At 43.4% G+C, this 54,340-nt stretch carries 56 protein-coding genes and 1 pseudogene; 33 read left to right on the top strand and 24 right to left on the bottom strand.

Features of this window, described 5'->3' with window-relative positions; genetic code table 11:
- Positions 1 to 280, top strand: a pseudogene (locus OSCI_RS19905) (photosystem II D2 protein (photosystem q(a) protein)); the annotation flags it as partial.
- Positions 281 to 441: 161 nt separating this feature from the next.
- Here the strand turns inward: OSCI_RS19905 and OSCI_RS19910 are convergent.
- From OSCI_RS19910 to OSCI_RS19920, 3 genes are all read right to left on the bottom strand, one after another.
- The gene (locus OSCI_RS19910; RefSeq protein WP_007356913.1) at positions 442 to 1,200 is read right to left on the bottom strand and encodes a superoxide dismutase; all 759 of its coding nucleotides are present in this window, start codon (positions 1,198 to 1,200) and stop codon (positions 442 to 444) included.
- 278 nt (positions 1,201 to 1,478) lie between these two features.
- The gene (locus OSCI_RS19915) at positions 1,479 to 2,108 is read right to left on the bottom strand and encodes a CBS domain-containing protein (protein ID WP_007356914.1); all 630 of its coding nucleotides are present in this window, start codon (positions 2,106 to 2,108) and stop codon (positions 1,479 to 1,481) included.
- Positions 2,109 to 2,137: 29 nt separating this feature from the next.
- Positions 2,138 to 2,758, bottom strand: coding sequence for a cupin domain-containing protein (locus OSCI_RS19920; RefSeq protein WP_007356915.1), 621 nt, complete (start codon positions 2,756 to 2,758; stop codon positions 2,138 to 2,140).
- Positions 2,759 to 3,520: 762 nt separating this feature from the next.
- On the opposite strand from OSCI_RS19920, the gene OSCI_RS19925 reads away from it, so the two are divergent.
- Positions 3,521 to 5,125 carry a helix-turn-helix domain-containing protein gene (locus OSCI_RS19925; protein ID WP_007356917.1) on the top strand — a complete coding sequence of 535 codons (1,605 nt, stop codon included), beginning with the start codon at positions 3,521 to 3,523 and terminating at the stop codon, positions 5,123 to 5,125.
- 148 nt (positions 5,126 to 5,273) lie between these two features.
- On the opposite strand, the gene nifT is transcribed toward OSCI_RS19925, so the two are convergent.
- From nifT to OSCI_RS30865, 4 genes are all read right to left on the bottom strand, one after another.
- Positions 5,274 to 5,477, bottom strand: a complete 204-nt coding sequence (gene nifT, locus OSCI_RS19930; protein ID WP_019487104.1) for a putative nitrogen fixation protein NifT — start codon at positions 5,475 to 5,477, stop codon at positions 5,274 to 5,276.
- Between the two features lie 11 nt (positions 5,478 to 5,488).
- Positions 5,489 to 5,755 carry a nitrogen fixation protein NifZ gene (locus OSCI_RS19935; protein ID WP_007356919.1) on the bottom strand — a complete coding sequence of 89 codons (267 nt, stop codon included), beginning with the start codon at positions 5,753 to 5,755 and terminating at the stop codon, positions 5,489 to 5,491.
- A gap of 127 nt (positions 5,756 to 5,882) precedes the next feature.
- Positions 5,883 to 6,647 carry a serine O-acetyltransferase gene (gene cysE, locus OSCI_RS19940; protein WP_007356920.1) on the bottom strand — a complete coding sequence of 255 codons (765 nt, stop codon included), beginning with the start codon at positions 6,645 to 6,647 and terminating at the stop codon, positions 5,883 to 5,885.
- A gap of 449 nt (positions 6,648 to 7,096) precedes the next feature.
- Entirely contained in the window at positions 7,097 to 7,264 is a 168-nt protein-coding gene (locus OSCI_RS30865; protein WP_007356921.1) for a hypothetical protein, read from the bottom strand.
- Between the two features lie 575 nt (positions 7,265 to 7,839).
- On the opposite strand from OSCI_RS30865, the gene nifB reads away from it, so the two are divergent.
- The 19 genes from nifB (at position 7,840) to OSCI_RS20035 (ending at position 24,187) form a co-directional block, all read left to right on the top strand.
- Complete coding sequence (gene nifB / locus OSCI_RS19945; RefSeq protein WP_007356922.1) at positions 7,840 to 9,294, top strand: nitrogenase cofactor biosynthesis protein NifB; 1,455 nt, start codon at positions 7,840 to 7,842, stop codon at positions 9,292 to 9,294.
- Positions 9,295 to 9,461: 167 nt separating this feature from the next.
- On the top strand, positions 9,462 to 10,670 hold the full coding sequence (gene nifS, locus OSCI_RS19950) for a cysteine desulfurase NifS (RefSeq protein WP_007356924.1): 1,209 nt from the start codon (positions 9,462 to 9,464) through the stop codon (positions 10,668 to 10,670).
- Between the two features lie 113 nt (positions 10,671 to 10,783).
- Positions 10,784 to 11,680, top strand: coding sequence for a Fe-S cluster assembly protein NifU (gene nifU / locus OSCI_RS19955; protein ID WP_007356925.1), 897 nt, complete (start codon positions 10,784 to 10,786; stop codon positions 11,678 to 11,680).
- 205 nt (positions 11,681 to 11,885) lie between these two features.
- Complete coding sequence (gene nifH / locus OSCI_RS19960; RefSeq protein WP_007356926.1) at positions 11,886 to 12,788, top strand: nitrogenase iron protein; 903 nt, start codon at positions 11,886 to 11,888, stop codon at positions 12,786 to 12,788.
- 192 nt (positions 12,789 to 12,980) lie between these two features.
- On the top strand, positions 12,981 to 14,465 hold the full coding sequence (nifD, locus tag OSCI_RS19965; RefSeq protein ID WP_007356927.1) for a nitrogenase molybdenum-iron protein alpha chain: 1,485 nt from the start codon (positions 12,981 to 12,983) through the stop codon (positions 14,463 to 14,465).
- 160 nt (positions 14,466 to 14,625) lie between these two features.
- Positions 14,626 to 16,164, top strand: a complete 1,539-nt coding sequence (gene nifK, locus OSCI_RS19970) for a nitrogenase molybdenum-iron protein subunit beta (protein WP_007356928.1) — start codon at positions 14,626 to 14,628, stop codon at positions 16,162 to 16,164.
- Between the two features lie 141 nt (positions 16,165 to 16,305).
- Complete coding sequence (locus OSCI_RS28670) at positions 16,306 to 16,650, top strand: Mo-dependent nitrogenase C-terminal domain-containing protein (RefSeq protein ID WP_007356929.1); 345 nt, start codon at positions 16,306 to 16,308, stop codon at positions 16,648 to 16,650.
- 103 nt (positions 16,651 to 16,753) lie between these two features.
- The gene (nifE, locus tag OSCI_RS19980) at positions 16,754 to 18,136 is read left to right on the top strand and encodes a nitrogenase iron-molybdenum cofactor biosynthesis protein NifE (protein WP_019487106.1); all 1,383 of its coding nucleotides are present in this window, start codon (positions 16,754 to 16,756) and stop codon (positions 18,134 to 18,136) included.
- A gap of 1 nt (position 18,137) precedes the next feature.
- Positions 18,138 to 19,436: a nitrogenase iron-molybdenum cofactor biosynthesis protein NifN gene (nifN, locus tag OSCI_RS19985; RefSeq protein ID WP_019487107.1), complete on the top strand. Its 1,299-nt coding sequence runs from the start codon at positions 18,138 to 18,140 to the stop codon at positions 19,434 to 19,436.
- Between the two features lie 78 nt (positions 19,437 to 19,514).
- Positions 19,515 to 19,919, top strand: a complete 405-nt coding sequence (gene nifX / locus OSCI_RS19990; RefSeq protein ID WP_007356930.1) for a nitrogen fixation protein NifX — start codon at positions 19,515 to 19,517, stop codon at positions 19,917 to 19,919.
- Positions 19,920 to 19,933: 14 nt separating this feature from the next.
- Complete coding sequence (locus OSCI_RS19995; protein WP_007356931.1) at positions 19,934 to 20,410, top strand: NifX-associated nitrogen fixation protein; 477 nt, start codon at positions 19,934 to 19,936, stop codon at positions 20,408 to 20,410.
- A gap of 31 nt (positions 20,411 to 20,441) precedes the next feature.
- Positions 20,442 to 20,768, top strand: a complete 327-nt coding sequence (locus OSCI_RS20000; protein WP_234708781.1) for a CCE_0567 family metalloprotein — start codon at positions 20,442 to 20,444, stop codon at positions 20,766 to 20,768.
- Positions 20,765 to 21,082, top strand: a complete 318-nt coding sequence (nifW, locus tag OSCI_RS20005; protein ID WP_007356933.1) for a nitrogenase-stabilizing/protective protein NifW — start codon at positions 20,765 to 20,767, stop codon at positions 21,080 to 21,082. Before OSCI_RS20000 ends, nifW begins: the two co-directional genes overlap by 4 nt.
- An 11-nt stretch (positions 21,083 to 21,093) precedes the next feature.
- A complete protein-coding gene (locus OSCI_RS20010) occupies positions 21,094 to 21,966 on the top strand; it encodes a HesA/MoeB/ThiF family protein (RefSeq protein ID WP_007356934.1) in 873 nt (290 codons plus the stop codon).
- 110 nt (positions 21,967 to 22,076) lie between these two features.
- On the top strand, positions 22,077 to 22,448 hold the full coding sequence (locus OSCI_RS20015; protein WP_007356935.1) for a HesB/IscA family protein: 372 nt from the start codon (positions 22,077 to 22,079) through the stop codon (positions 22,446 to 22,448).
- Positions 22,449 to 22,491: 43 nt separating this feature from the next.
- The gene (locus OSCI_RS20020) at positions 22,492 to 22,791 is read left to right on the top strand and encodes a 2Fe-2S iron-sulfur cluster-binding protein (RefSeq protein ID WP_007356936.1); all 300 of its coding nucleotides are present in this window, start codon (positions 22,492 to 22,494) and stop codon (positions 22,789 to 22,791) included.
- A gap of 167 nt (positions 22,792 to 22,958) precedes the next feature.
- Entirely contained in the window at positions 22,959 to 23,255 is a 297-nt protein-coding gene (fdxB, locus tag OSCI_RS20025; protein ID WP_007356937.1) for a ferredoxin III, nif-specific, read from the top strand.
- A 16-nt stretch (positions 23,256 to 23,271) separates the two neighbouring features.
- A complete protein-coding gene (locus tag OSCI_RS20030) occupies positions 23,272 to 23,913 on the top strand; it encodes a class I SAM-dependent methyltransferase (RefSeq protein WP_019487109.1) in 642 nt (213 codons plus the stop codon).
- Between the two features lie 7 nt (positions 23,914 to 23,920).
- Positions 23,921 to 24,187, top strand: coding sequence for a hypothetical protein (locus OSCI_RS20035; RefSeq protein WP_007356939.1), 267 nt, complete (start codon positions 23,921 to 23,923; stop codon positions 24,185 to 24,187).
- Between the two features lie 246 nt (positions 24,188 to 24,433).
- Here the strand turns inward: OSCI_RS20035 and OSCI_RS20040 are convergent, their stop codons facing one another.
- Positions 24,434 to 24,643: a TOBE domain-containing protein gene (locus OSCI_RS20040; protein ID WP_007356940.1), complete on the bottom strand. Its 210-nt coding sequence runs from the start codon at positions 24,641 to 24,643 to the stop codon at positions 24,434 to 24,436.
- Between the two features lie 753 nt (positions 24,644 to 25,396).
- Here OSCI_RS20040 and OSCI_RS20045 point away from each other — a divergent pair.
- The 5 genes from OSCI_RS20045 (at position 25,397) to OSCI_RS20065 (ending at position 30,695) form a co-directional block, all read left to right on the top strand.
- The gene (locus tag OSCI_RS20045; RefSeq protein ID WP_007356941.1) at positions 25,397 to 27,802 is read left to right on the top strand and encodes an EF-hand domain-containing protein; all 2,406 of its coding nucleotides are present in this window, start codon (positions 25,397 to 25,399) and stop codon (positions 27,800 to 27,802) included.
- Positions 27,803 to 28,211: 409 nt separating this feature from the next.
- Positions 28,212 to 28,472, top strand: a complete 261-nt coding sequence (locus tag OSCI_RS20050) for a ParB N-terminal domain-containing protein (RefSeq protein ID WP_007356942.1) — start codon at positions 28,212 to 28,214, stop codon at positions 28,470 to 28,472.
- Between the two features lie 96 nt (positions 28,473 to 28,568).
- Positions 28,569 to 29,132, top strand: coding sequence for a DNA starvation/stationary phase protection protein Dps (gene dps, locus OSCI_RS20055; RefSeq protein ID WP_007356943.1), 564 nt, complete (start codon positions 28,569 to 28,571; stop codon positions 29,130 to 29,132).
- A 425-nt stretch (positions 29,133 to 29,557) separates the two neighbouring features.
- Positions 29,558 to 30,214 (top strand): nucleotide exchange factor GrpE, encoded by a 657-nt coding sequence (grpE, locus tag OSCI_RS20060; RefSeq protein WP_007356944.1) that lies wholly within the window; start codon positions 29,558 to 29,560, stop codon positions 30,212 to 30,214.
- Positions 30,215 to 30,368: 154 nt separating this feature from the next.
- Positions 30,369 to 30,695, top strand: coding sequence for an STAS domain-containing protein (locus tag OSCI_RS20065; protein WP_007356945.1), 327 nt, complete (start codon positions 30,369 to 30,371; stop codon positions 30,693 to 30,695).
- Positions 30,696 to 30,751: 56 nt separating this feature from the next.
- On the opposite strand, the gene OSCI_RS20070 is transcribed toward OSCI_RS20065, so the two are convergent.
- Positions 30,752 to 31,885: a PP2C family protein-serine/threonine phosphatase gene (locus OSCI_RS20070; RefSeq protein WP_007356946.1), complete on the bottom strand. Its 1,134-nt coding sequence runs from the start codon at positions 31,883 to 31,885 to the stop codon at positions 30,752 to 30,754.
- A 190-nt stretch (positions 31,886 to 32,075) separates the two neighbouring features.
- Between OSCI_RS20070 and OSCI_RS20075 the strand changes: the two genes are divergently transcribed.
- Entirely contained in the window at positions 32,076 to 32,540 is a 465-nt protein-coding gene (locus tag OSCI_RS20075) for an ATP-binding protein (protein ID WP_007356947.1), read from the top strand.
- 55 nt (positions 32,541 to 32,595) lie between these two features.
- On the opposite strand, the gene OSCI_RS20080 is transcribed toward OSCI_RS20075, so the two are convergent.
- Positions 32,596 to 33,357: a DUF1350 family protein gene (locus OSCI_RS20080; protein ID WP_007356948.1), complete on the bottom strand. Its 762-nt coding sequence runs from the start codon at positions 33,355 to 33,357 to the stop codon at positions 32,596 to 32,598.
- Positions 33,358 to 34,407: 1,050 nt separating this feature from the next.
- Here OSCI_RS20080 and OSCI_RS20085 point away from each other — a divergent pair.
- From OSCI_RS20085 to OSCI_RS20100, 4 genes are all read left to right on the top strand, one after another.
- The gene (locus OSCI_RS20085; protein WP_007356950.1) at positions 34,408 to 35,220 is read left to right on the top strand and encodes a PEP-CTERM sorting domain-containing protein; all 813 of its coding nucleotides are present in this window, start codon (positions 34,408 to 34,410) and stop codon (positions 35,218 to 35,220) included.
- 144 nt (positions 35,221 to 35,364) lie between these two features.
- Positions 35,365 to 37,473: an SPFH domain-containing protein gene (locus tag OSCI_RS20090; protein ID WP_007356951.1), complete on the top strand. Its 2,109-nt coding sequence runs from the start codon at positions 35,365 to 35,367 to the stop codon at positions 37,471 to 37,473.
- Between the two features lie 67 nt (positions 37,474 to 37,540).
- On the top strand, positions 37,541 to 37,825 hold the full coding sequence (locus OSCI_RS20095) for a DUF2470 domain-containing protein (protein WP_007356952.1): 285 nt from the start codon (positions 37,541 to 37,543) through the stop codon (positions 37,823 to 37,825).
- A 308-nt stretch (positions 37,826 to 38,133) separates the two neighbouring features.
- The gene (locus tag OSCI_RS20100) at positions 38,134 to 39,717 is read left to right on the top strand and encodes an AAA family ATPase (RefSeq protein WP_007356953.1); all 1,584 of its coding nucleotides are present in this window, start codon (positions 38,134 to 38,136) and stop codon (positions 39,715 to 39,717) included.
- A gap of 17 nt (positions 39,718 to 39,734) precedes the next feature.
- On the opposite strand, the gene OSCI_RS20105 is transcribed toward OSCI_RS20100, so the two are convergent.
- From OSCI_RS20105 to OSCI_RS20125, 5 genes are all read right to left on the bottom strand, one after another.
- Complete coding sequence (locus OSCI_RS20105; RefSeq protein WP_234708782.1) at positions 39,735 to 40,973, bottom strand: aminotransferase class I/II-fold pyridoxal phosphate-dependent enzyme; 1,239 nt, start codon at positions 40,971 to 40,973, stop codon at positions 39,735 to 39,737.
- Between the two features lie 134 nt (positions 40,974 to 41,107).
- On the bottom strand, positions 41,108 to 42,160 hold the full coding sequence (gene obgE / locus OSCI_RS20110; RefSeq protein ID WP_007356955.1) for a GTPase ObgE: 1,053 nt from the start codon (positions 42,158 to 42,160) through the stop codon (positions 41,108 to 41,110).
- Between the two features lie 460 nt (positions 42,161 to 42,620).
- Positions 42,621 to 43,322, bottom strand: a complete 702-nt coding sequence (locus tag OSCI_RS20115; protein ID WP_007356956.1) for a Mo-dependent nitrogenase C-terminal domain-containing protein — start codon at positions 43,320 to 43,322, stop codon at positions 42,621 to 42,623.
- A gap of 145 nt (positions 43,323 to 43,467) precedes the next feature.
- Entirely contained in the window at positions 43,468 to 44,541 is a 1,074-nt protein-coding gene (locus tag OSCI_RS20120; RefSeq protein ID WP_007356957.1) for a class I SAM-dependent methyltransferase, read from the bottom strand.
- Positions 44,542 to 44,690: 149 nt separating this feature from the next.
- The gene (locus OSCI_RS20125; protein ID WP_007356958.1) at positions 44,691 to 45,017 is read right to left on the bottom strand and encodes a 30S ribosomal protein PSRP-3; all 327 of its coding nucleotides are present in this window, start codon (positions 45,015 to 45,017) and stop codon (positions 44,691 to 44,693) included.
- Positions 45,018 to 45,105: 88 nt separating this feature from the next.
- Between OSCI_RS20125 and OSCI_RS20130 the strand changes: the two genes are divergently transcribed.
- The gene (locus OSCI_RS20130; RefSeq protein WP_007356959.1) at positions 45,106 to 45,909 is read left to right on the top strand and encodes a TIGR01548 family HAD-type hydrolase; all 804 of its coding nucleotides are present in this window, start codon (positions 45,106 to 45,108) and stop codon (positions 45,907 to 45,909) included.
- A gap of 821 nt (positions 45,910 to 46,730) precedes the next feature.
- Complete coding sequence (locus OSCI_RS20135) at positions 46,731 to 47,327, top strand: YdcF family protein (protein ID WP_007356962.1); 597 nt, start codon at positions 46,731 to 46,733, stop codon at positions 47,325 to 47,327.
- 52 nt (positions 47,328 to 47,379) lie between these two features.
- On the opposite strand, the gene OSCI_RS20140 is transcribed toward OSCI_RS20135, so the two are convergent.
- From OSCI_RS20140 to plsX, 9 genes are all read right to left on the bottom strand, one after another.
- Complete coding sequence (locus OSCI_RS20140) at positions 47,380 to 47,673, bottom strand: DUF2288 domain-containing protein (protein ID WP_007356963.1); 294 nt, start codon at positions 47,671 to 47,673, stop codon at positions 47,380 to 47,382.
- Between the two features lie 172 nt (positions 47,674 to 47,845).
- A complete protein-coding gene (locus OSCI_RS20145) occupies positions 47,846 to 48,484 on the bottom strand; it encodes a lysophospholipid acyltransferase family protein (RefSeq protein WP_007356964.1) in 639 nt (212 codons plus the stop codon).
- 131 nt (positions 48,485 to 48,615) lie between these two features.
- Positions 48,616 to 48,903, bottom strand: a complete 288-nt coding sequence (locus OSCI_RS20150) for a BrnA antitoxin family protein (protein ID WP_007356965.1) — start codon at positions 48,901 to 48,903, stop codon at positions 48,616 to 48,618.
- Positions 48,866 to 49,141 carry a BrnT family toxin gene (locus tag OSCI_RS20155; RefSeq protein WP_007356966.1) on the bottom strand — a complete coding sequence of 92 codons (276 nt, stop codon included), beginning with the start codon at positions 49,139 to 49,141 and terminating at the stop codon, positions 48,866 to 48,868. The genes OSCI_RS20150 and OSCI_RS20155 overlap by 38 nt, the downstream gene beginning before the upstream one ends.
- Positions 49,142 to 49,163: 22 nt before the next feature.
- A complete protein-coding gene (locus OSCI_RS20160) occupies positions 49,164 to 50,105 on the bottom strand; it encodes a phosphate ABC transporter substrate-binding protein (RefSeq protein WP_007356967.1) in 942 nt (313 codons plus the stop codon).
- A gap of 9 nt (positions 50,106 to 50,114) precedes the next feature.
- Positions 50,115 to 50,825, bottom strand: coding sequence for a PspA/IM30 family protein (locus OSCI_RS20165; RefSeq protein ID WP_007356969.1), 711 nt, complete (start codon positions 50,823 to 50,825; stop codon positions 50,115 to 50,117).
- A 162-nt stretch (positions 50,826 to 50,987) separates the two neighbouring features.
- Positions 50,988 to 51,869: an ACP S-malonyltransferase gene (gene fabD, locus OSCI_RS20170; protein WP_007356970.1), complete on the bottom strand. Its 882-nt coding sequence runs from the start codon at positions 51,867 to 51,869 to the stop codon at positions 50,988 to 50,990.
- Positions 51,870 to 52,042: 173 nt separating this feature from the next.
- Positions 52,043 to 53,041 carry a beta-ketoacyl-ACP synthase 3 gene (locus OSCI_RS20175; RefSeq protein WP_007356971.1) on the bottom strand — a complete coding sequence of 333 codons (999 nt, stop codon included), beginning with the start codon at positions 53,039 to 53,041 and terminating at the stop codon, positions 52,043 to 52,045.
- A 149-nt stretch (positions 53,042 to 53,190) separates the two neighbouring features.
- Positions 53,191 to 54,225: a phosphate acyltransferase PlsX gene (plsX, locus tag OSCI_RS20180; RefSeq protein WP_007356972.1), complete on the bottom strand. Its 1,035-nt coding sequence runs from the start codon at positions 54,223 to 54,225 to the stop codon at positions 53,191 to 53,193.
- Positions 54,226 to 54,340 lie beyond the last annotated feature (115 nt).

The raw sequence follows: 54,340 nt of genomic DNA on the forward strand, positions 1-54,340 counted from the left end.
ATTCTCCAACAAGCGTTGGCTGCACTTCTTCATGTTGTTTGTGCCCGTCACTGGCTTGTGGATGAGCTCTATTGGTATCGTCGGTTTGGCTTTGAACTTGCGGGCTTACGATTTCGTCTCCCAAGAGTTGCGAGCTGCTGAAGATCCTGAGTTTGAAACGTTCTACACTAAGAACATTCTGCTTAATGAGGGTATCCGCGCTTGGATGGCTCCTCAAGACCAACCGCACGAAAACTTCATCTTCCCTGAAGAAGTTCTTCCTCGCGGTAACGCTTTGTAAGAATTCTTCACTCTTCTAGGCTCAAAGCCTTTTAGAAACAAAAAATTCAGGATGAAACTGTTTACACTTCACCCTTAATACTTTTAAAGTCCTTGCTTTTTAGCAGGGACTTTATTATTGTTGTTAACAGTTAACCGTTAACCGTTAACTGTTAACAAATACTAACCGATCGCTTGCTCATACCGCTGGTTAATTGCCGGCCAGTTGACAACATTCCACCATGCTTTTAGATAATCGCCGCGCAGGTTTTGATATTTAAGATAATAGGCGTGTTCCCAAACATCGTTCCCCATAATTGGATAGTTGCCTTCCATCAAAGGACTGTCTTGATTTGCGGTAGTTGTAATCTCAAGTCTGCCGTTTTTATTGCGTACTAACCAAACCCAACCGCTCCCAAAACGTTTTGTGCCTGCGTCGTTAAACTGTTGTTTAAAGGCATCAACACTACCGAAGGTTTGGTTAATTGCAGTTGCGATCGCGCCCGTTGGTTCACCTCCGCCTTTGGGACTCATAATTTCCCAAAACATGGTATGATTAACATGACCGCCACCATTGTTACGAACTACTGTGCGAATATCCTCCGGTACGCTATTGATGTCTCGCAACAATGCCTCAGCACTCTTTCCTTTCAGTTGCGAGTGTTTGTTAATAGCATCGTTCAGATTTTTGACATAGGCGGCGTGGTGTTTATCGTGGTGAAATTGCATAGTTCGCGCATCGATGTGCGGTTCTAGAGCATTGTATTCATAAGGTAAAGGTGGTAAAGTGAAACCAGTTTGGCTTTGAGCTAAGATATCCTCCTGTTTAGGGGTAGGTTGGGGTCGAGACAAATTGCTTCCCGATGCTTGGCAAGCACCAAACGTAGCTGCTCCAACGCTGGCGCTCAGTAAATACAAGAAATTTCGACGCTTAAGACTCATAATGATATACGACACTGCATTGTGCTAACTGTTTTATCTTATTTAAGGATAAATCCTGCTGTGTCGGCCAAAAGACATACTGCGCTTATTTTTATTCTGAAAAAATAATATTATCTCATCCTTTTGACATAGAGCTTCAATGTTATTGCGATCGCACATAACCTCCACACATGAGCTCATCTGCGATCGCAATAAAATTAGGCGGGGTTTTCACCCCGTCCGACGCTGAAGTTACCAATATTCAATTCTTGTGGTAATCGTTAACTTCCTAAACTCGATCAAACAGTTGCACTCAAAATTTGGTGTCGTACCTGTAAAATTTCTGGATTCTCCTCACAGTATAGCTGAAAAGCAGTTTTTTCTTTCGGCTCAGTTCCTTCTTGATAAGTAACCTCAGCTTCCAGCTCCTCTGTCAAAGCCCAAGCATCAATAGCTTCCTGACTGGTAATACCTTTAGCACTAGAAATTGATTTGGCTTTCTCAATCGCTTTCCCCAATTCTCGCCGCATCAGGGGAGCTTTAGGATTTTCTAGGAAATCGCCTTTAAACAGAATATCGGTTTGAGAAATAATGCCAATCAAAGTATTGCTAATTACTGGAGCAATGCGGATACCTGTATTAGCAAACAACCTCGCTACATACTCAACTCCTAGATCGGGATTGACAACAATACAAGGCTTGGTCATAATCTCATAAACGCGGATTTTCTCTAGGTCTTTTCCATAAGCAACAACCTTAGAGACAATATCCGTCTGGGTGAGAATACCATAAGCATCTTGCTGATTGCGGATATCTACAATTAAAGCCCGCAAGCTCTTTAGCCGCATCAATTTAACGGCTTCAGCTACTGTTGCAGAACCACGAATGGTAGCAACATCTTGAGTCATAATGTCAGATGCTTTCAGCATATTTTTTTCCTCTTTTTCTACTGTTGAATCTAAAAACTTTTGGCTGTCTGGGTTGTAATATTGAACTCAAAACGGGATCGTGGCAAGACATCACCATAAAGATGAAAAGTGACTGTGGGTTCCTCTCCTACTGCTTCTACACTATGAATAGCATTAGGTGTAAAACTGATAATTTCTCCAGCCCGAAAAACTTTTTCGCCTGTAAGTTCAATTTTTGAGGGAAACTCTGCATCGTTACAGCGTCGCCAAAAACGATGTTTTTCTTGTCCCTTGAGCACCGCCACTATCCCCCAACTGCCATGATTGTGAATGGGTGAAATTACTCCAGGTGCAAAGGTGACGTTTTGGATAGTTAGTGGATATCCAATCTCATCATACAGCGTCAGAATCGCAAGACCTGTTTTTGGACAAGGCTCTAGGTATTGAGTTTGTACCCAATATGAATTTGTAATTAATTGGCGTACACGCATTCGGATTTGGGGTAAATAATCCCACTGTTCCGCTTCATTGTTTGCCTGTTCAACCAAATCCAAAATGTCTGTTAGGAAGCGATGTAAGTAATAGCAGTCACTAATTAAATCCCACTCCCTAGCTGTAGGTCGAGGTTGACACTCTCCACTGTCTGTTATTAGCCAATCTCTAGTATTCATCTGTTTAAATGGCGAAAGCAATGGGTTTAAGTATGGTTTTCGGTGAAAGCCAACTTCCAAAGAACCCCATCCTTTTTAAAGGTGGGTGTGTCAACCTAGCCTCGTTTTAGTCTGGTGATATCAAGTTCAGTTAATTAATCATTATTAGGAACACGGACAGGTTTCTGGATCTCTGGTTTAAGCCGGGAGATATTCGCAAACTTGCTCTCGATCCGAATTATATATAATTAACCGGATTTGATATTACGACTTAACTGCTGTTGTTGGTGCTAAAGTAATTAAATAAATTATATCAGTTCGTATTTTAGTAAACACCGTCTAATTAAGGCTGTACTCAGAGTCTCAAATCCATAGCTGAACAGCTTTCTATTTTTTTTTTGGGAAGAGGTACTAGCATTTCGAGCTATAGCAACCGTTTTGACGGTTAAGACGTTATTAATTGCTGAAACCCTCGCTTTTATTGCTGTCAACATCCCTGTCTTCAGCCTTGAGCTTAAAATCTTACTATTTGTTGATGAGCGAATATTAATTACCGATCGGTCACTGAGTATTTAAGAGAAATCCCAAATCTAAAAGGAGATCTTGAAACAATTGCTGTATTTAAATATACAAAGCATCAGAAAATTTCTGATGCTTTTTCTTTATATCTGCTTTAGAGATATTAAAAAATAATTAATGAATATTTAATTGTTTGGCATGAACAAAAGATCATTACTAATCAAGAATATTATTAGCTCAGTTATTAAGTGATTTTGATTAGCCATGTCTTATTCCATCACTAATCGTTGCATTCAGTGCGATACTTGTGAGCCTCTTTGTCCTACAGAGGCGATCAAACGAAAAGATGATAAATACTGGATCGATCCCAATTTATGCGATAACTGCGAAAATTACTCTGCGCCTCAATGTGTCATTTGCTGTCCAGTTAACTCCCCAGTTCCTTTCCGAGCAAAAAAAGGGAGATATAAAATTGATAGTGATAGAACTCTTCCTAGTCCTAACCTTTTTACTAATGGGAAAAATAATCCCTTTGCTTCTGCAATTGCTATCTGGGAATTGTGCAATATTCTTGTACAGGGAACATCTCTTCGCTGGGAAATAGAAGATACTGGAGAAGTATGCTATCAGCGGCAAATCTTAAACGGAAAAGGTAAGATTGCCTTTCGCGTTGCCAACCCCTTAGCGGTTGACTCAACGGCATCACTTAAACATACAGAGGCTTTTTCAGTAATTGAATCCTTTGACATTAAAGCTGCTTGTCTCAATTTAATCTATGCAGCTCATATTACTGCCTTAGAGCGTCCTTGGGAAGAAGAATTTATCATCAATGACCTCCAAATTGAAGAATACTTAGGAATAGATAAACGTAAAGACCTCACTAAAGCTGCCAAGCTATCTCTCATCAAAGAACTTGCTCAACAACCCTGTAAATTAATGCTTAGTATTGATTTACCACCCCAGGGAAAAGTCAAAGGAATTTCCCTCAAAAATAGTCCGGTCTGGAACTTGTTAGAAATCGAACATCATTTTCAAGAAGATGATTCGGGGTATAAACATTTAGTCGGATTAACATTCAGAATAAAAGCCGGACAGTGGACAAAAATTTTTCTCAATCGACAAGGTTGTAAAGAACAGAATAGCTTTTATCAATATGGTACGCTGCCTAAAACCCTATTAAATTCAGTGATGGGCATTTGGCAACAACATCCAGGTGCGGCACGGATGTTAATTTGGTTATTATTTAAAACCAAAATGGGTAAAGAACAGCGTGTCACAGTACCTACATTAATGCGCGTAGCGTATGGTGAGAAAAAATTCAATACTTTATCTTCACAAAAAGATGAACGCAAACGGCTAATGAAAATCTTTGAAAATGATTTAGAAGTTATCAGTTGCTATGGAATAAACCCAGTATTCGATCCCATTACTTATCCACTAGAAATTCAACCCCTATGGGTGAAGCTCAAAAATATTCCAGAAGAAGCAGAGGCGGCTTTAGACTTTTGGATTGCAGATGGTAGTAAGAATAATCGCCTAACTGATGTGGCACCTCGTGGTAAGTGGAATCGTTTAATGAACGCACGAGTATTACATTTTGAAATCCCGCCTGAATGGGAATCTCCCACCAAAATGAAAGTTATTCAGCCTCAAAAAACCAAAGAGAGAAATAGAACCAAGGTTAAACCATCGGTTGAACTTTCATCTCAACAGATTATTGAGGCAAGGAAGATAAGGCTTTTGAGTCAGAGAGAATTAGCATCATTAATGGGCAAAAGTCAAAGCTGGATTAGAGATATTGAAAATGGTCGCTTTCAAGTCAAGGGAGAAGACCAAATGTTACTGCGGAAAGTGTTAGGGATGATGTAACAGTTGTCAAGTAAGTGAGGTATGGATCTACAAATTACCAGGTGTACCTCAATTGTCTGAGAGTTGATATCAGTCAGATAAAACTCCCCCACGTCTTGAGATGGAGGAGTGACAAAAGTCTAACCTAAGCGTCAGGAATGTCAAAAGTCTAAGCTAAGCGTTTGGCTTCTACTGTTTGTGGTAATTTCAATGGTTCGAGTAAATTAGCAATTTCTAATTCCCAACCATTTGTCAAAGTCAAGATTTTGTTCCCATTTAATTCCGTTTCACTCACTACTTCCTCTTCCAAATCTTTCTTGGCAACGTAAACCATTAATTTGCCGGTTGTACCGCGACGTAACATTACTTTCATCTTTAATTACCTCAAATTACTGTTTCAAATGGTTCTAGTTCTCTGGCACGACAACCAACAATATAGCCTGTTCCCATAAAATGCACAGCATAAATATAGGAGTTTTGTAAAAATGTCCCGATAGAAATCACATAGCCAATTTCACCCTTTTTTGCTAAAGTGGCCCCAATTTCCTGACCCGGAAAGGTTCCATCATTACGGATTAACTTGCGTGTTTGGACTTTTTGACCAATTTCAAAACAAGGAGGCAAGTCAAGTTCTAATTCATCTAGCTGCATAGATTCCCTCAATAGAAAAACTAAGTTTAGAAGTTTGACGAAATTAATTGTACTTGTTTGGCTGATGTTTAAACCTCAAGGGAGAGAACATGGGCTATTTCTCTCTGGAATGTCTGCGGTCAAATAGCTACTTTTGACCAACTTGAAGGCGAAGAATATGCTCCTCTAATTTCTCAATTCGATCGACTAAACTGCGAATCAGTGCCGCTTCTGCATCTGGCATTTTTCCGTGTTCTAGTGGACAAGTATTTTGAGGAATGCGACGAATATTTCTACCAGGAACACCTACAACTGTACAATCTGAAGGCACGTCTCGTAATACAATAGAGCCAGCGCCAATGCGGACATAATCACCTACTTCAATATTACCTAAAACCTTCGCACCTGCCCCGACAACAACATACTTACCAAGAGTCGGATGACGCTTACCGCTTTCTTTTCCCGTACCTCCCAAAGTAACGCCCTGATAAATTAGGGTGTAATCTCCTAAAATTGCTGTTTCCCCAATGACTACTCCCATCCCATGATCGATAAATACCCCCTTACCAATGACCGCGCCAGGGTGAATTTCGACACCGGTGAAGAATCGGGTTAGGTAAGAAATTAGACGGGGGAAAAAGGGAACTTTAAGATTGTGTAACCAGTGGGCAACCCGATGCATTTCCAAAGCATGAAACCCTGGGTAAAAGCAAAGAACTTCCAGCCAATTACGGGCGGCGGGGTCGCGCTCGAAAATAATCTGAAAATCAATTTTGATTGTTTGCCACCAGTTTAGAAGTGGATTAGTAGATTGGGCATCCTCTGTTGCTGCTGGAGTGGTTGTACGACCTTGAGCATACAGTTTTTCTTGTGAAATAGGCTTAACTGTTAAAGGGGCAAAAGTCTGTAGCATTGCTTTCCGGGGGGTGAAAAAGCCGTAATCTCCATCTCCTGCTTATATCAGATAGTTGAAAACTAGGTAGTTTGCTTAACCTGGATAGAATTATTAAATTAATTAAAGATGTACTCAAGCACCAAATGCCTTGATAGGAGAGGGATTCATTTTTTTTTGGGGCTATAGGTACGAGTATTTTTGGCTATAGGTATGAGTATTTATCAGTGACGTACTCAGTATTTATGTACTCAGCCATAAGTCTCTTTCAGCAAGTATTTCAGACTATTTACGTACCAATTTTGGGGAAGAAAAAATTGTACTCACCATCTTTTTAGGACTTACTGGGTCTTTAACCCTGTTGGTTAAGTCGTGCTTTGTCAGAATGACTGTCTAGAAATTATTTTTTAAATTTTTGTATATCTAACTACTATTTAAGCTTTTATGGCTTACAGTAAAAGTAGCGAGCATCATTTTTTATGTGGCACTTGAGGCAAATCCCCTATTATTACTTTTATTTTGTCTGTATCATTAGATACAATCAATAACTTTGGTAAAGAAATCGCCAAAAAAAATCCCAGGTCATAAAAAACTGATATATTAGATACAGAATTAAATTTAAGAATACCGTCAGCCATCTCTCCAAAAGATCGTCTCGGTTATCCCCCTTCTCAATTGCCCTATCAGATTAAATTTGGGGCATCAAATTTATATTTTTTGAGTACCCATCAAGCCAGTAGAAAATTTGCTATAAATCTCATCAAACCCATGCGCCAACTGGGTTAGCTTTGAGTACAAAAATACCGCTTCTCGGCTACCTAAATACTTATCGCTTAGACCAAAAATACTCGTACCTATACCCCAAAATTTTTTTTCAAATCTATTTTTCCCTTACAGAGTAAGGATTACAGGTTTTGAGTACCTTCTTAATTAGTTTAATAAGTCTTATCCCTAGCCATCTCTGCGGGAGGCAATTGAGTAGCTGCTATAAATTTCATAACGCCAGATGCTTAACCCGCCAAAGGTAATAGGTAATAGGTATTTAAGTAATTGGTAAATTCAAACAGTACCAAAAGCCAAATAACCGATGGATTCTGGGGGAAGTTAATGAATGGAATGGAGCCTAATATAGGGCCCAACGGATAAACAAAATAATTCCTGTTTGTTCATATTTCCTATAGCGTTGACGAGTCCACTGAATCCCATAAATTCAATGACACCCCAACCTGGAATCCTTACTAAAACAAGCGCTACTCAATCTACTGGTTGTAGTTCTTCTAGCTGTGGTACTTCCACCGATGGAATTGACGAAAAACTTAAAAAGCGGATTGAAAACCATCCGTGTTATAGCGAAGAAGCACACCATCACTATGCCAGAATGCACGTTGCAGTTGCTCCCGCTTGCAACATTCAATGTAATTATTGTAATCGGAAATACGACTGTGCTAACGAAAGTCGTCCTGGGGTAGTTAGTGAACTGCTAACACCCGAAGAAGCCGCTCATAAAGTATTAGTGATTGCCGGCAAAATTCCGCAAATGACAGTATTGGGAATTGCGGGCCCAGGCGACCCATTAGCCAACCCGGAAAAAACTTTCCGCACCTTTGAGTTAATTTCTGATAAAGCCCCAGATATCAAGCTTTGTTTATCAACTAACGGCTTAATGTTGCCCGATTATGTTGAAAAAATTAAGCAACTCAACGTGGATCATGTCACCATTACTATTAATATGGTAGATCCCGAAATCGGCACACAAATCTATCCTTGGGTTCACTATCGGCGGAAGCGTTACAAAGGCATTGAAGCAGCTAGAATTTTGCACGAACGGCAAATGGAAGGCTTACAAGCACTAAAAGAAGCCGATATTCTTTGCAAAGTGAACTCAGTAATGATTCCCGGAGTTAACGACCATCACTTACCAGAAGTAAATGAAGTGATTCGTTCTAAAGGGGCATTTCTTCACAACATTATGCCTCTGATTTCAGCACCAGAACATGGCACACACTTTGGTTTAACTGGTCAGCGCGGGCCGACACCAAAAGAACTGAAAACAGTGCAAGATAACTGTGCTGGCAACATGAAGATGATGCGCCACTGTCGCCAATGTCGGGCCGATGCTGTAGGACTCTTAGGCGAAGACAGAAGCCAAGAATTTACTAAAGATAAATTCATGGAAATGCAGCCAGAGTACAACATTGAATCACGGCAAGAAGTTCATGCTGGCATTGAGAAGTTTAAAGACGAACTCAAATCAGCCAAAGCAAAGCTCAAACCTAGTCAGAAAGTTGCTAACAGCCCCAAAATTCTTGTAGCAGTAGCAACTAAAGGCGGTGGTTTAGTAAATCAGCACTTTGGTCATGCTAAAGAGTTTCAAATTTACGAAGTAGATGCTAACGAAGCTAAATTCGTCGGTCATCGCAAAATCGATCATTACTGCCAAAGCGGTTACGGCGAGGAAGCGACTTTAGAACACACGATTAAAGCTCTTTCTGATTGTAAAGCAATTCTAGTTTCCAAAGTCGGCGAATGTCCGAAAGCGGATTTACAAACAGCAGGTTTAGTTGTAGTGGAAGCTTACGACGTAATTGAGAAAGTTGCCCGTGCATTTTATGACACCCATATTCTCAAAAGCTCTAACGCTATTCCTGAGATTGTAGGTTGTATTTAATGGCTCTAGTTGATGGGTATGAGGTATAGCAGCCGCTTCCTAATTGCTAATTTATAAAGCTGTACTTCATTCCATTCACAACTGCTTCTTGCTTCCCAATTCCCAATTTCTAATTCCCTTTCCCATTTCCAATTCCCTGTTCCTATTGTCAATCTGAGGACAAGATTATGTCAACTTGTATTTACCTAGATAATAATGCCACAACCAAGGTAGATCCAGGAGTGTTGGAAGCAATGCTACCCTACCTAACCGAATATTATGGCAATCCCTCCAGTATGCACACCTTTGGGGGAAAAGTAGGAAAAGCTGTAAAACAAGCCAGAGCACAAGTAGCAGGTCTTTTGGGAGCAGATGATTCAGAAATTGTGTTTACCAGTTGTGGCAGTGAAAGTAACAATACAGCAATTAGGGCTGCATTAGCCGCTCAACCAGATAGACGACATATTATTACTACCCAAGTAGAACACGCTGCTGTAATTAATGTTTGCAAACAACTAGAAAAACAAGGTTACACAGTTACTTATCTATCAGTTGACCGTCAGGGACAATTAGATTTAATGGAATTGGAAGCTGCATTAACTGGAAACACAGCTTTAGTTTCCACCATGTATGCTAACAACGAAAGTGGGACAATTTTCCCCATAGAAAAAATCGGTGCTTTAGCTAAAGAATATGGTGCAGTCTTCCATGTTGATGCAGTACAAGCCGTAGGTAAAATTCCTTTAAATATGAAGGAAAGTACCATTGACCTATTAACACTATCAGGTCATAAATTACACGCCCCCAAAGGCATTGGTGCTTTATATGTAAGACGCGGTTTCCATTTCCGTCCGTTGTTAATAGGCGGACATCAAGAACGGGGCCGGAGAGCAGGAACAGAAAATGTAGCGGGTATAATTGGTTTAGGAAAAGCAGCAGAACTCGAATTATTGCATATGCCAGAAGCAATTCAGCGAGAAAGCAAATTGCGCGATCGCCTAGAAGAAAACCTGCTACTTACTATTCCTAATTGTGAAGTAAATGGCGACCCTGCTCATCGCTTACCTAACACCACTAATATTGGCTTCAAATACATCGAAGGCGAAGCTATCTTACTCTCATTAGATCGATACGGGATTTGCGCTTCTTCTGGTTCTGCTTGCACTTCTGGCTCTTTAGAACCCTCTCATGTTTTGCGGGCAATGGGTTTACCTTATGTTATCCTTCACGGTTCGATCCGATTTAGTCTTAGCCGTTACACAACTGATGCAGAAATAGATCGAGTTTTAACTGTAATGCCAGGAATTGTAGAGAGATTGCGTTCCCTTTCACCCTTCAATAGTGACTCTGCTGACTGGTTGCAAGATAGACAAGAAGCCGTAACAGTTAGTAGATAAAGCAGCAGTGAAAGCATAAAAAGCTTTTCAATTCTCAATTCCTAATTCTCAATTCCCAATTCTCAATTCCCAATTCCCAATTCCTCCTCATACCCTTAATTTGGAAAACTGCCATGTGGGACTACACTGAAAAAGTATTAGACTTATTCTACAACCCGAAAAACCAAGGGGCAATCGAAGAAACCAACGAACCAGGAATTGCCGTAGTCTTTGGCGAAGTAGGTAGTATTGCTTGCGGTGATGCTTTAAGACTACATCTCAAAATCGACGAACCCCAAGATACAATTCTCGATGCTCGTTTTCAAACCTTTGGTTGCACCAGCGCCATTGCTTCCTCTTCCGCTTTAACAGAATTAATCAAGGGTTTGACATTAGATCAAGCCTTAAAAGTCACCAACAGAGAAATCGCAGATTTTTTAGGTGGTTTGCCTGAAGCTAAAATGCACTGTTCTGTAATGGGACAAGAAGCCTTAGAAGCTGCCATTTATAAATATCGTGGCATTGAACCAGAAGCACACCCTGAAGATGAAGGCACTTTAATTTGTAGTTGCTTTGGTATCAGCGAACCGAGAATTCGTCGGGCAATTGTCGAAAACAATTTAACTACAGCAGAACAAGTAACTAGCTATATCAAAGCTGGTGGTGGTTGTGGTTCTTGTTTATATCCTATTGACGACTTAATTGCCGAAGTCTTCAAAGAGAAAGCCAACATCACCAAAGTTGCGACCGAGATTGCTTTTGCGAAAGAGACTAAAAATCAATCACCTACACAACCTTTGACACCCATCCAAAAAATCTCTTTAATTCAGAAAGTTTTAGAAGAAGTGCGCCCATTGCTAATCGCAGATGGAGGTGACGTAGAACTTTATGACGTAGAAGGAGATATTGTCAAAGTCTTGCTCAAAGGAGCTTGTGGTTCTTGTCCTAGTAGTACATCCACTCTGAAAGGGTTAATCGAAACTACTTTGAAAGAGAAAGTTTTACCCAGTTTAGTAGTACAAGCACTGTAAACTAGCGGGCTATTGACTCATCAGATTTCCTACAACAAATTCACGAGTAATTATGAAATTTACCAGAAAATATCAAGAGGAGCGTCCTCCCCCCATAGTTAGGTTTCAGATTCTAAGTTTCACAATTGATACTTATTTCTGAACCGAACCACTCAAGACCTCTTCTTAAACAACAAACCCACTCATTTACAAAGGATAATTAACCATGACTGACGAAAAAATTAGACAGATTGCATTCTACGGTAAAGGCGGTATTGGTAAGTCTACTACTTCCCAAAATACCATTGCCGGGATGGCTGAATTAGGTCAGCGCGTGATGATTGTAGGTTGCGACCCAAAAGCAGATTCTACCCGCTTAATGCTACACAGCAAAGCTCAAACAACCGTCTTACACCTAGCTGCTGAACGGGGAGCCGTCGAAGATGTAGAGCTAGAAGAAGTGTTACTTACTGGCTACAGAGACGTGCGTTGCGTAGAATCTGGCGGCCCAGAACCCGGTGTAGGTTGTGCAGGACGGGGGATCATCACCGCTATTAATTTCCTTGAAGAAAACGGTGCTTACGAAGATCTCGATTTTGTCAGCTATGACGTATTAGGCGACGTAGTTTGCGGCGGTTTCGCCATGCCAATTCGCGAAGGAAAAGCTCAAGAAATTTACATCGTCACCTCTGGTGAAATGATGGCAATGTACGCCGCAAATAACATTGCACGCGGTGTTCTCAAATATGCTCACTCCGGTGGTGTTCGTCTGGGTGGTTTAATTTGCAACAGCCGTAAAGTTGACCGTGAATTAGAACTAATCGAAACCTTAGCGAAGCGGTTGAATACTCAAATGCTTCACTTTGTCCCCCGCGATAACGTTGTGCAACACGCAGAATTGCGCCGCATGACAGTGATTGAGTATGCACCTCAACATCCTCAAGCCCAAGAGTATCGCACCCTTGCTAACAAGATTATCGACAACAAGAACCTGACAATTCCTACTCCTATTTCAATGGATGAATTAGAAGACTTACTGGTTGAATTCGGTATTCTTGGTGATGACAAAGAATTCGAGCATCTAGTTGGCAAGACTGCGGATGAAGTCCCTGTAACAGTTGGTGTTTAAACCCTAGTAATCAAGGGGATAGGCTAAAACAAGAAAAGGAAAGATTTTCTTATCTAAAATCCCAAATAGGTCTCAGGTGTGAGGTTTCAGATGAATTATTGTTGGAGCCTGAAACTCAAAACCTGAAACCGACCTGAAACCTATCCCCTATTCCCTATTTCCTATTCCCTACTCACTCAGAGAGGCAGATTTATGACTCCTATCGAATCTACTACTATTGACCCTCAAGACTTAGCTGCGGAAGTTGTTGACAAAAAAGCCCTGATCAAAGAAGCTTTAGAACTCTATCCCGATAAAGCTAAGAAAAAACGGGAAAAGCACCTGAATGTCTACGAAGAAGGCAAATCAGATTGTGGCGTTAAGTCTAATATCAAATCCGTTCCCGGTTCCATGACCACACGCGGCTGCGCCTACGCTGGATCGAAAGGCGTAGTTTGGGGCCCAATCAAAGACATGATTCACATCAGTCATGGCCCCGTAGGTTGCGGTTATTATTCCTGGTCTGGTCGTCGCAACTACTATATCGGAACTACAGGCATTGATAGCTTTGGCACAATGCAATTTACATCCGATTTCCAAGAAAGAGATATCGTATTTGGTGGTGATAAAAAACTTGCCAAACTAATTACTGAACTAGACGAACTCTTCCCCTTAAATAGAGGCGTTTCGATTCAGTCTGAGTGTCCTATTGGTCTCATCGGAGACGATATCGAAGCTGTTGCCAAGAAAGCCAGCAAAGAAATCGGAAAAACCGTTGTACCTGTACGTTGTGAAGGCTTCCGGGGTGTCTCTCAATCCCTGGGACACCACATTGCAAACGACACTATCCGGGATTGGGTTTTTCCTCAAGCAGACAAGAAAAAGAAAGAACTGGGTCATGAAGGTACTCCCTACGATGTCGCAATTATTGGAGACTATAACATCGGTGGTGATGCTTGGTCTAGCCGCATTCTTCTCGAAGAAATTGGCTTGCGCGTAGTAGCTCAATGGTCGGGAGATGGCACGCTTCACGAAATGATGATGACCCCAACTGTGAAGCTAAATTTAGTTCACTGCTATCGCTCCATGAACTATATTAGCCGCCACATGGAAGAAGCTTATGGCATTCCTTGGTTGGAATATAACTTCTTTGGCCCAACTCAAATTGCTGCATCTCTGCGAGAAATTGCAGGTAAGTTTGACCAAAAAATCCAAGATAATGCTGAAAAAGTCATTGCTAAGTATGAAGCCCAAACTAAGGCCGTACTTGACAAATTCTACTCGCGCCTAGAAGGTAAGACTGTCGCTTTAATGGTTGGTGGTTTGCGTCCCCGCCACGTCGTTCCTGCCTTCCACGATTTAGGAATGAAACTAATCGGTACTGGTTACGAGTTTGGTCACAATGATGACTACAAACGCACGACTCATTACATTGAAGACGGCACCTTAATTTATGATGACGTTTCTGCTTATGAGTTCGAGCATTTTGTCAAGGAACTCAAGCCAGATTTAATTGCTTCCGGCATCAAAGAGAAGTATGTTTTCCAGAAAATGGCGCTTCCCTTCCGCCAGATGCACTCTTGGGATTATTCTGGCCCTTATCACGGTTACGATGGTTTTGCTATCTTCGCCCGCGATATGGATTTAGCCCTTAATAGTCCAACTTGGGGATTAATTGGTGCTCCTTGGAAGAAGTAACCAAAACAGATTAGGGGAATACTACTAAGGATGAACGCTAAAAGTTTAAAATCCCCAAAACTATCTCTCGATTTTCATCCTTAGTTCCTCCTAAATACAAGTTTTTTGTTATTTCCAACTCTCTACGCTACACTCCCTCATAAATATTGGAGATTGAGTCATGCCTCAGAACAATATAGACAAAATTGACGACCACGTTACACTATTTCATCAGGAAGAATATCAACAGCTATTTGCTGGGAAAAAGGAATTTGAAGGCGGCCACAGCCCAGAAGAAGTAACTCGAATTGCAGAATGGACAAAGACTTGGGAATATCGCGAGCAAAACTTTAGCCGCGAAGCTTTAACAGTTAATCCAGCTAAGGCTTGTCAGCCTCTAGGCGCAATTTTAGCAGCAGTAGGTTTTGAAGCTACCCTGCCCTTTGTTCACGGTTCTCAAGGTTGCGTTGCCTACTTCCGTTCTCACTTTACTCGTCACTTCAAAGAACCATTTTCAGCAGTGTCTTCTTCAATGACTGAAGATGCAGCGGTCTTTGGCGGACAGAATAATATGATTGATGGCTTGGCGACTTCTTATAATCTCTACAAGCCAAAGATGATTGCTGTCTGTACTACTTGTATGGCGGAAGTGATTGGGGATGACTTGCAAGCCTTTATTAATAATGCCAAGGCTGCAGGTTCTGTTCCTCAAGAATATCCCGTTCCTTACGCTCATACACCTAGCTTTGTCGGCTCCCATATTACGGGTTACGACAATATGATGAAGGGAATTTTATCGAACCTAACAGCCGGTAAAAAAGCCGAAACGACTAACGGTAAGATTAACTTTATTCCCGGCTTTGAAACTTACATTGGTAACTTGCGCGAAGTCAAGAGAATTGGCTCTCTAATGGGCATAGACTATACGCTGCTGGCGGATAATTCTGAATATCTAGATTCACCAAATACTGGAGAATACAAAATGTATCCCGGCGGTACGCCACTGGCAGAGGCAGCCGATTCCATTAATGCAGAAGCGACGATCGCTTTACAATCTTATTCAACCACTAAAACTCGCGATTACATTGATAGCGAGTGGAAGCAACCTACTTATGTCTGCCGTCCTGTAGGTATCCGGGGAACTGATGAATTCTTGATGAAATTATCGGCTCTGACAGGTAAACCAATTCCTCAAGAATTGGAAGACGAACGGGGTCGGGCAGTAGACGCGCTAACGGATTCGCAATCATGGCTGCATGGCAAGCGGGTGGCAATGTATGGCGATCCAGATTTGGTGATTGGATTAACCCAATTCCTGCTAGAAATTGGTGCTGAACCTGTGCATATCTTGGTAAGCAATAGCAACAATTTGTTTGAAAAAGAGTTGCAAGCAATTCTAGATGCTAGCCCCTTTGGTAAGGGTGCAACTATCTGGGGTGGTAAGGATTTGTGGCATCTACGTTCTCTCTTATTCACAGAACCCGTAGATCTATTAATCGGCAACTCCTACGGCAAGTATCTGTGGCGCGATACCAAAACTCCTTTAGTGCGAATTGGCTATCCTATCTTTGACCGCCACCACCTGCACCGCTATTCTACTTACGGTTATCAAGGTGCGATCAATTTGCTCAACTGGATTGTAAATACGCTACTTGACGAACTGGATCGCAATACCATTATCCCAGCGAAGACTGATATTTCCTACGACTTGATTCGATAAATAGGGTGGTGGGCATGGGAAGAGTTTTGAGTTAAAGAACTGAGTTAAAGAACTAATTCTCCTTACCTTCCCTGCCTCCCCTTGCCTTTCTCTGCCTCCCCCTGCCTCCCCTGTTCCTCCTCCTCCCTATCTTCAAGTCCTATGACTACTATCACCCACACGCACGATAGCCACACGCACGATCGCCACCCTCACGACCATTACCTCGGCCCCAGAGAAAAGTCTGGTTTCGATCCTCTCTTCCTCCTGCGTCGATGGGTGGATAGAGTTCCAGTAAGCGATCGCCAATTTGCCCATCTTATTTGCCAGGTAATTCCCTGTTGTTGTCCTTTTGAACGAGATGTTAATCTGTTCGGACACGCCTATCACATTCCGCCTCTGTGCAAATTAAACCCTCTGTATGACGAGTTTGTTGGCTTACGCTTCCGCGCTCTTAGTTATCTAGCAGATGTTTGTTTAGAAGACATCACAAAATACATCTGCTAAGTAGAAAAGTTTTGAGTTATGAAGCGAGGAAAAGTCCTTAAAATTCTTTAATTCAAAACTCAAAACTCCTAACTCCTAACTATTCTCTTTCCCCCTGACTCCTATGAAGATTACTCAAGGAAAAATTAACGAACTCCTCAGCGAGCCAGGTTGCGAACACAATCATCACAAGCATGGGGAAAAAAAGAAGAAAGCCTGCCAACAACAAGCCCAACCTGGTGCGGCTCAAGGAGGATGTGCTTTCGATGGGGCGATGATTGCTCTAGTACCTATTACCGATGTGGCACACTTGGTTCACGGGCCGATCGCCTGTGCGGGCAATTCTTGGGGAAGTCGAGGCAGTCTTTCCTCTGGTTCTCATCTTTATAAGATGGGTTTTACTACCGATCTGAGTGAGAATGATATCATTTTTGGTGGCGAGAAACGGCTCTACAAAGCTATTTTGGAAGTCCAAGAACGCTATCAACCAGCAGCAGTTTTTGTTTACTCCACTTGTGTTACTGCCTTGATCGGAGATGACTTAGATTCCGTTTGCGAAGCTGCGGCGAAGAAGATAGGAACTCCTGTAATTCCTGTTAATTCTCCGGGATTTATTGGGAGTAAAAACTTAGGGAATCGAGTAGGTGGAGAATCGCTATTAGAGTATGTAATCGGGACTGCGGAACCTGAATTTACCACGCCCTATGACATTAACCTCATTGGCGAATACAATATCGCTGGGGAATTGTGGGATGTAATGCCACTGTTTGAAAAACTAGGCATTCGCGTGCTGGCAAAGATGACTGGGGATGCTAGGTATCAGGAAATTTGTTACGCTCACCGAGCCAAACTAAATGTCACAATTTGCTCGAAAGCACTGATCAATATTGCTCGGAAAATGGAGGAACGCTACGGCATTCCCTACATTGAAGAGTCTTTTTACGGGGTGGAAGATGTCAACCGTTGCTTGCGAAATATTGCTCTGAAATTAGGCGATCGCACATTGCAAGCACGAGTAGAAGCACTAATCGCTGAAGAAACCGCCCAGCTCGATCGGGATTTAGCCCCCTATCGCGCTCGACTCAAGGGCAAGCGGGTAGTGCTCTACACAGGTGGGGTGAAGAGTTGGTCAATTATCTCTGCTGCCAAAGACTTAGGGATGGAAGTAGTCGCCACCAGCACCAAGAAAAGCACAGAGGAAGACAAAGCCCGGATTCGGGAATTGCTGGGCGCGGAGGGGATCATGATGGAAAAGGGCAATGCCCAGGAATTGCTGAAAGTGATTGCCCAAACCAAGGCCGATATGTTGATTGCCGGGGGGCGCAATCAATACACAGCCCTAAAAGCTCGCATTCCTTTTCTAGATATCAATCAAGAACGCCACCATTCCTATGCCGGATATGCAGGCATGGTATCGATGGCCAGAGAGTTAGAAGAAGCTCTCTACAGCCCAATTTGGGAGCAACTTCGCCAACCGGCACCCTGGGAAAAAGAGGAGGCAATCTGAAATGGCTACGATCGCAACTCCCAAAAAATCAGTGGCGGTGAATCCGCTTAAACAAAGTCAGCCTTTGGGCGCTACTCTAGCGTTTTTGGGGCTCAAAGGGATGATGCCTCTACTGCACGGTTCTCAAGGATGTACTGCCTTTGCCAAGGTAACGCTAGTGCGACATTTCCGAGAAGCAATTCCGCTGGCGACTACGGCAATGACGGAAGTAACCACGATTCTAGGTGGAGAGGAAAATGTAGAACAGGCAATTCTGACTTTGGTGGAAAAAGCTCAGCCACTAATGATCGGTTTGTGTACGACGGGATTGACGGAAACGCGAGGTGATGACATGGAGGGTATTCTCCGCACCATCCGCAAGCGCCACCCGCAATTATACGATTTGCCGATTGTGTTTGTCTCTGCACCGGACTTTCAAGGAGCATTACAAGATGGCTTTGCCGCTGCGGTAGAAAGCATGATGCGCGAACTTCCCCAAGTTGGGGAAACGCGATCGCATCAGGTGACGCTACTGGTTAGTTCCGCCTTTTCCCCTGGAGACGTGCAAGCAGTCAAGGAAATCATCGCTGCTTTTGGACTAACTGCGATCGCAGTTCCCGATCTATCCACCTCCCTAGACGGTCATTTGGAAGACTCCTACAGCGCGGTGACAGGTGGGGGTACAACTCTACCAGAACTCCGGGCAATTGGTAGTTCTATTTATACCTTGGCCCTGGGCGAGAGTATGCGCGAGAGTGCGACGATCCTGGAAAAGCAGTTTGGGATTCCATTTGAGGTGTTTCCCCACTTAACCGGATTAGCCGCTGTCGATGAGTTTTTACAAGCGCTTTCGGATCTCAGCGGCGTGGATGTGCCAGCAAAATACTGCCACCAACGCCGTCAGTTGCAGGATGCGATGTTGGATACTCATTTCTACTTTGGACACAAGCGCGTCTCTTTAGCACTAGAACCGGATTTATTGTCTGCAACTGTCTGGTTATTGAAGGGGATGGGGGCAGAAATTCAGGCAGCAGTGACGACGACGCGATCGCCCCTGCTAGAAAAACTCCCAGTAGAAACAGTGACAATTGGCGATTTGGAAGATTTTGAGCAACTGGCAGCAGGTTCAGATTTGTTGATTACCAACTCTCACGGCGCAGGAATATCTCGTCGCCTCCAGATTCCCCTCTATCGTCAAGGTTTCCCCATTTACGATCGCTTGGGTAACGGTCAGCGTTGCACTGTCGGCTATCAGGGAACTACACAGCTTTTGTTTGATATCGGCAATTTATTTTTAGAGCAAGAAGAATCAAGCGATTGAAAAGGTTAGATTAACTCCGCATCATTTGGCTTGGTTATGCTCTTTCTTCTCTTTCATTTTCTCATGAGGAGGCAAGCAATGAAAATTGCATTCACGACTAGCGATCGCGTTCACATCAATGCTCACTTTGGTTGGGCAAAAAAGATTGATGTCTATGAAGTTTCAACTGAGGGTTATCAATTCTTAACAACTCTCAAGTTCGAGGGCGATCTCAAAGAAGATGGTAATGAAGACAAACTCTTACCCAAAATTGAGGCCCTCGCCGACTGCACAATTGTTTATGTTTCAGCAATTGGTGGTAGTGCTGCCGCCCGGTTAATCAAAAAGCGGATCACTCCCATTAAAGCCCAATCGGAAGAGCAAGAAATTAGCGATGTCCTCGAAAAGTTAGTCACAACTTTGAAGGGAAATCCACCGCCTTGGCTGCGAAAAGTCTTGCAACAGTCCAACCATTTCCCCCAAGAAGAATTAGAGTTAAATTAGAGGAGATTTACCCAATGAATGCAACTGAAACCGCCACCGAGAACACCTCATCTGATGTCATTAAGCATCCCTTTCTTCAGGAACTATTACGGCAAATCCGAGCCGAGGATTCCTACGGTTTTTACCGCAATTGGTCGGATGAACTCATCCTCAAACCTTTTGTAGTCACCAAGCAAGAAAAGCGCAAAATCCCAGTGGATGGCGATGTTGAGCCTAATACCAAAGGACGCATTCAATTATTTTATCGCGCGATCGCAGCTCGGATTGAAAAAGAAAGCGGGCTACTTTCTCAGATAGTAATTGATTTAAGTCACGAAGGCTTTGGCTGGGCATTAGTCTTTTCTGGCCGTCTCCTACTGGTTGCTAGAACCTTGCGCGATGCTCAACGCTTCGGTTTTGACTCCTTAGAAAAGCTAGCAGAAGAAGGAGAAAAGCTCACCTTATCGGGAATTGAACTAGGTAAATCCTATCCAGAAGTAGGCAAGCTTTAGTCACCTTTAGCGATCCCTTCGTAATTCAAAAATGGTTCAATCATGCTTCCAAGCTTACGAACCATTTTTGCCAAAAACGAAGCAGAACAAATCAAAAAGAACAGTTCCCCATCAGCAAAAATCTATGGTTCAAGCCGAAATCACCACCCTAGTAAATCCCAGTCCTGACGAGCTAAAAACTCAAATTAAACGCCTAAACAGTAAGGCCGGACAAATGAAGATGGATCTTCATGACTTAGCAGAAGGATTGCCAGCAAATTACGAACATCTAATGGATTTGGCAGCCGAAACCTATGAAATCTATCGTCAGTTAAACGACTTGAAACAACAGCTAAAGACACAGGAAGAAGGCAAATGAGCGGAACTCTATCTGAATTCAAACAACTCCTAGATGCCGAAGATTATTTTAAGTTCTTCGAGCTTGCCTACGATCCTAAAATTGTGAATGTTAATCGCTTGCATATTTTACAGAAATTCGCTCAACTTGTAGGCGAAATAGATGCAGCTTTTACAGGCACAAATGAAGAGGAGAAGTTAACCCAGTATCGAGTTGCACTCCTAACGGCTTACGAAGTGTTTTTAAATTCTACATCTCTCGACCAAAAACTGTTCAAGGTGTTTAATCAGAAGCCAGGAAATGTAGTTCTACTAACAGAAATAGACACTGATTGAGGAGAACTGTCATGTTACATCTCACACCTACTGAGTTAGAACGCTACCGTCGCCAAATTATGCTTCCTGGTTTTGGGGAAGAGGCTCAAAAACGATTGAAGTCATCAACAGTATTGGTGACAGGTGTCGGTGGATTAGGTGGCACTGCTGCACTTTATTTAGCAGTAGCAGGAGTTGGGCGATTAATCCTAGTTCGAGGTGGAGAATTGCGCCTTGATGACATGAATCGCCAGATTTTGATGACTGACGATTGGGTAGGTAAGCCTAGAGTATTTAAAGCCAAAGAAACACTAGAGGAAATCAATCCTGATGTCCAAGTAGATGCAATTTTTGAGTATGTTACACCCGAAAATGTAGATACTTTGGTACAAGCTGCCGATATTGTCCTCGACTGCGCTCATAACTTCATTGAACGCGACTTGTTAAATGCTGCCTGCGTGCAATGGGATAAGCCAATGGTAGAAGCAGCCATGAACGACATGGAGGCATATTTAACCACAATTGTACCGGGCGAAACTCCTTGTTTATCTTGCATTTTTCCCGAAAAACCTGATTGGGATAAGCGCGGTTTTGGCGTAATCGGTGCAGTATCTGGAACTCTAGCTTGTCTGACAGCACTAGAGGCAATTAAGCTACTGGCAGGAATTGGCAAACCGTTACTTTCTCAATTGTTAACGATGGATTTAGGCAGTTTGGAATTTGCGAAACGTCGTCCTTATCACGATCCAAATTGTCCAGTTTGTAGCCACAAGAGTAGAGACAAATTGGAAAGCAAGTTGAATCAAAAATTCCCAACTCCAAATCCTTCTAGGTCGAGTGCAACCAAACGGGAAAAACCGGGTATTCCTCTCCCCCAAAATTCCTTGCCAATCGCTATTTCGTAGATGTTCTCTGCATCTAATTTCTGAAGTTAATCTCTACTTCCTCAGAATTAAAACTGGGTAAAATTTACCCGATTAGCTATTAACCCTTACCAAATCTCTTAGGAGTCTTTATGACAGTTACATTAACAGAAGTGGCCGAATTGCGGCTTCGCGCCTTTCTACAAGGTTCTAGCAAAGCTGAAAATCAGGCACAACGGGGAGTTCGATTTTCCATTGTGGATGGAGGCTGTAGCGGTTATCAATATTCTTTGGATATTATCAACGAACCAAAGCCAGATGATGTGCTGGAACAACAGGGGAAAATCCGAGTATATATTGACAAGGAAAGCGCACCTTTATTGGAAGGTGTTGTAGTTGATTACGTTGAAGGTTTAACTCAAAGTGGCTTTAAGTTTTTAAACCCTAATGCTACTGATACCTGCGGCTGCGGTCAATCTTTCCAAGCAGGAAATTGTACTCCTACAGGTGTGCCTTGTAGCTAACCTTTCGCTGATTTTTTCTTTTTCGATTTCAAGGAATTGACAAATGGCAACTTATAATGTGCGGCTGATCAACAAGAAGCGAGAAATTGATGTTACTATCCCTGTTGAGGATGATAAATACATTCTGACAGCGGCAGAAGAACATGATATAGAGTTACCTTTTTCCTGTAGTTCTGGTTCTTGTTCTAGCTGTGTTGGTAAACTAATGGAAGGCAAAGTCGATCAATCAGAGCAGGTGTTTTTAGAGGACGAACAAATAGAAAAAGGATTTGTTCTTCTCTGCGTAGCTTATCCCCGTTCTGATTGTACGATTCGTACTCACCAAGAAGCTTATCTGGTCTAATTTATCTCTGGTCGATTTAGTCTGTTGGGCGCATCAGTTGCGGGATTGCTAGTAAGCAATTGGTGCAACCGACAAGTATTCGCACCGAGAATAGAGCAGATGTTTAAACAGAGTAAATTCAATCCCAAATCTCAACTTGATTAGACTATTGAAGGAGACACTTAACCATGACGACATTAACCGGTTTGACTTTTGGCGGTACTACCTGGACACCCCAATTTGTGGAAGAAATTAACCAAGATAAATGTATTGGCTGTGGCAGATGTTTTAAAGCTTGTGGTCGCAATGTATTACAGCTAAGAGCCCTGAATGAAGATGGAGAATTTGTTGAAAATGAGGAAGAGGATGAGATTGAACGGAAAGTGATGAGTATTATTCATCCCGAATACTGTATTGGCTGTGAAGCTTGTTCGCGAGTTTGCCCCAAAAATTGTTACACTCACAGTTCGCTCGTCCAAGCTTAAATCACTGCTAATACTGATGGAAGAGGGAGAAAAAAGTCAAGTTTTTGACCGAGATTGGACTGCTTATTATCAAGCAGTTGCGGGTCGCTCTCCACGCCCAACTTTACTAACAGCTTTAGCCAGATTTGAAACAGAGCAATCTTTTAATTCAAATCCTTTTGCTATAGACCTTGGTTGTGGGGATGGGCGAGATACGATAGAGTTGCTGAAACGCGGGTGGCGGGTATTAGCAATTGACGGTCAAGTAGATGCAATTACTCGTTTACGTAACCGTTTAGATGTTGATTTTAAACTTCTAGAAACCCGAGTTGAGCGTTTTGAATTAGTTACTCTACCGGATTCAGTAGATTTGGTTAATGCTAGTTTTTCTCTCCCTTTTTGCCCCCCGGCTAATTTCTCTGAACTGTGGGAAAAAATAGCCACTTGTTTGAGGGAAGGAGGGCGTTTTTCTGGACATTTCTTTGGTGAACGAGACTCATGGGCAGATCGTAGTTATATGACTCATGTTACTCGTAAACAATTGACAGATTTGCTACAAAATTGCTGGAAGATTGAGGTATTTGAGGAAGAAGAGCATTTAGGAACAACCCCTTTGGGGGAGGAGAGATACTGGCATATTTTTCATATTGTAGCACGTAAACATCTCGAAAAATTTTAGGTAAATTATGACAGCACAACGCGAAGAGCTTTACATGAATTTGATTGATAAACTGTTACATTGTCCCAATGGCAAAGAACCAGAGGTATTAGATAGTCATCAAGATTTGATTGATGCTGGTTTAATACAAGCTATGGCAAAAGTAGCGGCATACTTTGCTCACCATGATAATCCAGACGCATCTAAGTTCTTAATTCATGTTGCCCGTGAATTGTCAAAACAGTTAGGATTATATACCGAACCTAATCAAGTTGCCCCCACTGAAAATATCTGAATATTTCCCGTGTTTTTAGACCGGGAATCTCAAAAATTTACACATAAACCAGAGTTGAAACACTTTTAGCAATCTGGTTTATGTGTAAATTATAGGTATGTAAATTATAAGTATGTAAATTATACAGGACTTATGCACCTAACCAAAGAAACCGGGTTTTTTGACGAAAATACTTCGTTGTTACCCACCGATGATCTCAAAAACCCGGTTTCTGGAGCCATGAGCGTAAGTCCTATTATATAGGTATTAATCAACAGCAATAATTAAATCTGATGCCTTAATTACTGCGTAAGCTTCTTTGCCTTCTACTATTTCTAGATTGGCAGCAGATGCTTTTGTGATAATGGCAACTACTTCAAGTTCAGGAGCAATTTCTAGCGTTACTTCAGCATTAACTGCTCCCACCAATACTTGTTTTACTTTAGCTTTGAGAACGTTACGAGCGCTAATTTTCATTTTTCGAGCTTACCTGGTATTTTCATTAATATTGTATCACCCAAATCTATATTCCAATTGTAATTAAATTTACATTTGAAGGTGTTGTTTCTACAAGTTGAGCCTGAAGTTTTTGTTTGTTTATAAATATTGTTTGCAATAACATTTATTTACTTCAAATAAATGCTTAATAAATAACTTTAAAAACAGAGGCAGTAAAATTTAGTTGAATAATCCACATTAAATTGTCACAAATATTTTCCCGATTACTCCTACCTTGTATCGTTGCAATACTGCCATAATTAGTCAAACAGTCAAACACTAATCAAACAATTCATTATTGACTTGTTTAAAGCCATATTCACTCAACTTTATTAAGCTATAAAGTTGAGAAACTACTACTTGAATCTTACTTTCCAGATTCGTCATAATATACCATTAGCATTTCATAAAAAATTTTTTCAGAGTTGAATTTTGAGAATCATCGACCATTGCTGTTATTGTGAGAACTAAGTAGATTAGCGGGAAAATACATTAAGTATGTCATTCCGAGTGAAACGTTGACGTAGCCTGCCCGTTAGGGCTTAGCAATCCCAACGGCGAGGATAGCTTTACATTCTGTTACATACCAAGATTGCTCTGCACCTATCTACTTAACTAGAACCAAACTTACACATTAATGTGTCAAACTCAGATCACCCGAACTCTTCTTAAAATGGGTTTAAGGAATATCTCTGGGTAAGTCCTACATCAAATACTTTGGAGAACAGAATTATGACACCTGTAGAAGTTGAAAAAACACCAATGACTGAGCAAGAAGTAGAAAAGCTGTGGGAAGCATTTAAAATGTTTGATGCGGACGGTAGCGGTGCTATTTCAGCAGAAGAACTGGGTCAAGTGATGCGATCCTTGGGACAGAGCCCCAGCGAGACAGAACTGCGGGACATGATTAAAGAAGTAGATGTTGACCTGTCGGGAAGTATCGATTTTGAAGAATTTAAAGCGTTAATTGTCTCCCAACAAGGCGATCGCACCAGCCGCCTAAAACTAGCATTCAGCGTCTTTGATGAGGACGGCAGCGGTCAAATCACCGTCAACGAGCTGCGTAGTGTGATGAGTCAGTTTGGGCTGACAGATAAAGAACTTAATGAGATAGTACAAGAAGTCGATCATGATGGCGATGCCTCCATTGACTTTGAAGAGTTCTGTAAACTGGTGCCCGAAGAGTCCGAGATCGCTACAGGTTATCAAGACTCACCCATTCCCCCCACCACTTCACCTCAGCCAACTGCAACTGATGGGAGTACAACAGCCACCGAAAGCACACCCACGATCGCCAACGAGGTAGAACCCAGCACCACACCCACACCACAGGAAACACTCAGCGAAATAGATGCAGAGGTAGCAAGACTCACAGAACTACTCGCCAAACACCCACAGAACGAGACAAAGCGCGGTACATCGCGCTTACAGATGCAAATTGGTCTATTTCGCCTAATCCAGGGAGCCGCCTATCGCTGCTTCCGCGAGAGTTTCTCCGCCAACCACGAAACTCACCTGCGCGTCAGAAATCTACCCTACAGAATCACTGATTTCGTGCGGTTTGTGAAGACTGCGATCGCGCTTTACAAAGGATTAGGGATCGTCGAACCAGCTTGCAACCCCTTACTGGATGCAGTGGTAGAATCAATTACTAATGAGTATGCTCGACTAGAAGACCGGATTAAGAATTGGAAAGCGATCGAAAAAACCCCAGAAATGTTGGCAGAACAAAAAGCCATGTTAGAGGCGCGGGGTAAATCTGCCACTGTCAAAGAAAAGTTTGCCGCCGGAGTTGAGTTTGCCATCACCATCAAGAAAAAACGTCTCAACTTGCGCGATGTTGCTGAAGGTGTACTTGCCATCAATGAGCTCAACCGACTCAGGAAGATGGAACTCAATCAAGAGATTGCTCCAGAAGTAGAGCAATCAGCCGGAGATCCCAAAGATTACCTCAAAAAGTGGAACCGAGTCCTCCTCTCTGATGCCTCCGAACAAGTCGATGGTGCAATGATGCCAGTAGCTTATTGGTATGAGGAATTTATGCCAAAACTGTTGGCTGCTTTCAGCGTTAATACCGTCGCCGATATCCAAAGTAATACCGTTCCTGACGAAGCAGCTTTGGACAAGTGGTATCAATCTACTAAGGAGTCAGGAGAATTTAACGTTTATGGTGCCGATGTTGCAGACGGCTTTTCCAAATGCACTCCCCAACAAAAACTAATGCTTAAACAAGCTTGGCGACTCACTCACAACTACTTAAATGGGGTGCAAAAACGGCGGGAACGTCAGGAATTTGGACGCGACTCTGGCGCACTTTCCCATTATGTATCATTCATTGATATATCCCTGGGCCGCAGCGATATTAAGGATGCTCAGATGCGCGTCAGTTTTCCATACTATATCGGGCCAGCGGTTTGGCGTTTCTTCCACACCAGTGCGGAAATTGTATCTACTAAAACGCCTGAGAAACAAAAAGCCTTGATAGCCGTTTTCAAGGAGTTTTTTCAACTGTTTGCCACGATGTATCCCTGTCCCTACTGTCGCCATCATCTCAATGCCTATGTTGTGCAGAATAAGGAAGTGGAAATGTACCCTGTGGAGTACCTCGTACTCGGCCGCGACGTGAATCTTACTGACTTTAAGGTATCCCTAGAAGCAAAGCTTTCTACTGTGGTTGATGGCCCTTCTCTGCGCTTATTTTTCTGGAAGTTACACAACACTGTGTCTTCATCTATTGCTCGTTCGGAAGAGTGGTATCACAAGGATGAAAAAGCTTTTTACACTACTCGCTATTGGCCGAGTCTTGACTCGGAGTTAGCGCGTGCCAAAGCACTCAAACATATCAGCATTTCAACCGATCGCATCTATGGTCTTTATGGGATGCTGAAGCCTGCATCGCGGCTTTCGGCTGTGAGAACTACATTGCAAAAGCTTTTGGAAAAAGGCGATATCGAAGGGATTAAGGCGGCCTGTACGATCGCAGAAGATTATATTAAGGATTTGGAGGAGGCTGCGATCGGCGGAAATTTCCTACAAGATACATATTACTTCGATCCTGACCTGGTTGATAAAGCTCCACACTTTACTCCTGATGAAGAACAATTTGCCCGCAGTGGTGTGTTTGTGGAGGTTGTTTAACCCTCAGTAAATTCAATCCTCAATAATTTACTCAAAGGTATGTAGTTGCGCTTTAGCGCAGACAGCGCAACTATAGCTAGGGGCTAGGGGCTAGGGAAGAAGCGAAAGAAGGGAAAGAGAATAAAAGTAACAACTTCGTCGTCAACACTCAGCCGAACGGTTCGAGGATTTAGAATGCCCTAATGGTCTTGACGGTTGCTATAGCAACCTTCTTAGTAGTTAAGACCTTCTGAGTTCCACCAAACTAGCTGATTCTCTTCCCTTCTTCCCTAGCCTCTTCTTCCTTCTTCCCTAGCCCCTAGCCCCTAGCCTCTAGCCCCTCTTCCCCTGTCATAGTTCCCTGACATTTGACTTGCAACTCGAAGTCGTTATGAGTATGATTTAAAAAGAAGCAAAAAATAGAGCCGCAATGAGGATAGAAGAAATACCTATCAAACAGATTCGCCGCCCCCTGCCGCGAGTCAACGACCAAACCAAAGTAGCCGCGCTCATGGAATCCATCCGCGAGGTAGGATTAAAAGAGCCAATCGACGTGCTAGAAGTAGATGGCAAGTATTATGGCTTCTCAGGTTGCCACAGATATGAAGCTTGCGATCGCCTCGGCCTCGAAACCATCCGCTGCAAAGTCCGCCGAGCCCCCCGTTCCGTTTTGCAGATGCACCTAGCCTAAGAGGTTAGCTGAAGCCAGCTCATCCTTTTAGCAGATGCTTCTGTCACCAGTTTTTTCTAAAATTTCTCTAATTACAATTAACTTGAGGCAAACATAATGAGTAAGAACAACCACAAACAAGCTCTTTACCCAACTCGTATCGATCTGTCCGCAGAAACGCGCACTAAACTTGTTGGGATTCTTAACGACACTTTGGCAAACACCCTCGACTTAAAAACTCAAGTCAAGCAAGCCCACTGGAACGTCAAAGGCTTAGATTTTTACCAGTTACACTTGCTCTTTGACGAAATGGCAGGAGAATTAGAAGAGTACGTCGATATGTTTGCCGAAAGGATCACAGCTTTGGGCGGGTTGGCTTTGGGAACAGCCCGCATCGCCGCCGCAGAATCGAGCTTGCCAGAGTACCCCTTCGATATCCTTGATGGTAAATCCCATATTACCGCCTTAGCCGATCGCTATGCTCCCTATGGTAAGTTGTTGCGGGATGCGATCGATAAGACAGGAGAATGGGGCGATGCTGACACTGCTGACTTATACACCGAAGTCTCGCGGGCGATCGATAAGCGGCTGTGGTTCTTGGAAGCCCACCTGCAACCCTCAGAGATTGCTTCAGAAGATGAGGAAGTGGCTGGGAAAAAAGAAAAAGTCAAGCACAAGTAGAATTGGTTAACGGTTAACTATTAACAGTTAACTGTTAACCGTTAGTTGTTTGCTTACTGAGTTAGACATTATAGAGTGGTGCGGACATCTTGCCCGCGATTCTCTAGGATAGCGGGCAAGATGCCCGCACCACAAACTACAGCACTTTCAAGGTAAGTGAGGTACAGAGAAACCGGGTTTCTTGAATAAAACCGATTTCTGGCGATAAATAAGCGAAGAAACCCGGTTTCTGGGGTGTACTTCATAAACCTGGAATCCGCTCTATATAATTCTGATGTACTCGGAATTGACACTCTCAGGTCTAAAGACACTGAGATTCTTGAAGAGCCCAGATTATGAATAAAATTTTAACCAATTACCAATTACCAATTTCCAATTTCCAATTTCCAATTTCCAATTTCCCAAAGACTTAGAAGGGATAATGCGTGACAGTTAAAATTTCAGATTACACCCTCGAATTGCAACGCCTGATGCAACAGGCGGGGTTTTCTAGTTTGAGAGCGTTGAGTCAGGCAAGTGGCGTTTCTGAACTGGATTTGATCCGCTTGCGGCGGGGGTTAGCTTTGCAGACGCGAGCAGATACGCTAGTAAAAATTAGTCAAGCTTTGGAAATTTCTATAACAGAGTTATTGGCAACTTTTGCTCCTGGGTCTGTAGAATTGCCCCAGGAGTCAGGATCGGCAGCAATAGCACAGGAATACGATCGCCTGCAAACTCAGATGCAGCAGCAGCGAGAAACTTTAATACAGGAATTTCAGCAACAAACATTGCAAATCTTGGAATCTTGGATGCTGCAATGGCCAACTGCGGCAAGTAAAGCTCAGGAAAATCCCGACTTATCAGCAGTGAAATTGCTGCCATTACTACGGCCAATCGAACAGCTATTGCAGGAATGGGGAGTAGAGGCGATCGCCACAGTCGGAACATCCATTCCCTATGACCCCCAATTTCACCAGCTAATGGAAGGAACCGCTCAGCCAGGGGAAACAGTCAAAGTGCGCTACACTGGCTATCGGCAAGGAGACAAACTTCTCCACCGCGCCAAAGTCAGCCCCATTACTTCCAAAGTTCTCGAAACTTGATAGAATTATGGCTGTCTGACCAACCTTTAATCATCAAGCTTTTTGTGGATCGTCCTAAAAAAGGTTGTTATTAAGAATCCTCGCGTCTTTAGACTGGGGAGTGTCAAACTAAAGTAATCTGGCTACTGATAATCGGATATAGCACGTGGAAAATATGAGTCCTGTAGTTAAAATTATTCAACCCTCCGGCATTTTAGACGGTACAAAGGCAAGTCAATTCCGCCAAGAGATTAGCGATCTAGTGGAATCTGGGGCAGATGTGGTATTAATAGACTTCCAAGATGTGACATTTATGGATAGTTCTGGCTTAGGCGCTTTAGTCCTGGCGCTGAAAACTGTACGCGCCGCCGGCAGCCAACTGGTAGTCTGTTCTATCAACGAGCAAATCAGAATCTTGTTTGAACTCACTAGCATGGATCGAGTTTTCGAGATATTTCCCAGCCGCGACGCTTTTAATACCAAGATTCTCTCCAGCAGCTAAACTTTTTAGGCGATCGCCGCTTGCAAATTTCTCCAAAATGTGCTAGAGGAGATAAGTTAGCCAAAGTTGACTTTGAGTAAAGACCAATCATCATCAAAAGCAGCTTTGGCGTTTAAATTTTGAACGTAGTTAAAAACTCGGTCAAGATCGTCAGCATTTCTGTTGTGAGGAGTAGTAATTAGGTCAATAAAAGCATCAAGCCCCCAGATATTGCCATCAGGTTGATGAATCTCGTAAACCCCATCACTGAAGATATACAGCGTACTCAACTCATCTACATAGCAGGAATTATCGAGATATTCAGCATCTGGGAACATCCCAACTGGCATTCCGGGAGTTTTTAGGCGTTTGGCTTTGGGGATACCTCCATCTGTGGATACCAAGACGGCGGGGGGATGGCCGGCACTGGCATATACTAGCTGGCGCTGAGGTCGGTTGTAAACACCGTACCACATTGTAAAATACTTGTCATTTTGATAACTCATCTGAAAAGTAGTATTGAGCGATCGCAGCACCTCGCTAGGTTGGTAGTAGTTAATATTGGGAATAGCTCGCGATCGCAGCAAATTTAGAACTGCCACAGAGGGAAGCGCCGCCCTCAAACCATGTCCAGCCACATCCAGCAAGTAAATCGCCAAATAATCAGAGTCCAGCCAAGTATAGTCAAAGCAATCTCCACCCAACTGCCTCGAAGGGATAAACTTCGCCTCCACGCTCACAGGTTCCGTCAAAGGATCTGGGAGTAGCGATCGCACATACTCAGCCGCCTCAGCTAACTCAGCCTCCAGTAACCCCTTAGCAATTTGTAAATCTCGGCTGAGCTGGTGTAGGCGCAGCCCCGCCCGCACTCTGGCTTGCAACTCATTGAGTTCAATCGGCTTAGAGATAAAATCATCCGCGCCAGCATCAAGACCCTTAACGCGATCGGCTACCGATCCCAGCGAAGTCAACAAAAAGAATTGAGTAGTTGACAAATCTGGATTTGCCTTAACTCGGCGGCACACCTCTATTCCCGTCAGACGCGGCATAATCCAGTCGCAAATGATCAGAGCTGGGCGCAACTGTTGAGCCTGTGTAATACCGTCTTCGCCATTGCTCGCTACCGTAACCTCATAACCCTGTTTTTTCAGGGTTCTTCTCAGCAGCTCTTGAACGGCAGTATCGTCGTCAATAACCAGAATTTGAAACATGGGGGCTCAGGTAGTACAAGTTTTTCAAGGTCTGGGGGTAGTCAATCAATAATCTTCACTCAGCACGCTTGCCACAATTGAGTATAGTCTAATAAGATAGCAGTCGAGCTAAATGCTAGGCGAGTCAACAGTCGCGCTCAATTTAGACTTAGACTTGATTTAAAATACGGCATAACTTTAGTGGCTTAGCGTGGTTGAATTAAAAAGTTCTGACAAGTCGCCAGTACCGGGGAAAGCCCACATTCAAGTCAATCCAGATCTGAAGGAATTAGACCCTGTTTTGTCTTGGTTTGCCCAATTGCATCAGCCGCCAATTCCCACCAGTATTTGGCTCAGGTGTCAATTAGCCCTAGCTGAGGGTTTTACCAATGCGGTTCGCTATGCCCACAAAGGCAAACCGGACATTCCTATTGACATTGAGGTAGCCCTGTTTCCCGAACGCTTAGAGATTAGAATCTGGGATTACGGCCCATCCTTTGATTTAGAACAGAAAATCAAGGAACTATCCGACGATCGAGTGGATACGTTTTCTGGTGGCGGCCGAGGCGTAAAATTGATGAAGGACATAGCCGATCGTCTGAGTTATACCGCTACTGCCGATAACCGGAACTGTCTATTAATCGTCAAAGGTTATTCCCCCCAAATTGAAGCATGAATGGTTGGCAGGTTGGGGGGTTCAGTCAAATAATTGAGAAGGAAACAACCCTGCTCTAGGAAAGGGGATTGAGCCAACGTAGGATTTCCCGTTTTAACTGATTCAGTTCCCGGTAGACTTGTTGTTTCACCCACTGACCAATAGCATCTAGGGGGGTAAAAACTTGACCAACAGGCCAGCTTACATCTTGACCCAAGGGCGTTTGGTGGTTGCCGGCCATTGTCTGTAACGCAACCATACCGGGAAAACGGGGTTGGAGTATCTTTGCTAATATTATGCTCTGGTCGAGATTGTCATCGGCAAATTTCACTAGGAGGTTACGCCGAATTTGATAGTGTTCTTGGACTATACGATTAGTTTCTTGGGGGGAAGGAGTAAACTCAACGTTAAAGACGGGGGATATTTGCTCTACGATCGGGATTGCGTCGCGGGCTGCATAGTTGTTAAAAGAAATCAAGATATTACCCGCCCGTTCTACGTCAAATAGACTGCCGATGAGTAGGTGTAACTTGCAACCCATGCTGTGTCCGATGCCGTAGATGGGGAAGTATGCCTTGCGTAAGGTTTTAGTAGCGTACAAGCGATCGAGGGCGTTTTCAAATTTGTTGAGGACATCGCGGGCGATCGCAACATGATCTAAAGTATTCACAAATGGTGTAGCAACCACAATATATCCTTGTCCTGCCAATTCCTCTAATAGCCACCGATAGGTCAATTGCGGTGCTGTGGCTACAAAAGCCCCCCCTAGAAAATGTACGATCGCGCTAGGTCGCGGTGGAATTAATACCCAGTTCCCAGAAATTTCTTGCCAGTCCATAAATTAATATCTTAAAACTATAGCTAAAGGTAGAAGGCAGAAAGCCGTTTTTGAGTGTACCCAAATCATGGTATTAGTGATACAGCAACCGCTAAGACCCTTATGGGCTCTGAATTACTCAAACCGTTACTTTTATTCTATTTTCCTCCTTCTCTTACCCTTCTTACCGGAGCATCGTAGCCCCTAGCCTAAGCGCCCCTTTTTACCCTAGCGACGATAATAATTACCTATGATGCCCTTAAGTATATGTCAGAACTTCAGGCTGAAGGTAAAATTAGGCACTTAGCTTTGATAGGACTTAACGGTTTAAGAGGGGCTAGGGGCTAGGGGCTAGGGGCTAGGGAAGACGGAAGAAGGGTTTAGAATCAGGGTTTTAAATTTAGAATGTCTTAACTGCCTTGGCAACTGCTATATCAGAAAAATATTGGGGGCAACCCGAATCAAATACGGGAATGTTGAACGCTACCAGCTTAAAAAAATATAAAAAAATGCTGGATGCTTATGGGAATTGGAGTTGATTTCAAAAGTTACTGAGTGTACTTAAAAATATGCCGATAAGCACAATGTTAGTATCTCTAATATGTCAGTTCGATACATTCTAGATCGAACAAAGGATGGGCGATAGGGAAGATCGAGGAAATGGAGAAATAGGGAGTATGCGGGAGATGGGAAAGGTGCTAGGAGTGTAGCCTTCTGGATACAGATCGCATCGCCCCAGATCGCCCCAGCACCTTGTAGCGAGCGTTAATTCAACAAATATCTAGGAACTGGGGTTACGTAGCTGAAGTTACGGTGTATCAATTTAAAAAAGCCCTTAGTTGAAAATACTGACTAATATAAATTTATGATGAAGTTGCATAAAACTTACTAGACAAGATGAGGGGAATAAGAGATATTATACTTAAGAAGCGAAAATTTACATAATATAGTCTAAATTAACAGACTGATAACAGACTTAATGGCTCTTAAGCCAAGTTAAGAGCTTCTTTATAAGAACTATCAGGGGTTTTATAAGCGTAGTAATTCAACACTTAGAAAAGGGAATCAGCCATGAAATTAATTCGGAAAGCAACTCTAACAACAGGATTGTTGATAGCCGCAGCTACATTTGGAACGGCTGCCCCTGCTCAAGCGTTCTCTCTCTACTTTGGTGAAGATTTGGGACAGGGAGAGCAAGTGCGCCTAAATGCCACTCCCAACGCTAATAGAGCCAGAGATGAGTTCCTCTCTAACCTCATAGGAGTAGGAACTGAAAACTTTGAGCGTTACTCAGTGGAAACGGAGGCTCCTCTGTCCATCAGTTTCGGCAGTGCTGGAACCGCCACTCTCCTTGGCAATGGTTTTATCGATAGTGTTAACGGAAATACTACTAATGGAGTGGGACGCTATCCAATTTCTGGTAATAAATACTGGGAGGCTAGCAATCTATTCGGGATTACCTTCTCAAAGGCAGTAGCTGCTTTCGGCTTTTACGGGGTTGATATTGGTGATTTTGAGGGACAACTAACGTTAACGCTGTTGAACACTCTTACCAATTTCCAGCAGACAGTCACGGTTCCCCATACGATGCAGGGATTAGGCGGTGGAGTGCTCTATTTTGGTTTGATTGCTGAATCGGATGAACTGTTTGACCGAATTATGTTTGGCAATACTGCACCAGGAGTAGATTATTTTAGTTTTGACAACATGACGGTGGGTAGCCTCGAACAAGTTGTGCCAACGGAAACGGTTCCTGATGGAGGCCTTGGTCAAGGATCGTCGCAACCAGTACCCGAACCCTTGAGTATGGCGGGGATGATCTTGGGAGGGGCGATGCTTGCTGGTACTCGGAAGTTGCGCCAAACGGCAAAAAGTGGTGACTAACAAAGGCTGAAATGGCATTGAGCAGTAAAATCCGATCGTCTTTATCCCTTGCTAAGGAACTTTTTCCTTAAAGTTAGGAAATCCCTGGGCGTTGCAGTTGGTAACTTGCTAAGCTTGAGCTAATTGCTCCCGATGAGGGAAGTTATGAAAAGTTGCACAGAAAAAATCGCTCTGCTTCATTGTAATTATCAAGTCAAAGTTCGTACTCTGAAATGGTTAGTTGCTATCCTAGCAGCAACACTGACGATCGCAACAGTAGGGGCAGTCAAACCTGCACCTGCTGCTGAGCTAGTAACGCAAGCTAACTCTAGCCAAAGGCTCAGCCCAGTACCCCAGATGAGTCCGCAAATAGAGACAGTACAACAAGACTTACTGGGTGGAATCTTACCAATTATTCTGATCGGTGGCGCAATCGTCTGCATTCCTCTATTTTTTGGGGGTTTGGTGGTAATAGGCGATCGCGAAGTCGGCATTATCAGCAAAAAATTTAGCTTTTCGGGAAAATCCCTGCCCCCCGGCCGTTTAATTGCCCTCGATGGCGAAGCTGGATATCAGGCCGATACCTTACCTCCAGGGTGGCACTGGGGCTATTGGCCCATACAGTACAACGTTCGCAAAGAACCCGTTACTGTAGTCCCCCAAGGTGAAATTGCTCTAATTGTCGCCGCAGATGGTGCGCCCATTCCGCCGCAGCGCATTCTCGGCAAAGTTACAGATTCTGATAATTTCCAAGATGCCCGTAAATTCCTCAAAAGTGGTGGGGAAAAAGGTCGCCAACTGGGTATTATTACCACTGGTACTTACCGTATTAATACTGCTCTGTTCACGGTAATTACTGCTGCTAACGCCGCTAAACATGGCATGAGTGCCGAACAGTTACGCCTCTACAGTATCAACCCCGATAAAGTTGGAATTGTCACCACATTTGACGGTATCCCGATTGAAGCTGGCGAAATCGCGGGAGAAACGATCCCCGATCACGACAATTTCCAAAACGCTCAGAAATTCATCAGTGGCGGTGGTAGGCGCGGGTTGCAAGAACAAGTTTTGCTCTCTGGTTCTTGGAACCTGAACCCTTGGTTTGCTGGTGTCGAACAAGTGGCGATGACAGAAATTCCGATCGGCTATGTTGGCGTGGTAATTTCTTATGTAGGCAATACCTCGGAAGATGTCAGCGGTGCTGCTTTTACTCATGGAAACTTAGTAAATCCTGGCAATAAAGGTGTTTGGGTTGCACCTCTTTATCCTCGCAAACATCCGCTCAATACTCGGATTTTAAAAGTAGAGTTAGTGCCTACTACTAACATTGTGCTTAACTGGTCGAGGCGCATGGAAAGACATAGTTATGATTCTCAACTTTCGTCTCTGACTGTGTGTTCTAAAGATGGTTTTTCCTTTGATTTAGAAGTATCACAAATTATTCACGTCGGGGCTTTAGATGCTCCCAAAGTGATCTCGCGGGTGGGTTCGATGCAAAATTTAGTGGATCATGTTTTGCAACCGACTATTGGCAATTACTTTCGTAATTCTGCCCAGGCTTATACTGTGTTGGACTTTCTGACGGCTAGAAGTGAGAGACAAGCGGAGGCTGCGGAGTATATTAAAAGCGCACTTCGTTCTTACGATGTGCAGGCAATTGATACTTTGATCGGGGATATTTTGCCGCCTGCGGAACTGATGCAGACGCAAACCGATCGCAAAATTGCTGAAGAACAACGCAAGACCTATGATGTGCAGCAAATGGCTCAAACTCAACGGCAGCAGTTGGTACGGGAAACGGCCCTCGCGGATATTCAGCAAGAAATGGTTAAATCTGAGCAGGGTGTGAAAATTGCTGAGTTGAAGGCGAATGCTCAAATTCAGGAAGCAATGGGGGAGGCCGAGTCAATTCGGATGACGGGAAATGCTAAGGCTGAAGCTTATCGCGCGGGGGTGGTGGCTTTGGGAACTTCTGGCTATACAGCGTTGCAGCTTATGCAGGTAATTGGCGATCGCCAAGTTCGGGTTGTTCCCGATGTTGCTGTCACTGGTAACGGCGGTGGTACGGGGTTAATTGATGGGTTACTGGGGATGATGCTGTGGAATCAAAATGGTAAGCACGAAAGTTCTGATCCTACAACACAGGGAGAATCGACTGTTTTGCCTTCTGTCACAACAGCAGTCTCAAATCCGGCGGGATCTCCTGCGGCTCAAAAAGCTAAAAGCGATCGGCACTTGCATAAATCGCCCCTAGATTCTCCTCCTTTAAGCTAGCTTGATTGTGGTAAGTTCGTATGTATTGATATTTTGTACCATTATCAATACTACGAGAAATTGACTCATGTCTGAAACGTTTTCAACTGAAATTAGCGATCGCATCTGCTCTCACATGAACGAAGATCATGGGAATGCTGTAGTGCTTTACGCTCAAGCATTTGGTGGCATTTCCAGTGCAGCATCAGCACAAATGCGGGCAATTGATGCTACTGGCATGAATTTAACTGCTCAAGTCAATGGCGAAGATGTGCCCGTCCGTGTTAGCTTCGACCATATTTTAAAAGATGCCGAAGATGCTCACCACACTCTGATTGCTATGGTTAAACAGGCGCGGCAACTTAGCGAATAAACTAAATTTAAGCGATGTTAGGCTTGCTAATTCTTTCGATCTCTAGACTTACACACCGAGCGCGAAAACAAATCAGAGATTGTTTGGGGATTAGTTAATTCCTGGCAATACTTCCGACTGCTTCGCTGCGATGCCTTCGGCCGGCGTAGCCATCGCAACGACGAAAGATGCTAAGCTTGCCTAATTCCAAGCACAACTACCAAGACAGTTAGGACGTTCTTAAATTACGGAAATTATTGCTTTGATTGCATATTATTTCTGATTTAAAACTGCTGAATTTTGCAATAAATCTAAAATCGTTAAATTCAATGATAGAAAATCCTCTTTATCCTAAAGGCAGTAATGCTGTTATTGGAGACGAAAATGCGCCTTTGTCTCCACTTGTAAAAAAACTAAATTTAATGATTTTGGCGCGTTACCCACTACTATATATTGTCGCCGCCGAAGAAGAACCCGCCGAAGAAATAATTTCGCAAGTAGCACGAGAGCTAACTCCTTCGCGCCGAATTTTATTGTGGGATATTGTGCGCGGCTGGGATGACAATGGCTCTGCTAAAGGCTCAGTAATGGCAGCACTGGATCGAATTAGCAAAACTTCGGCTGAGGAATATACAATATTTGTACTGCGCGATTTACATCCTATTTTGAAATATCCCTACACAGAAAAAAATGCTCCCGCAGTTCGGGAGTTGCGGAATTTGGCACGGGAATTAAAGCGCAGCCGTAAGACGATAATTTTAACTTCTCACGTACTGGAATTACCAGAAGAATTGAAGGAGGAAGTAACAGTAGTTGACTTTCTTTTACCCAACGTAGAAGAGATTAATTATTTAATTTCTCAGTTTACCGATCGTCCAGAACAGTTAGAGATGAGCGACCTAGCAAAGGAACAGTTAGTAAAAGCTTGTCAAGGATTAAGTAGAGCTAGAATTAGGCGGGTTTTAGCTAAAGCCTTAGCAGCAAAACAGCAGATAAATGAGTCCGATATAGATGAGGTATTGGAAGAGAAGCGACAAGCAATTAGGCAGACGGGAATTCTAGAGTTTTTTACGACAAAAGAATCGCTAAAAAGTGTAGGGGGATTAGATAATTTAAAAGAGTGGATAAAACTGCGACAGGATGCTTTTACTGAGGAGGCTCAGCGCTACGGTATACCTAATCCTAAAGGAGTTTTGCTCGTAGGAATTCAAGGTAGTGGTAAATCACTTGCTGCTAAAAGTATTGCTCATGAATGGCATTTACCACTGTTACGAATGGATACTGGGAAGCTATTCGGGGGAATTGTAGGGGAAAGTGAAAGCCGCATTAGGCAAATGATTGAGTTAGCAGAAGCGATCGCGCCTTGTGTTTTGTGGATAGATCAAATTGACCTGGCTTTTGGGAATATTAATAGCGCTACAGAAAGGGATTCAGGTACGTCGCGGCGGGTATTTAGCAGTTTGATCAATTGGATGCAGGAAAAGACAAGTTCTGTGTTTATTGTGGCAACTGCAAATAATGTACGAATGTTGCCGATTGAGTTGTTACGAAAGGGTAAATTTGATGAGATTTTCTTTTTAAGTTTGCCCCATGAAATGGAAAGGTTAGAGATTTTTAAAGTACATTTGCAGCGGTTGCGTGGCGAAAGGTTAGGAGAGTTTGATTTGGCTTTGTTGGCAAGGCGTACTCAGGATTTTAGTGGTGCAGAAATTGAACAAGTTGTGATTGACGGGTTATATCGGGCATTCGGGACTTTTGTCAATGGACAGCGTAAAGATTTGACAACGGAGGATATTTTAAGTGCAATTGAGGATACTGTACCATTGGCTGCGTTCGCAGGAGATAGAATTCAAGATTTGAATCAGTGGGCGACTGAAACTGGGGCGAAAATAGCATCTAAGGATAAGTATTAGAAAGAAGGGGCTAGGGGCTAGGGGCTAGGGACTAGGGAAAGAGGAGGAGATGGGGAGAGGGGGAGATGGGGAGATTTTTCTAGTTGATTGTCGTTTCTTTTTACATTTTTCCTGCTTAAATTTCGGTGGGAAATAGTCATAAAAGCTTCAATTAAACGATCGATATCTGACTCTGTATTTCCCAGACTGATAATAAATGTTAAATGCTTTAACATTGGTAATTCAGCAGTCACACCTAATTCTTCATTGAGAATTTCATCAACTGCAAAGCCACTCAATCCTAAATCTGAGATTTTAACAGTTAATCTAGTTGAATCTAAGCTAACAAAACCAGGAGTATTTAAAAGTTCTAAAACTGATAATCCTGGAATTTCACTAAGGCGCGATCGCGCTGTCTCAGCTAACATTAAAGTTCGCGTCATTAACTCTTCTCCATGCAGTGCCATTTGCTGACGAGCTGCATCTAAAGATGCTAAAAGTAGATAACTAGGACTGGTAGATTGAACCAATTGTAAGGCTCTATTTAGTCTAGAGATATTAATATAATTTCCCTGAACGTGCAACATAGAAGCCTGAGTCATCGCACCCAGAACTTTATGAGTAGATTGTACCGTTAAATCTGCACCACAACTTAAGGCAGTTCTTGGTAAATCTGGATGAAAATTAAAATGTGCGCCGTGCGCTTCATCTACTAATAAAGGAATATGATATTGATGTGTAAGTTGCGCGATCTCCTCTAAATTTCCACATACGCCGTGATAAGTTGGATAAACTACCATCACCGCTTTAGCATCGGGATGTTGTTCTAAAGCAATTGCTAAATTTTTCGGTGTAATACAGTTAGCTATATCCCAATTAGCATCATATTCAGGATTAACAAAAATTGGAATTGCACCAGAAAGAATTAAACCTGAAATAGCCGATTGATGGATATTTCGAGGTAAAATAATCTTGTCTCCCTGACTGCAAGTAGCCAAAATTGCAGCTACTATTCCGCAAGTTGAACCGTTGGTTAAAAACCAAGTAAATTCTGCACCAAATGCCTCAGCAGCTAACTGTTGCGCTTCTAAAATTACACCTTCGGGAGCAAATAGGTTATCTAACTCTGGTAACTCCGGCAAATCTGCTCTAAATACCGCTATTCCTAACAAGTCCGAAAGGGGTTTTGATATGCCTACCCCCAGCTTATGTCCAGGTGCATAAAATGGTGCATTGGACTTATTTGTACAATCTCGTAAGGCATCTAGTAAAGGCATTTTTACTTGAGACTTTATACCTGACACGCTTAATCCTTTTAATCTACAGGACTTAGGTATTGTAACGATGTAACAAGGTTTTGGGATTGCTTCATTACACGACAAAAACAAGTTCTTTTTGTGTAATTCTTAATCTATTTTAGGGGAATTACTAACTCCGCAGACTGGCGTTCTTCGCGTTCCTTCTCATTCATCTCATCAAGTTTACCCCATACTTCTTGCATTAACTCTTCTAAACCAACGCGGCTAACAGCAGAAATCAATAAAACTGGAGCTTTTGCTAGTTCACCTAGTCTGCTAATTAGACTATGAATTTCCTCACTTTCAGTATCAATCGCATCCACTTTATTGACTGCTAAAATTAGTTGTCTATCCGCCAAACCTCGCCCGTAAGCCTTTAATTCTTCCTGAATAGTTAGATAATTGGCAACCGGATTTTCATCAGTAATATCAATCAAATGCAGCAATAAACGAGTGCGTTCAATATGGCGTAAAAAGTCATGGCCAAGACCTGCACCCGCGTGTGCTCCCTCAATTAACCCTGGAATATCAGCAAAAACTGTGCCGTCACCAGTTGGCTTTCTTACTACTCCTAAATTCGGTACTAAAGTTGTAAATGGGTAATCTGCTATTTTTGGTCTGGCAGCAGATAAAGCAGAAATTAGCGTAGATTTTCCCGCATTTGGTAAACCAATAATTCCCACTTCAGCTAATAGTTTTAACTCTAGCCGTAACATCCGTACTTCACCATCTTTTCCCGGCATAGCATAATCGGGAGCGCGGTTAGAATTGGTCAAAAAACATTTATTTCCCAATCCACCTTTACCTCCTTGAGCAACACAAAGAGTTTGACCAGGTTTAATTAAATCTCCCAGAAGTTCGTTAGTTTCCGCATCATATACAACTGTGCCACAAGGAACCTCAATAGTGCGTTCGCTTCCCTGAGCTCCTGTCATATTTTTTGGCCCGCCGCGTTTGCCATCTTCTCCTTTAAAAATGCGGGCGTATCTAAAATCTAGGAGTGTTTGTAGGCGTTCTACTGCTACCATATTTACAGAACCGCCTTTGCCACCATTGCCGCCGGAAGGCCCGCCGGCTGGGACGTATTTCTCCCGCCGAAATGCTACCATGCCGTCGCCGCCTTTGCCAGCTACGACTTGAATTTCTGCCTGATCTATGAATTGCATAATTTGGTAATTGGTAATTGGTAATTGTTAACTGTTAACTGTTAACTGTTAACTGGTAATAGGTAATGGGTAATAGGTAATAGGTAATGGGTAATGGGTAATGGGTAATTGGTGATTGGGAGTAAAAGTTAGGATGTTGAAGTGTAAGTGAAACCCATCTTTGATAAGAAGGAACAAGGATTTAGTTATCTAAAAGATTGGGAAGAATTTATGAAAAAGAATTTAGGTAGGAAGAAAAACTCATGCTGACCGAGGTATTCGTAATATTGACAAATTTACTCTGAATTTTTCTACTTTTTATCTTTAGCATAGCTGCCTTCTTCCTTCTCCCGATCGCAAATCTGGCTTAAATATCCCCCTTATTTCCTAGTCCGCGCAGGCGGACTTTGTTTGTATAGTAGCGGTTTAAACCGCCGAGCGATTTATTACCAATTACCAATTACCAATTACCAATTACCAATTAGCAGTATTCCGAAATATCCTCCTTACAGTCATCTGCCAAATAAGAGAGAGCTCGGAAGCGCAAACCTACTAATTGATCGTAGAGAGGATTTAGTTTACACATTGGGGGAATGTGAACTAGCTTGCGGCCAAATAGAGTGATGTCTCGCTCAAAAGGGCACTGGGGCGGAATCATTTTGCAGACAAAATGAGCCAAACTGGGATCGTGGATTTCCCAGCCATCCAGCCATACTCTAACAGGTTGCAAGACATCTCTGTGGGGGCTGCGATCGCGTGCCGCCTTAAATGCACGCTCTTCCTCTGATGCAGCAGCATTATTCGTATCCTCTATAGTGTGTCGCAAAGCTGCGATCGCATCCACCTTCACCCCAAAAGCATCGCAAAGCTCATGCAGCAATTCATCTTCGCAGAAAGAATATATACCGTCTGCTAGAGCCACCATTACTGCTGTCCTCAAGAAATTCTCAGCAGTCACCCTGTCTTGCCCTAAAACAGCCACTAATTCCTGTGGCGATATGGGTTCAAAAATCGCATCAACTGATGCCTCGTCTGCAAATTCAGCTTGAGTTAAGGAAGCAATCAAATCTTGTTCTCCCTCATCAAAATTACCATCAGCCCAAGCAATGGTTAGTAAGCCGCGCAGCCAAACCGCAATCTGTTCGTTAGTGTAGGAAGTTTTCACAGTGTTAATCATGGCCATCGTTTCCAAGTATTACCTAAGTCAAAACTCAAAACTCAAAACTCCTAACTTTGATCTATTCATTAGTGTAGGAAGTTTTCACAGTGTTAATCATGGCTATCGTTTTAAAGTATTACCTAAGTCAAAACTCAAAACTCAAAACTTTTTAAAGCCGCCGACACAAAATCCAGCGTAATTCCATTGGCGGACGGGCATTTGCCATTGGAAATACATCTCTGCCAGTTGCCCAACTAGAAAACCAGGGCGTAGGAGGCCACGCCCCTGATGGCAAGTTGTGGCGTTCGTATTCAAACACTAACTCATTGGAGATTTGTACTAGCGGCAGTCCTTCCATTGCTGCTGCTAATTCTTTGGGGGTAAAGAGGGTAGACCATGACATTTGCGCCACTTCTCGCACTAGGGAATCGGGTTCGTACCCATCGGCGGTTAAAAAGACACTAAATAGCAATAAGCCGCCAGAACATAGAAAATCGCACATTTTAGCGAGAAATAGCCGGACTTGATCGGATTCTCGAAAATGAGAAATTAGTTCAGCCGCGATCGCAATTTGGTAATTAGCCGGACGCATCCGCACTAACGGATCGAGCACGTCCCCCAAAGTCACATTCACAGGCAACTTTTCTGACTCGACTGCAACTCGCAACTGTTCGACAAAACCCGCAGTTAACTCGATCGCATCCACAGGGTGGCCCAGTCTCGCTAAGGGCAGTGTATTACGCCCTGTTCCTGCTCCTACATCCAAAATCCTTACTTTACGAGGATCGCCTAATTTAGCAGCAATTGCCATCAATTTAGCATCTGGATGAGAGCCAAAAAGAGGTGGTTCTCTCGTCTCTACCCATGTCTTATACTGGTCTCCCATTGTGGAGCTAGCAATTACTAATTTACAAGCTAAACCAGTTTGAGGAGGCTGAACTGACTCGTATTGGAGAATTAGCATGGAAGCAGTGGAAACGCTAAACCCAGTAGCTAATTTACTTGCTATAAGCTGGCGCAATTCTGTTTGTTTTTCTGGAGGCAGTGGGCGACCGAGAGCGTGAAATAATTGGTCTATCCACTTAAGATAATCCTCAAGCATCCCCGGTATGCAAGGGAAAATTACCTCGCCACGAGCAATAACGCGAGTATTAACTTTGTAGAGGATAGCCTGTTTTAGGACATCGGAATTAGTTATCAGCGGCAAGTATTCGCTGTTGTCAATTGTATTTTCACTGCCCATAAAACTTACAGTTTTTGAGCCGATCGATACAGTTTCTCCGAGAGTTAATATTGCTTTCGACTGTGCCGTTATTACTCATAAAATCCTTAGAGTTAAGAGTTAACAGTTAACGGTTAACGGTTAACAGTTAACAGTTAACAGTTAACCACTTAGTTACTGCCTGTAAAAGTCACTTCGGGAAATCTTCCTTGAGCTTCTGCCATTGGCCGCCGTCTGCCTTCTTCTTGCCAGTAGTTGATGACTTCTGTAGCTTTATTGAGGATTTCTACGCGATCGTTGTCGGCGATCCAGTGTTTGGCTTCTAGTTCGTTTTTTAGCTCTTCCCAGGCATCTTTGCGGGGCCAGAAAAAGTAAGCTGTCAAAGGGCTAGTACCTTTGCCTACAACTTGGTCAACGGCGAGTGCCACGTTCTCTTCTAACCAGAGAACCTTTAAGATGAACTTGGACAAACCAACTTCCGGGGTAGACTTAGCCATGTTAAAAAATTAATACAATCGCTAATTGTACCACAATTTTAGCAGATTAGAGATGCAAAATTTAAATTTTATCAGAGCTTAAGGATCGATGCCAAATCAAAAAGTTATTGTTGTGTTTGATATTGATGGAGTAGTGCGTGACGTGGGGGGATCGTATCGACGCGCGATCGCAGATACAGTTGAGCATTTCACCTCATCCGCCTATCGTCCCACTTCTGAGGATATCGACAGCCTCAAGTCTGAGGGTCTGTGGAATAACGACTGGGATGCTTCCCAAGAGTTAGTTTACCGCTACTTCGAGAGTAAAAGTCAGTTGCGATCGCACCTTGATTTAGACCGAGATGCCTTAATCGCCTTTTTCCAAAGTCGCTACCGAGGGACAAACCCCGAAAACTGGACGGGTTATATCTGTTCTGAACCTTTGCTGCTACAGCCAGCCTACCTGGAAAGTCTAACTCAAGGGGCGATCGCTTGGGGATTTTTCAGCGGCGCGATGCGAGATGAAGCCCTTTATGTCTTACAAGGTAAACTCGGCTTAACCTCACCAGTGCTTGTGGCGATGGAAGATGCACCCGGCAAACCAGACCCGACTGGACTATTCGCAACAGTTGAGCAACTGCAAAGTCAGCAGGGAATAGATGAATCTACCCCAGTGATTTATGTCGGTGACACCGTTGCTGATATGTACACAGTTGAAAAAGCCCGAAAACTTCAGCCGTCTAGGGTTTGGGTTGGCGTAGGAATTTTGCCCCCTCACGTTCAGCAGACTCAAGAACGCCGCGAATCCTACACTACTACTTTGATAAATGCAGGTGCAGCAATGGTTTTCAGCAATGTTAAGCAGTTGACACCAGTAGAAATTGAGAAATTAGCGATCGCATATCAACCGTAACGCCGCCCAGAGGGAGTAATTATAGCATTCACCAAGGCAATTAAGACACGATGCCTCCGGCTGGCTACGCCTACGATTGCTGGAACCCGCTGATTCTATTCCCTTATTCCCTTATTCCCTTATTCCCTTATTCCCTTATTCCCTTATTCCCTATATTCCCTATATTCCCTATATTCCCTTCTTCCCTAGCCCCTAGCCCCTAGCCCCTAGCCCCTTCCCCTAGCCCCTAGCCCCTAGCCCCTAGCCCCTTCTTCCCCTAGCAAGGGCGGCGTTACGAACAATTTTGTCTCAATCCTGAAAAAATTGCGATCGTAAATACGTAAATATCGAGTTAGCAATGCTATCATCATAACGATTTCGTATTTGGGGCTGTGGCTCAGATGGATAGAGCAAGCGCCTCCTGAAAAATCGGGCACCCTGCGAGGAAACTCCGGGAGTGAATGTGGTCAAACTCAAGGAAGCCTAAGTCTGACAGCAGATATGGTAATCTTGAGCCAAGCTTTACCCAACAACGGGTAAAGAAGGTGCAGAGACTGGCTTTAAGGAGCTTAAACAAATCTCCTTAAACATACGGCCACCACCTAAAGGCTACAAGTCTACGGTGAAGGAATAGTCCAGAGAGTGGGGAAACTCACACAAATCTGAAGCGCTAGGTCGCCGGTTCAAATCCGGCCAGTCCCGTTAAATAATTAAGAATTAAAAATTAAAAATTAAAAATGAATACCCTTCATTTTTAATTTTTGATTCCTGTTGGTAGGGTATGCCTGTCGGATGTTATATCAAGGCTCCTCTGTCAGCTAGCCAGAGTTTTTGTACATATAATGCGGTTGAATATTGGTTTAAGCAGGCGACGTTATCGAAGTTCTAAAACTTCTAGTAAAAGTTGGTTTCTGATGGTGCTTTTGATTGTGTGTTGGTTTGGGTTTAATCAAATCAAAAGTTATTGGGAGCAACCCCAGGCTTTATTTGTACTAGGGGGCGCTGCGGAGCGAGAGGTGTTTGCAGCCAAATTTGCCCGCGAACATCCTCAATTGCCTATCTGGGTATCTTCTGGGAGCAATCCAGAATATGCAGAATGGGTATTTGCGGAGGCCGGGATCGATCCAGAGCGTTTACATCTAGATTACCGAGCTGTGGATACGGTGACTAATTTTACAACCCTAGTGGATGAGTTAAAAGCTCAAGGCATTCAAAGTGTTTATTTGATTACTTCTGACGACCACATGAGGCGAGCTCGGATTATTGGGGAGATAGTTTTAGGTAGTAGAGGTATTAGTTTTAAGGCGATCCCCGTTCCCTCTGGACGAGCCCCAGAACCAATTGAAAAAGTAGTTAGAGATGGTGTTAGAGCTATTGTTTGGTTAACTACTGGTTATACAGGAGCTAGCCTTGGGCAATTAAAAATTGGTAATCGGTAATCGGTAATTGGTAATTGGTAATTGGTAATGGCTAATGGCTAATGGCTAATCGCTAATTGGTTTGTTCTTGAATTAACACATAAGGGGATACAATCAAAGCATTGAATTTTTTAGCCCGGTTTTCATTCCATTCAGCTATCTGCTCCGGTGATGGTTTAGTCATCTGTTGTTCGCTAATCCAACGCTGCACAAAATTTACATTATCAGAAGCGATCGCTTCTCCAACTTCCAGCAAATCTAATTCAGGTACAACGATCACCAAAACATCGCGCTCAACGTGAGGCATCAGCCACTCCCAATTTGCCTCATCCAAATTGTCTGCTAACTGTGTGTTCAAATTTTCCATTATTCGTTAGTTGTTAGTTGTTAGTTGTTAGTTGTTGGTTGTTGGTTGTTGGTTGTTAGTTGTTGGTTGTTAGTTGTTAGTTGTTTGCTGTCTTCATAAATCATAGTGATTAGCAATTACCAATTAGCAATTAGCCATTACCAATTACCAATTACCAATTACCAATTACCAATTATCTCCCTAAATCGTGCATAGCATTGATCTCGGTAGCACATCTTTGGGTAATAGCTTCTAATTCTTCGCGATCGCTAGAACCAGGCGCATCAATTACCTCACCAATCCGCACCGTCAGAGGCACAGAGCGCGGCACAGGAGAACCCTTACGGCTAATTTCGCTCGTACCCCATAAAGATACCGGCAACAGCGGAACCTTCGCCTTAGCCGCAATCAAAGCCGCCCCCAGCTTCGGTTCCGTAATCCTACCATCAGCAGTCCGAGTTCCTTGCAAAAATACTCCTGTCGCCCATCCCTGCTCTAAATAGCTCAAAGCCGAGCGAATAGCACTGCGATCTGCCATTCCCCTCTTGACAGGATAAGCACCATATAGTAAAATAGCTTTTTTCAAAATTGGAATCTCAAATAACTCCTCCTTCGCCATAAAAGCCACAGGCCGCTTCATGCAAGAAGAGAGAATCGGGGGGTCAAAGTCACTAGCATGATTGCTGACTACCACCAGCGGCCCCTGCTGAGGCACATTTTCAGCACCATAGATGCGACCCCGAAAATAAACGTGCAGCATGGGACTAACAACTGACCACTTGAACAAGTGGTAGAGCATTAAACTCTCAATCGGTTCGCGGCTTTTACTCACCAAACACCATCTTTAAATAACAGCTTATATTAGCCTACCAGGTTAAACTAACATTCCACAGATTTGACTGGGAATACAATGATTACTAGGCAATTTACGGCTAAATTTATTACTCCTAGTTCAAAAGATTCTCAAGGGTCATGGTTATGAATATACTCTGCCAACGCCTGATTAATCAGCGCTTGATATCCCTGCTTACCTGCCTTTCCCTCGAAGTATTCCACGATGAAAGCATCTAGGAGAATATCTACCCGCCGCTGACCTCGTTCAACAGGTTTTCCGCCAACCCGTAGTACCGCATTCCTCATCTGTTCTTCCGTCACTTCTGGGATGTCAGAAAGGTCAATATCCTCATCTTGGATAGTATCAATTCGCTCCCAATTAGTTTGAGAGGCTTTGGAAGAAAATGATTTGCTCACGTTTAGTTCCCTCCCTCATTGAAATGACACGAATTTCATCCCCAACTTCCGTATGGGCAAGCACCACCACACGCCCGCCTAACAGTCCCAGTGTAATGAATCGCTGCTCCCCATAAGTATAACGATTATCTTCAAACGTGAATGTTGCACCCTCGAAGACCTGGGAAGCATCCACAAAATCAAATCCGTGTTTGCCCAAATTTAATTGTCGCTTATTTTCATCCCAGGTGAAACGCATCCGTTAACTCATAAATCGTGAATCAATTTACCGCCAACATTGCCTGTCTACCTTCAGGAGAAGTCGCATAACCTAAAAAGGCTTGAACCGCTGGATTAGGAGGATTCTTGTAAACATAAAATAACTGTCGCTGAAAGGGATAATTAGCAGTACCAGGAGCTACACCATCAATAGGTATAACCCGAACAGTTTGCTGATTAGCAACTTGAGCATAGGTAGCATAAGCAATTCCATTATTTCCTAACTCTCGCAACAGCAAAGTTGTAGTATCCGATGGCATAGTCTTAATATTAGGAGTAGTGCCAAATTCACTACCTTTGAGCACCAGTTCCTTAAAGGATTGATGAGTACCACTAACAGGCGGTCGATTAACTACCTGAATGGGAATGGCTGCACCTCCAACGCTAGACCAATTATTAATTTTTCCGGTAAAAATTCCCTGAACTTGAGCAGACGTTAACCCACCAGTAAACGGATTATTCTTACCAACAACTACAGCAATTTGATCCGCTGCAATTGTGACTGCAACTAAACCCTGACTCTGTTCTTGAGATGTCAAAGGTCGGGATAAGGCTGCTATATCAGCCTTCCCAGCCGCTACATCAGCAATTCCCTTATTAGAACCACTAGCGCTAGTATTAACATTAGTCCCCGGAAACTTCACCTGAAAGCCATTCTTGAGGTTTTGATTAATTGTTACCATGCTAGTAGAACCATCAATCTTCAACGCAGTGCCCGCAGGTACAGAAGCAGGAACGGCAAAGGCAATAGAAGGTTGTGACCCGCCTGCTATTGGTGCAGTAGGTGGCGGCGGTGGCGGTGGTGGTGGAGTAGTTCCAGTTATATTAGCACTGGGATTCGTCTCTACTGCTGGCTGTCTTAAGAAGAACCAATAACCAGCAGCCGCAAGAGCTAGAAAGATGAGAATAAAAACAATTGGAGGAGGGCCGCTACTTTTCGCCATAAATTCTCCTTATTCGGGAAGTTGTTTTTTAGTGCTATCCAACATTTGCAGGCGGCGGGAAACTTCGTCGTCTGCGGTCATTTTTTCTAAATCTGCCTGGAGCTTTTCTTGGGGATTTTCTGATAGTTCTGCGAAGGCGTGTTCTTTGAGATTGCGACGCTGGACAGCACTTTTAGCTTGCTCGAATTGGGAGCGGGCAGAATCGATGCTAAGGTCATTGTTAACCTTAGCAATTTGTCCCAAAGCTGCGTTAATTTCAGCCATATCTTTCATATTCTGCATATCCATTTTGTAAGCTTCCAGCTTTTGCCGTTCGCGGTTTAATTTGTCTTTGGAAGCATTCACGTAATTTTCGGCCTGTTTTACCTGTTCTTCTAACTGCGGCAAAATTTGCTCGATTTGAATTACCTTCGACATTGCCAAACGCGCCGCATCTTCGTTACCGTTGCGTTGAGCCGTCATTGCTTGGCGCTCGAAAGTCTGTAAGTCCTTAATTTTTGCTTCATATTTCTGCTTGGCCCTCTGGTAAGCTGCGACTTGAGTAGCGACTGCTGCTGCCAGTTTTTGCACTGATTCCTGCATTGAGCGTAGAGATTGCTCGGCTACCTCTACTGCTACCTGGCCTCCAGATTCCACTGGTATTCCCCACAGCCAATTCCAAGTACCGACTATTGCTCTGCCTGCCTTTTCGCCCATCAACCAGTAAATTACTTTTTTCATAAGGGCTTGGTGAATTTTATTTTTACACCCAGTGTACTACAGGATTTTGGAAGGTAGCAATGTAGAAAGTAAGGTGGGCGCTCTGATTTAAATCCGTAAGTATTATTACGAATAATTATGAGCGCCCACCCGACAAAAGGTTAAAGGATAGTTAACTAAAAATTAATTCGGTACTTGAGCGGCAGTGCTGACATTTTCTAACTCTAAATCAGGAGAATTGCGTTTAATTAAACCTGTCAGCACTTTGCCGGGGCCGATTTCTATCACTTTTTCAACACCCTCTTGGGGTAATTGCAAACAGATTTCGCGCCACCGCACACCCTTGGTCATCTGTTGAGTTAAACGCTGCTTCAAAGTAGCTGCATTTGTAGTCGGTGCTGGTTCAGCATTTGAGAGTACAAATACTTTGGCATCTGAAAATCTTGTAGACTTTAAAACTTGTTGAAATTCTGCCGCTGCTGATGCCATCAAAGGTGAGTGAAATGCGCCTGAAACGTTTAATTTAACGGCGCGTTTTACCTTTATCTTTGCTAAAAGTCCCTCAACTGCCGCAGGTTTTCCAGAAATTACTACTTGTCCGTCGCTGTTGTCATTTGCTAACACTACGTCTTGGCTATATTGAATTTGTAATTCAAGTTGTTGACGGTCAAATCCCATTAAGGCTACCATTTGACCGCCGGAGGCGCTTTCCATGAGTTCGGAGCGACGTTTAACTAGGCGCAATCCTGTCTCAAAGTCAAATACACCTGCGGCATAAAGAGCGGTGTATTCTCCTAGACTGTGACCTGCAACTACAGCGGGGTAATGGCCTTTTTGACGCATTAAGTCTGCTAAAATACTTTCGACAACGTAAAGGCAAGGTTGAGTATAAAGGGTGCGAGAAAGTTTCTCTTCATCACCTTGGCAGAGTTGGGGGACAGACCATCCTAAAATCTGTTCTGCGAGGCTAAATTTGGCTTTTGCTCCTGGCAGTTCTAACAAATCTACACCCATTCCAACTGCCTGAGAACCTTGACCGGGAAATACCCATGCTGTTTTAGTCATTTTTTTGCTAATTGGTAATTGGTAATTGGTAATTGGTAATTGTTAACTGTTAACTGTTAACTGTTAACTGGTAATTTGTCAAATTCGTTATAGTTGTTAAATCCGTTTTCTTTTTATGTAATTTTCTTTCATTAGTTCCGATCTCCCTTTTGTAATAACTGACTGTTAGCCGTTTAACGCCCCCATTGAAAAATTGCTGCTCCCCAGGTCAATCCTGCACCAAAACCAGCAGCGGCGATCGCGTCGCCTGGTTTAATTTTACCTTGTCGCAAAGCTTCATCTAAAGCTAAGGGAATTGAAGCTGCTGAGGTGTTGCCGTAATTAGCGAGATTGCTGATTACTTTTTGTGGGGGGATTTTTAACCTCTGAGCTACTGCGTCGAGAATTCGTTGATTAGCTTGGTGTAGCAGGAGCCAGTCAATTTCCTCTACACTGATGTTTGAGCGGAAGAGGGCTTTTTCAATAACTTCGGGGACTTTTTTGACGGCAAAGCGATAGACTTCTTGACCGTTCATGGTGATAGGTTGATAAGCGCCTTGACCGATGGTAACGCCTGGAACTAATTCTTTGGGTTGGGGGCGGTAAGCTAGGTTGAGACAGGCATTTTGGGTGCCATCGCTGCGAATTTCAAATCCTAAAAGGCGATCGCGATCGTTGGCTTGCATTATGACTGCACCCGCACCATCGCCAAATAAAACACAAGTGCCTCGATCTGACCAATTTACCCAGCGGGAGAGAATATCAGCGCCAATTAATAAGACATTTTGATACGCCCCAGTGCGAATGAATTGCGCGGCGGTTACTAACCCGAAAACAAAGCCAGAACAAGCGGCTGTCAAATCAAAAGCTACAGCTTTGGTTGCGCCTAACTGAACTTGAATTTGGCTAGCAGTGCCGAATAAATCGTCAGCACTTGAGGTGGCTAAAATAATCAAGTCGATATCTGTTGGTGCTATTTGTGCCATTTCGATCGCCTGTTTGGATGCCTCGACTGCGATCGCGCACACAGAAGTCTCAGCATCCGCCAGTCGTCTTTGGCGAATCCCCGTTCTCGAACTAATCCACTCGTCAGATGTTTCCACGATCTGACTGAGTCCATCATTATCTAGGGTAACTTGCGGCGTACAAGAGCCGCTCCCTGTCAAGGCAATACCTATCCCTGATTGCTGCAACTTTCCTCTCCCAATAATTAGCTACCAGTTGGAGAAATTAAAAATTAAAAATTAAAAAGGTTGCTTTGATTAGCTGAAACTACTATTAATAATAAGTAATACAGCTTTTTGATTTTACCTTTTCAATTTTTAATTCCTGCAAACTTCCTCTAACTTCTAGCTTCTTGTTCCTGACCGCTTTTCTGATATTGCGACTGAATGCGCTCTAGCACTTGGTTATCAATCGCTTCTTTTGCCAGACGAATGGCATTGCTGATGGAATTTGCTTGAGATGAGCCATGACTGATAATGCAAACTCCAGCCACACCCAAAAGCAAACCACCTCCATGTTCAACGTGGTCTACCCGCTGCTTAAACCGCTTCAGACTTGGTTGCAACATCTTGGCAGCAATTTTGTTTTCGATCCCAGAGGACAATTCCTCTTTAAACATTTGCAGGACAATTTCGCCTACTGCCTCTGCAAACTTCAATAAGACATTACCCACAAACCCATCGCAAACGATCACATCAAAGTTACCAGAAAGTACGTCACGACCTTCAGCATTTCCAATAAAAGGAATCTGAGGATTATCAACTAACATCTGGTGGGTGCGTACCGCCTGGTCGTTTCCTTTAGAAGGTTCTTCCCCAATGTTGAGAAGTCCGACTTTGGGCTCGGTAACTCCGAGTACGTACTGGCTGTAAATCGTTCCCATGACGGCAAACTGCTCTAAATACTTAGGGCGACAGTCTACATTAGCACCGACATCGAGGATGAGTACCGGTCTGCTGGATACCATTGTGGGCAAAACAGCGCCGATCGCAGGGCGGTCAATGCCAGGGAGTCGGCCCAACCGCAGCAGGGCTGCGGCCATCGCGGCTCCTGAGTGACCGGCTGACACCACAGCGTCGGCTCGTTGCTGTTTTACTAAGTCCATTGCCACGTTAATTGAAGCCTTGGGTTTGCGTTTTAAGGCGCTTAAAGGCTCTTCGTGCATTTCTACCGTCCCCTCAGAGGGAACGATTTCTGGGTGAGGTGAGGCATGATGTTGCTTGAGCGAGGCTTCGATTTGCTCTGGGTCGCCCACGAGCAAAATTTCCACCCCTAATTTTTCCTGTGCCTTCAGCGCTCCCGCAACAATTTCAGCGGGGGCGTGATCCCCACCCATAGCGTCTATTGCAATCCTTGCGCGATTCGATCCCATTGACCAAAGTATGAGAAACCTTAAAAATTCTACCAGGAAGTCTGGATACACAAGTCATAACTAGGAATTCTGTATTTGCGATGGGTTCTAAAGGGAAGATGGGGGAGCGGGGGGG

The organism is Kamptonema sp. PCC 6506 (assembly GCF_000180455.1).
Classification (GTDB): Bacteria; Cyanobacteriota; Cyanobacteriia; order Cyanobacteriales; family Microcoleaceae; genus Kamptonema; species Kamptonema formosum.

Excerpts from the sequence above, each read along its gene's own strand:
- OSCI_RS19910 (WP_007356913.1), bottom strand. The coding sequence starts at position 1,200 with ATGAGTCTTAAGCGTCGAAATTTCTTGTATTTACTGAGCGCCAGCGTT.
- OSCI_RS19915 (WP_007356914.1), bottom strand. The coding sequence starts at position 2,108 with ATGCTGAAAGCATCTGACATTATGACTCAAGATGTTGCTACCATTCGT.
- OSCI_RS19920 (WP_007356915.1), bottom strand. The coding sequence starts at position 2,758 with ATGAATACTAGAGATTGGCTAATAACAGACAGTGGAGAGTGTCAACCT.
- OSCI_RS19925 (WP_007356917.1), top strand. The coding sequence starts at position 3,521 with ATGTCTTATTCCATCACTAATCGTTGCATTCAGTGCGATACTTGTGAG.
- nifT (WP_019487104.1), bottom strand. The coding sequence starts at position 5,477 with ATGAAAGTAATGTTACGTCGCGGTACAACCGGCAAATTAATGGTTTAC.
- OSCI_RS19935 (WP_007356919.1), bottom strand. The coding sequence starts at position 5,755 with ATGCAGCTAGATGAATTAGAACTTGACTTGCCTCCTTGTTTTGAAATT.
- cysE (WP_007356920.1), bottom strand. The coding sequence starts at position 6,647 with ATGCTACAGACTTTTGCCCCTTTAACAGTTAAGCCTATTTCACAAGAA.
- OSCI_RS30865 (WP_007356921.1), bottom strand. The coding sequence starts at position 7,264 with ATGGCTGACGGTATTCTTAAATTTAATTCTGTATCTAATATATCAGTT.
- nifB (WP_007356922.1), top strand. The coding sequence starts at position 7,840 with ATGACACCCCAACCTGGAATCCTTACTAAAACAAGCGCTACTCAATCT.
- nifS (WP_007356924.1), top strand. The coding sequence starts at position 9,462 with ATGTCAACTTGTATTTACCTAGATAATAATGCCACAACCAAGGTAGAT.
- nifU (WP_007356925.1), top strand. The coding sequence starts at position 10,784 with ATGTGGGACTACACTGAAAAAGTATTAGACTTATTCTACAACCCGAAA.
- nifH (WP_007356926.1), top strand. The coding sequence starts at position 11,886 with ATGACTGACGAAAAAATTAGACAGATTGCATTCTACGGTAAAGGCGGT.
- nifD (WP_007356927.1), top strand. The coding sequence starts at position 12,981 with ATGACTCCTATCGAATCTACTACTATTGACCCTCAAGACTTAGCTGCG.
- nifK (WP_007356928.1), top strand. The coding sequence starts at position 14,626 with ATGCCTCAGAACAATATAGACAAAATTGACGACCACGTTACACTATTT.
- OSCI_RS28670 (WP_007356929.1), top strand. The coding sequence starts at position 16,306 with ATGACTACTATCACCCACACGCACGATAGCCACACGCACGATCGCCAC.
- nifE (WP_019487106.1), top strand. The coding sequence starts at position 16,754 with ATGAAGATTACTCAAGGAAAAATTAACGAACTCCTCAGCGAGCCAGGT.
- nifN (WP_019487107.1), top strand. The coding sequence starts at position 18,138 with ATGGCTACGATCGCAACTCCCAAAAAATCAGTGGCGGTGAATCCGCTT.
- nifX (WP_007356930.1), top strand. The coding sequence starts at position 19,515 with ATGAAAATTGCATTCACGACTAGCGATCGCGTTCACATCAATGCTCAC.
- OSCI_RS19995 (WP_007356931.1), top strand. The coding sequence starts at position 19,934 with ATGAATGCAACTGAAACCGCCACCGAGAACACCTCATCTGATGTCATT.
- OSCI_RS20000 (WP_234708781.1), top strand. The coding sequence starts at position 20,442 with ATGGTTCAATCATGCTTCCAAGCTTACGAACCATTTTTGCCAAAAACG.
- nifW (WP_007356933.1), top strand. The coding sequence starts at position 20,765 with ATGAGCGGAACTCTATCTGAATTCAAACAACTCCTAGATGCCGAAGAT.
- OSCI_RS20010 (WP_007356934.1), top strand. The coding sequence starts at position 21,094 with ATGTTACATCTCACACCTACTGAGTTAGAACGCTACCGTCGCCAAATT.
- OSCI_RS20015 (WP_007356935.1), top strand. The coding sequence starts at position 22,077 with ATGACAGTTACATTAACAGAAGTGGCCGAATTGCGGCTTCGCGCCTTT.
- OSCI_RS20020 (WP_007356936.1), top strand. The coding sequence starts at position 22,492 with ATGGCAACTTATAATGTGCGGCTGATCAACAAGAAGCGAGAAATTGAT.
- fdxB (WP_007356937.1), top strand. The coding sequence starts at position 22,959 with ATGACGACATTAACCGGTTTGACTTTTGGCGGTACTACCTGGACACCC.
- OSCI_RS20030 (WP_019487109.1), top strand. The coding sequence starts at position 23,272 with ATGGAAGAGGGAGAAAAAAGTCAAGTTTTTGACCGAGATTGGACTGCT.
- OSCI_RS20035 (WP_007356939.1), top strand. The coding sequence starts at position 23,921 with ATGACAGCACAACGCGAAGAGCTTTACATGAATTTGATTGATAAACTG.
- OSCI_RS20040 (WP_007356940.1), bottom strand. The coding sequence starts at position 24,643 with ATGAAAATTAGCGCTCGTAACGTTCTCAAAGCTAAAGTAAAACAAGTA.
- OSCI_RS20045 (WP_007356941.1), top strand. The coding sequence starts at position 25,397 with ATGACACCTGTAGAAGTTGAAAAAACACCAATGACTGAGCAAGAAGTA.
- OSCI_RS20050 (WP_007356942.1), top strand. The coding sequence starts at position 28,212 with ATGAGGATAGAAGAAATACCTATCAAACAGATTCGCCGCCCCCTGCCG.
- dps (WP_007356943.1), top strand. The coding sequence starts at position 28,569 with ATGAGTAAGAACAACCACAAACAAGCTCTTTACCCAACTCGTATCGAT.
- OSCI_RS20065 (WP_007356945.1), top strand. The coding sequence starts at position 30,369 with ATGAGTCCTGTAGTTAAAATTATTCAACCCTCCGGCATTTTAGACGGT.
- OSCI_RS20070 (WP_007356946.1), bottom strand. The coding sequence starts at position 31,885 with ATGTTTCAAATTCTGGTTATTGACGACGATACTGCCGTTCAAGAGCTG.
- OSCI_RS20080 (WP_007356948.1), bottom strand. The coding sequence starts at position 33,357 with ATGGACTGGCAAGAAATTTCTGGGAACTGGGTATTAATTCCACCGCGA.
- OSCI_RS20085 (WP_007356950.1), top strand. The coding sequence starts at position 34,408 with ATGAAATTAATTCGGAAAGCAACTCTAACAACAGGATTGTTGATAGCC.
- OSCI_RS20090 (WP_007356951.1), top strand. The coding sequence starts at position 35,365 with ATGAAAAGTTGCACAGAAAAAATCGCTCTGCTTCATTGTAATTATCAA.
- OSCI_RS20095 (WP_007356952.1), top strand. The coding sequence starts at position 37,541 with ATGTCTGAAACGTTTTCAACTGAAATTAGCGATCGCATCTGCTCTCAC.
- OSCI_RS20100 (WP_007356953.1), top strand. The coding sequence starts at position 38,134 with ATGATAGAAAATCCTCTTTATCCTAAAGGCAGTAATGCTGTTATTGGA.
- OSCI_RS20105 (WP_234708782.1), bottom strand. The coding sequence starts at position 40,973 with ATGCCTTTACTAGATGCCTTACGAGATTGTACAAATAAGTCCAATGCA.
- obgE (WP_007356955.1), bottom strand. The coding sequence starts at position 42,160 with ATGCAATTCATAGATCAGGCAGAAATTCAAGTCGTAGCTGGCAAAGGC.
- OSCI_RS20115 (WP_007356956.1), bottom strand. The coding sequence starts at position 43,322 with ATGGCCATGATTAACACTGTGAAAACTTCCTACACTAACGAACAGATT.
- OSCI_RS20120 (WP_007356957.1), bottom strand. The coding sequence starts at position 44,541 with ATGGGCAGTGAAAATACAATTGACAACAGCGAATACTTGCCGCTGATA.
- OSCI_RS20125 (WP_007356958.1), bottom strand. The coding sequence starts at position 45,017 with ATGGCTAAGTCTACCCCGGAAGTTGGTTTGTCCAAGTTCATCTTAAAG.
- OSCI_RS20130 (WP_007356959.1), top strand. The coding sequence starts at position 45,106 with ATGCCAAATCAAAAAGTTATTGTTGTGTTTGATATTGATGGAGTAGTG.
- OSCI_RS20135 (WP_007356962.1), top strand. The coding sequence starts at position 46,731 with ATGCGGTTGAATATTGGTTTAAGCAGGCGACGTTATCGAAGTTCTAAA.
- OSCI_RS20140 (WP_007356963.1), bottom strand. The coding sequence starts at position 47,673 with ATGGAAAATTTGAACACACAGTTAGCAGACAATTTGGATGAGGCAAAT.
- OSCI_RS20155 (WP_007356966.1), bottom strand. The coding sequence starts at position 49,141 with ATGCGTTTCACCTGGGATGAAAATAAGCGACAATTAAATTTGGGCAAA.
- OSCI_RS20160 (WP_007356967.1), bottom strand. The coding sequence starts at position 50,105 with ATGGCGAAAAGTAGCGGCCCTCCTCCAATTGTTTTTATTCTCATCTTT.
- OSCI_RS20165 (WP_007356969.1), bottom strand. The coding sequence starts at position 50,825 with ATGAAAAAAGTAATTTACTGGTTGATGGGCGAAAAGGCAGGCAGAGCA.
- fabD (WP_007356970.1), bottom strand. The coding sequence starts at position 51,869 with ATGACTAAAACAGCATGGGTATTTCCCGGTCAAGGTTCTCAGGCAGTT.
- plsX (WP_007356972.1), bottom strand. The coding sequence starts at position 54,225 with ATGGGATCGAATCGCGCAAGGATTGCAATAGACGCTATGGGTGGGGAT.